The sequence below is a fragment of the Dyella japonica genome, assembly GCF_040545895.1.
Classification (GTDB): domain Bacteria; phylum Pseudomonadota; class Gammaproteobacteria; order Xanthomonadales; family Rhodanobacteraceae; genus Dyella; species Dyella japonica_D.
Genome location: NZ_JBEPMU010000005.1, coordinates 516,558 through 556,984, shown reverse-complemented (window position 1 = coordinate 556,984; position 40,427 = coordinate 516,558). Strand labels below are relative to the sequence as shown.

The 40,427-nt window shown below is 63.4% G+C and carries 28 protein-coding genes and 2 pseudogenes (1 of these 30 only partly in view); 12 read left to right on the top strand and 18 right to left on the bottom strand.

The window, feature by feature from the left end; genetic code table 11:
• From ABIC75_RS18140 to ABIC75_RS18095, 10 genes and pseudogenes are all read right to left on the bottom strand, one after another.
• Nucleotides 1–1,322 (bottom strand): annotated as a pseudogene (locus tag ABIC75_RS18140) (calcium-binding protein); the annotation flags it as partial.
• Nucleotides 1,319–1,936 (bottom strand): hypothetical protein, encoded by a 618-nt coding sequence (locus ABIC75_RS18135; protein WP_354015292.1) that lies wholly within the window; start codon nucleotides 1,934–1,936, stop codon nucleotides 1,319–1,321. The gene ABIC75_RS18135 and the pseudogene ABIC75_RS18140, both read right to left, overlap by 4 nt.
• 150 nt (nucleotides 1,937–2,086) lie before the next feature.
• Nucleotides 2,087–3,502 carry an HlyD family type I secretion periplasmic adaptor subunit gene (locus tag ABIC75_RS18130; RefSeq protein WP_354015304.1) on the bottom strand — a complete coding sequence of 472 codons (1,416 nt, stop codon included), beginning with the start codon at nucleotides 3,500–3,502 and terminating at the stop codon, nucleotides 2,087–2,089.
• 5 nt (nucleotides 3,503–3,507) lie between these two features.
• Nucleotides 3,508–5,694 carry a type I secretion system permease/ATPase gene (locus tag ABIC75_RS18125; protein WP_354015291.1) on the bottom strand — a complete coding sequence of 729 codons (2,187 nt, stop codon included), beginning with the start codon at nucleotides 5,692–5,694 and terminating at the stop codon, nucleotides 3,508–3,510.
• Between the two features lie 386 nt (nucleotides 5,695–6,080).
• A complete protein-coding gene (locus ABIC75_RS18120; RefSeq protein ID WP_354015290.1) occupies nucleotides 6,081–7,208 on the bottom strand; it encodes a hypothetical protein in 1,128 nt (375 codons plus the stop codon).
• Nucleotides 7,205–7,450 carry a hypothetical protein gene (locus ABIC75_RS18115; protein WP_354015289.1) on the bottom strand — a complete coding sequence of 82 codons (246 nt, stop codon included), beginning with the start codon at nucleotides 7,448–7,450 and terminating at the stop codon, nucleotides 7,205–7,207. The genes ABIC75_RS18120 and ABIC75_RS18115 overlap by 4 nt, the downstream gene beginning before the upstream one ends.
• A gap of 1,004 nt (nucleotides 7,451–8,454) precedes the next feature.
• A complete protein-coding gene (locus ABIC75_RS18110) occupies nucleotides 8,455–17,538 on the bottom strand; it encodes a two-partner secretion domain-containing protein (protein WP_354015288.1) in 9,084 nt (3,027 codons plus the stop codon).
• Nucleotides 17,539–17,594: 56 nt separating this feature from the next.
• A complete protein-coding gene (locus ABIC75_RS18105; RefSeq protein ID WP_354015287.1) occupies nucleotides 17,595–19,328 on the bottom strand; it encodes a ShlB/FhaC/HecB family hemolysin secretion/activation protein in 1,734 nt (577 codons plus the stop codon).
• 386 nt (nucleotides 19,329–19,714) lie between these two features.
• Entirely contained in the window at nucleotides 19,715–19,927 is a 213-nt protein-coding gene (locus ABIC75_RS18100; protein WP_354015286.1) for a helix-turn-helix domain-containing protein, read from the bottom strand.
• Nucleotides 19,928–20,174: 247 nt separating this feature from the next.
• Complete coding sequence (locus ABIC75_RS18095; RefSeq protein ID WP_354015285.1) at nucleotides 20,175–21,017, bottom strand: hypothetical protein; 843 nt, start codon at nucleotides 21,015–21,017, stop codon at nucleotides 20,175–20,177.
• Between the two features lie 403 nt (nucleotides 21,018–21,420).
• Between ABIC75_RS18095 and ABIC75_RS18090 the strand changes: the two genes are divergently transcribed.
• Nucleotides 21,421–21,639 carry a hypothetical protein gene (locus ABIC75_RS18090; RefSeq protein WP_354015284.1) on the top strand — a complete coding sequence of 73 codons (219 nt, stop codon included), beginning with the start codon at nucleotides 21,421–21,423 and terminating at the stop codon, nucleotides 21,637–21,639.
• Nucleotides 21,640–21,885: 246 nt separating this feature from the next.
• Nucleotides 21,886–22,137, top strand: a complete 252-nt coding sequence (locus ABIC75_RS18085; protein WP_354015283.1) for a hypothetical protein — start codon at nucleotides 21,886–21,888, stop codon at nucleotides 22,135–22,137.
• Nucleotides 22,138–22,401: 264 nt separating this feature from the next.
• Here ABIC75_RS18085 and ABIC75_RS18080 read toward each other — a convergent pair whose 3' ends face one another.
• From ABIC75_RS18080 to ABIC75_RS18055, 6 genes are all read right to left on the bottom strand, one after another.
• On the bottom strand, nucleotides 22,402–23,517 hold the full coding sequence (locus tag ABIC75_RS18080; protein ID WP_354015282.1) for a tyrosine-type recombinase/integrase: 1,116 nt from the start codon (nucleotides 23,515–23,517) through the stop codon (nucleotides 22,402–22,404).
• A gap of 185 nt (nucleotides 23,518–23,702) precedes the next feature.
• Nucleotides 23,703–24,410: a helix-turn-helix transcriptional regulator gene (locus ABIC75_RS18075; RefSeq protein ID WP_354015303.1), complete on the bottom strand. Its 708-nt coding sequence runs from the start codon at nucleotides 24,408–24,410 to the stop codon at nucleotides 23,703–23,705.
• A gap of 145 nt (nucleotides 24,411–24,555) precedes the next feature.
• Entirely contained in the window at nucleotides 24,556–25,185 is a 630-nt protein-coding gene (locus ABIC75_RS18070; protein ID WP_354015281.1) for a glutathione S-transferase family protein, read from the bottom strand.
• Between the two features lie 52 nt (nucleotides 25,186–25,237).
• Complete coding sequence (locus ABIC75_RS18065) at nucleotides 25,238–25,642, bottom strand: GFA family protein (RefSeq protein WP_354015280.1); 405 nt, start codon at nucleotides 25,640–25,642, stop codon at nucleotides 25,238–25,240.
• Nucleotides 25,639–25,833: a hypothetical protein gene (locus ABIC75_RS18060; protein WP_354015279.1), complete on the bottom strand. Its 195-nt coding sequence runs from the start codon at nucleotides 25,831–25,833 to the stop codon at nucleotides 25,639–25,641. Before ABIC75_RS18060 ends, ABIC75_RS18065 begins: the two co-directional genes overlap by 4 nt.
• Before the next feature lie 25 nt (nucleotides 25,834–25,858).
• Nucleotides 25,859–26,482 (bottom strand): DJ-1/PfpI family protein, encoded by a 624-nt coding sequence (locus ABIC75_RS18055; protein WP_354015278.1) that lies wholly within the window; start codon nucleotides 26,480–26,482, stop codon nucleotides 25,859–25,861.
• A 310-nt stretch (nucleotides 26,483–26,792) separates the two neighbouring features.
• On the opposite strand from ABIC75_RS18055, the gene ABIC75_RS18050 reads away from it, so the two are divergent.
• From ABIC75_RS18050 to ABIC75_RS18005, 10 genes are all read left to right on the top strand, one after another.
• Entirely contained in the window at nucleotides 26,793–27,806 is a 1,014-nt protein-coding gene (locus tag ABIC75_RS18050; RefSeq protein WP_354015277.1) for a class 1 fructose-bisphosphatase, read from the top strand.
• A 212-nt stretch (nucleotides 27,807–28,018) separates the two neighbouring features.
• Nucleotides 28,019–28,303 (top strand): hypothetical protein, encoded by a 285-nt coding sequence (locus tag ABIC75_RS18045; protein ID WP_354015276.1) that lies wholly within the window; start codon nucleotides 28,019–28,021, stop codon nucleotides 28,301–28,303.
• A 122-nt stretch (nucleotides 28,304–28,425) separates the two neighbouring features.
• Nucleotides 28,426–29,052: a hypothetical protein gene (locus tag ABIC75_RS18040; RefSeq protein ID WP_354015275.1), complete on the top strand. Its 627-nt coding sequence runs from the start codon at nucleotides 28,426–28,428 to the stop codon at nucleotides 29,050–29,052.
• A complete protein-coding gene (locus ABIC75_RS18035) occupies nucleotides 29,052–30,302 on the top strand; it encodes an AAA family ATPase (protein ID WP_354015274.1) in 1,251 nt (416 codons plus the stop codon). The genes ABIC75_RS18040 and ABIC75_RS18035 overlap by 1 nt, the downstream gene beginning before the upstream one ends.
• A gap of 191 nt (nucleotides 30,303–30,493) precedes the next feature.
• Nucleotides 30,494–31,330: a hypothetical protein gene (locus ABIC75_RS18030; RefSeq protein WP_354015273.1), complete on the top strand. Its 837-nt coding sequence runs from the start codon at nucleotides 30,494–30,496 to the stop codon at nucleotides 31,328–31,330.
• Nucleotides 31,331–31,517: 187 nt separating this feature from the next.
• Complete coding sequence (locus ABIC75_RS18025; protein ID WP_354015272.1) at nucleotides 31,518–32,447, top strand: patatin-like phospholipase family protein; 930 nt, start codon at nucleotides 31,518–31,520, stop codon at nucleotides 32,445–32,447.
• A gap of 82 nt (nucleotides 32,448–32,529) precedes the next feature.
• Nucleotides 32,530–34,554, top strand: a complete 2,025-nt coding sequence (locus ABIC75_RS18020) for a S9 family peptidase (protein WP_354015271.1) — start codon at nucleotides 32,530–32,532, stop codon at nucleotides 34,552–34,554.
• Nucleotides 34,555–34,666: 112 nt separating this feature from the next.
• Nucleotides 34,667–35,050, top strand: coding sequence for a GntR family transcriptional regulator (locus ABIC75_RS18015; RefSeq protein WP_354015270.1), 384 nt, complete (start codon nucleotides 34,667–34,669; stop codon nucleotides 35,048–35,050).
• Nucleotides 35,051–35,096: 46 nt separating this feature from the next.
• Complete coding sequence (locus tag ABIC75_RS18010; RefSeq protein WP_354015269.1) at nucleotides 35,097–35,993, top strand: ABC transporter ATP-binding protein; 897 nt, start codon at nucleotides 35,097–35,099, stop codon at nucleotides 35,991–35,993.
• On the top strand, nucleotides 35,990–37,465 hold the full coding sequence (locus tag ABIC75_RS18005; protein ID WP_354015268.1) for a hypothetical protein: 1,476 nt from the start codon (nucleotides 35,990–35,992) through the stop codon (nucleotides 37,463–37,465). Before ABIC75_RS18010 ends, ABIC75_RS18005 begins: the two co-directional genes overlap by 4 nt.
• Before the next feature lie 12 nt (nucleotides 37,466–37,477).
• On the opposite strand, the pseudogene ABIC75_RS18000 reads toward ABIC75_RS18005, so the two are convergent.
• A pseudogene (locus ABIC75_RS18000) lies at nucleotides 37,478–38,317 on the bottom strand (PA0069 family radical SAM protein); the annotation flags it as partial.
• A 786-nt stretch (nucleotides 38,318–39,103) separates the two neighbouring features.
• Nucleotides 39,104–40,427, bottom strand: partial view of an RHS repeat-associated core domain-containing protein gene (locus tag ABIC75_RS17995; protein WP_354015267.1) — the 3' portion only. It continues 4,034 nt past the right edge of the window; 1,324 of the gene's 5,358 nt are visible here — the last part of the coding sequence; the start codon falls outside the window, past its right edge — the gene reads right to left on this strand; the stop codon is at nucleotides 39,104–39,106.

Here is a 40,427-nt window from a genome sequence, read left to right as displayed (position 1 = left end):
GAGTGGGTCAGTGACAGGCTGACGATGCCGAGATCGTCCAGCGTAAACAGCTCATTGGCCTGCGAGATACCATCGCCATTGAGATCGCGCCATACTCGCAACGAGCCAAAGGCGGCATCGTTTGCGTCGATCACGCCATCACCGTTGTCGTCCAGATCGGCCAGCGCATCGAAGCCGTTCGCCGCGCGTTGACCATTGCGCAGCACGGTCTGATCGCCGAACAGCTCACGACCGCTATCGATGGTGCCGTTACCGTCGAGGTCGCGAACCAGCAAGCCATCGTTGCCGGCCACCCAGCCCGAGGCGGTGCGAATGCCGTCCCCGTTGTGATCGAACAATGCGCCGGTCCAATTGCTCTCAGCCAGCGTGCTGACCTTGCCGTCGCCGTCGAGATCGAGCGCCAGGGGGTCATAGCGTTGAATACGGTAAGTGGTGTTGTGGTTGATGCCTTGGGCCGCCGATTGAATGCCAAGATCCAGGCCACCCAGTAGCGCGTCTGTGATTTCCTTCCAAAGGGGACTAAACCAGTAGTCCGCTGTGTTGCCAATTGCCGTGCCGGCGTCGCGCCAAAGGTTTGTCACACCTTCCGCCCACGCTTCCCAGGCGCCCGGGTCACCCACGGCGCCCCCGGTCCGCTGCAGGCCATCAAGCACACCCTGGGCCATCCAATTCCAGAATCCGATATCGCCCAACGTGCCCCAGTCTTCGGGGCCAGCCACGTTCTCATTCCACCAGCCGCGGCTTCCATCGAGGAAGCCTTCAAAGTCGTTGCCGACCAGATCGAAAAACCTCCCGGCCCTGTCGAGCGGCGCCAGCCCTGTTTCCGCATAAGACGCATTGAGATCGTTGTAAAACGTTGCTGTTTCGGGCGACATGCCCAGCCCACCAACGCCTGTGGGGAACATCGCGCCCAAGGTGCCTGCCCAGCCATCGAGCGGAAGGCCAAGGCTGTTCACGGCGACGCCCACATCGCTCTTTATGACCCTGTCGAGCGAGAGAGAATGGTCTCGCGCCAGTGTTTCAAAGACACTTATGGCTAACTGGTCCGAAGCTCGCTGGAAAATGTCAGCGTCGATATGGACATCGTTCTTTTGGCCGGCACTGTAGGTGGCGCCGCGCACAAAGTCGGCGTAAAACCCCGTTCCCTCATTAATATCTGCCGCGGTGGCTAACCAGTTGGAAAGGCGCGGATCACCCCCTCCATTCATGACCTGCTGACTTAGATAACGATACATTCCTGGCAGATCGCCAGATGCCTCGTAACTCTCGGCGATGTCGATCTGTTGCTGGTTGAAGTGAAAGTCTAAGTACGGTGACGTCATGACCCATTCCCTTGGCACGTCGTTAGTGCGTTGTCGATGAATTTCAAGATGACGGCGGCGTCATCGCGCCGCTGAGTGGCGTCTCTATGAGCCCTGGAAAGAATGTAAAATTGGAGGTTTAACAAGCTGGTTTTGGAAATGGCAATGCTGCTTACGGTCGACGATGGCCTGCTTTCCCAGCCAAGAGCTACCAGATAATTGCCGATGTCTCGCGTACTAAAATATGAACTGACGCGATTTAGTGCTTCATCGCGGCGAGTTTCATTGTCATAGGCACCGAGGGTAATACGGTAGTTGCCGACTCCGATCGCGGCGGAACGGTGATCATCGCCATCCTCAGTGATATCCCGAATATCATTAAAATCCACCACCAGATAGGTTGGGTGCTGCGGGATGGACACATACGTACTCTTGGGAAACTGAAAGCAATAAACCGTTTGTCCGGATTCACTCAGAAGCTTTACCGGACCTTGGTTTGCTGAGCTCGCGGTAGGGACCTTGGCTCTGTGGCCCGTCACGCCATGGTTGCCCGATTCGCCGCCACGATCACAACCTGTCGCGGTGACAACCATGCACAGCATCATGGCCAGACGATTTGCTTTGAAGGACGGCAAGGCGACACTCCTCTCTACGTTCAACCGCTTAAATTTAGGTTTGGGTTTCGTCGCTTGTGGTGCTTACGAGCCCATGGATGCGTCCTAATAGCCCCACCCTCATGACCAGAAGGGATGTTGGCGAGCACGCAACCATCGCGTTGTTCGGCATCAGCGCTCCCTCAACGACTCGTCCATTCCTTGTCGAATGGGGGCGAGCAGATAGTCGATGACCCGACGCTGGCCGGTGTGGATCTCCGCGCTGAGCGCCATGCCCGGCGTAAGATGGACGAGCACGCCATCGACGTTGAGCGTGGCGCGCTTCAACCGAACCCTGGCCGCATAAACAAGACCGAGCTTTTCGTCATTGATCGCATCGTGGGAGACACTCGCGACTTCTCCCTCCAGGTAGCCGTAACGTGTGAACGGAAAGCTCTCGATCTTTATCGTCGCGCGCTGTCCGGGTCGGACAAAGCCGATGTCCTTATTCAGTACGGCGGCCTCGACTTCCAGCGCGTCGTGCTGCGGGACAATCGAGAGCAGCGGCTGCGCAGGCGTGACCACGCCGCCCACCGTGTGCACGGCCAGTTGTTGCACGGTTCCGTCCACGGGCGCGCGCAAATGCATGAGGCCGTCGCGTTGCGTTGCCTTGATCAGTTCGGGCTCATACTGTTGCACTTGTTCGTTGGCCTGACGAAGCTCGTCTTGCCACTGGCGACGCATGTCCGCGGCGGTCACCGCCAGTTCCTTCTGAGCCGCGACGATGGCTGAGCGTAACTCTTCCCTGCGGCTGCGTTGCGCGGCCAGGTCACGCTCCGCCGTGATTCGCTCTTGCTTGCGGAGCATGTATTCCTGCTTGGGAACGTAATTCTTTTCCAGCAGCAACTCGTAGTCGCGCACGCGGTCCCGCGAAATGGCGAGGTACTCCTCCAATGGCCCGATCGCCGATTCGACGGTGCGCAGTTCCGCCTGTTTCTGCTGTACCGTGGCCTGCAGTCCTTGGACCTTGGCCTGATAGGTGGCGAATTGGCTGATCGCGAGCGTCTGCGCCGCGTCGGAAGGCGAGGGTGACAGCCCGTCACCCTGCACGGTGGGTGGCCGGTTCGTTTCCAGCGATTGAATCAATGCCGCTGAACGCGCCGCGGTCACTCTTGCGTTGACCAGCGCATCCTGCGCCTTGCGGCTATCGGCCGACGTCGCGGTGGTATCCAGTTCGATCAGCAGATCGCCTTGCTTGACCGTTTGTCCATCCTCGACCGCGATGCGCTTGACGACCGCGGTCTCGGACGACTGGAGCGTCTTGGTGCGGCCGGTCGTGACGGTCTTGCCTTGCGCGACGGCGACCATGTCGAGCTTCCCGACGCTAGCCCACACCACGGCGACGGCGAACAATGCCATGATGGTCCACATGCTCCCGTGCGCGACCGGGGACGCCGGGCTGTCGGCCAACTCCAGATGCGCGGGAAGGAACGCGAGTTCCTCACGATGACGGTCCGGCGGGTCCAGGTGGCGGCGATCGCGCCAACACGCCTGAAAGATCTCGCGATAACGCCGCAGTATTTCCATCATCGAACGTGGCTGCGCCATGGCCATCAGCCCTGCTGCAGCCGGGACAGCCGAGCGAAATGGCCGTTGGGTCGCTGGCGTAGCTCATCGGGCGGCCCCATTTCCACGATGCGTCCCTTATCAACCACCACAATGCGATGGGCGTGGCGGACCGTCGACAACCGGTGAGCGATGATAACGACGGTTCGTCCCTTGCAGATGGCATGCATGTTGGTCATGACCGCCCGTTCGGACTCGTAGTCCAGCGCACTGGTGGCTTCATCGAAGATCAAGATGCGAGGGTTGGCGACAAGCGCGCGGGCGATCGCGACGCGCTGGCGTTGGCCACCGGAAAGGCTGGCACCGTGCTCGCCCACTTCGGTGTCGTAGCCCTGGGGCAACTCGACAATAAATTCGTGCGCACCGGCGAGCTTTGCGGCCTGCACCACGCGCTCCATGGGCATGCCGGGATCGGCCAATGCGATGTTTTCGCGCACGCTACGGTTGAACAGGAAGTTTTCCTGCAAGACCACGCCCAGCTGCCGACGTAGCCACGCGGGGTCCGCCAGAGCCAGATCGATGCCGTCCACGAGGACACGGCCGCGTTCCGGGACGTACAAACGCTGGATCAATTTCGTGAGCGTGCTCTTGCCCGAACCTGACCGGCCGACAATACCCACCACTTCGCCGGGGTGGATGTCCAGATCAATCCCAGAAAGCACCTCGGCGGTTTCTGGCCGATAGCGGAAGGCCACGTTCTCAAAACGGATACCGCCCTGAATGGGAGGAAGCGTCATGCTGCTATGGCTGACTTCCGTCCGCGTGTTGAGGATGTCTCCCAGGCGTTCCACCGAAATGCCCACCTGCTGAAAGTCCTGCCACAGTTGCGCGAGGCGCACGATCGGCGTGGCGACCTGTCCCGCCAGCATGTTGAACGCAATGAGTTGGCCTACGGACAGCGATCCATCGATGACGAGTTGGGCACCCTCATACAGAATGGCGATACTCACCAGCTTCTGCAGGAACTGCACCCCTTGCTGCCCGACGTTGGCCAAGCGAGCGACCTTAAAACCGGCATGGACGTAACCGGCCAGCTGATTGTCCCAGGTGCGGGTCATCCGAGGATGGATGGCCATGGCCTTGACGGTCGCGATGCCCGACACGGTCTCCACGAGGAACGACTGGTTATCCGCGCCGCGGGCAAACTTCTCGTTGAGACGGGAGCGCAAGGCCGGCGTTATCGCAGCGGACCATAACGCGTACAGCGGCAGCGAGATCACCACGACCAACGTCAGCCAGCCGCTGTAGATGAACATGACCGCCAGAAAGACGAAGGTGAACAACAGATCCAGTAGCGACGTCAACGCTTGGCCGGTGAGAAAGTTGCGTATGTTCTCCAGTTCGCGCACGCGCGCCATGGTGTCGCCCACACGCCGTGATTCAAAGTAGGCGAGCGGCAAGGACAGGATGTGGCGAAACAGGCGAGCACCGAGTTCTACGTCGATGCGGCTGGTGGTGTGCGCAAAGACAAATGTGCGCAGTCCGGAAAGGAGGACGTTGAACACCGTGATGGCGACGAGGCCCACCGTGATGACGGTCAGCGTGGTGGTGGCGTGATGAACCAGCACCTTGTCCATCACGACTTGAAAGAACAGCGGCGTCACCAAGGCAAAGAGCTGCAGGAAGAGGGAGCACACCAGCACCTCCATCAGCAGCTTGCGATATTTGACGATGGCGGGAACAAACCAGCTGAAGTCGAATTTGGCCAGCGCGCCGCTGGTCGACGCCCGGGATGTCACCAGGAGCAACCGCCCGGCGTACTTTTCGGCGAACTCCGCGCGTGACCAGACGACGGCCCGCTGAAGATCAAGATCGTGCACAAGGACCTTCTCAGCGTCAGCGCGCGCAATGAGAAACGCCCGCCCGGTACCTAGCAGGGCAAGGGCGGGCAGCGCCACGTACTCGATGCGATCGGCAGGCTGCGCAATGACCTTGGCCTTAAGTCCCAGCTTCTTGGCCGCAAGCAGCAAAGCGGCTTCATCGAAGTGTTCATTCCCCAGCCCCGATTCATGGCGTAGCTGGGCAGGATCGGCGGGTAGTCCGTGGAACTGCGCAAGCATCACCAGGCCCAGGAGCGACGCGTCGTCCTCGATGGCGGGCCCCTCCACACCCTCAGTAGCCTCAGCACGGCATGCCGTTCCTTCAGGCGTTGTCTTCAACGGCGCAGCGTCCATAGGGCTCCCAGCCAACGCATTCCTCGCTCCCGTCCGCAAGGCTCGGACGCATCCGTTTGGCGCAAAAGAGGCGCCCTGTGCCATAGCTCGAACACTGGCAGTCCGGCCGGGGATCCACCCCACGTCCCTGTGCCATCACTCTCAGACCGGCCTTCGGCAACGAGGGTGAGTTCCGCTAAGTGTCTGCTCCATGATGTCGGCAGCGCAGGTTCTTGTGTATCGGACAGCGCGTATTCTTGCGACCCGTTGGGCTTTAGCGCTGCGCTGCGACAGTTGCCTCTGGACGAGCGCGCTTTAACCGGACAATGAGCCCGGAAGAAGGCCGGTAGGAGGCGCCCCGCCTGGACGCATCCGCCATGACATAAGGTGCACCGCCCCGTCTCTGCTCATCCGCGGACGTCGTAGCGCTGGCGACGGAGCGGGTGTTTGGTCACCCGTAGGCGCGCGCAGTTCGGGCACCAGGCGTTCTGATACAGAATGTTGTTCGGAACCGCGTGCCACACGTGCCCCCACTGGCACTGCCACGTCAACTTGGTGGTGGTGTTGACATAGGTATGACTGAGACAGCGGCCACCCTGTCGGGCCGCGGCGGCCTGCATGGCCTCGATCGTCAGCGCCCGCCGCCGACCCGCACAGCGCCGGCACCACATCCCGGCGACCACCAGCGCGCCGAGGGTTTGCCAGGTATGGCCCTGGTCGCATTGGAAGCGGTATTTGACGTTGACACCTTCATACGTGTCGGCCAGACACCGGCCGCCGTGCGCCGCCGCAGCAGCCTGCAGCCGGGCGAGCCCGGCTGCGTCCCGGCGCGCCAGTCCACGTTGCTGATCGGCGCACGTCCGACACCAGGCCCCCTGCAGCACACGATGTCCCCGTGCCCGCCAGTGGTGGCCTACGGCACAGACCCACGCATAGTCCACCCGTCCGCCGCGGTAGGTGGTGTCTAGGCACCGGCCACCGTGTGCTGCGGCCGCCTGCCGAAGTCGTTCCAGCCCGTCGCTTAGGGTCCGGCGCGCGGACTCGCGCTGTCGAGCGCACGCCGGGCAGCCGCTGCCCTGCCTCAGCACGTTGAGTTGGGTCATCCAGGCATGGCCGTGGGTGCACATGAACCGATGGCGCTGGCTTAGGCTATGCAACGCGGCTTCGTCGCACGTGATGCCGCGGCGTTTCAACTGGTCGAGTAACTGAGCCTTGCTAGCCAGCCATGCGCACTGGGGACACGTCACGGTGCCGCGTCGCACGGGGCCCACGCCTCGGGTCAACGCGTGCCCCTGGGCGCAGCGAAACAGGTAGTTGGCTGCCGCACCGTGCCACGTCGGTGTGACCAGGGTGAACCCCCATCGTTGCGCGGCCTCGCGAAGTTCCCGAAGCGCGACCGAATCACTCTGCCGCAGGGACGTCAGTTCCCTTGATGCGCCGGTATCAGCACGATTGATCGCGTCGCCGCGATTCATCCGGCTTTCTTCCATCTCTCCGGTAGGTACCCGTATGTTGAAGCGCGCATTCGCTTTCACGGGAGCGTGGCCGCCTTGGCGAGGAATTCCGCTGCCAACGCGGTGCGCCGCCGGACCAGTACCGGTGCAAGGCCCTGTTCGGAAAACACCAGCATCGTCAACTCGCCTTCGGGGAGACGAAGGGCCAGCTCGCGCTGGTGCTTCTGCGGCACGAATAGCCGGATGGATTGCAGGCTGCCATTCCCCACAGCACGCGCCACATCCGCCGCGATGAACCAACGCCGATCCGCCCAGATCACCATCCGAACGGGAGTCGTGCGCAGGTGAAACGCGGTCGTCGCTATAGGTGCCACGTCTTCATGACCAGTCATCGCAACACGCTCATTCAAACTGGAGGGTGCAAAGCGTTTGGACGGCTAGGCGACGATGACCTGTTCAGACGATCCTTATGGGTGAACTGATACATTCTTAAGAAATATCCTCTCTATGTCTTCCCGTACGCCATGACCAGCCCATGCTGCTCGATCCTTTGATTGCAGATGAGCAAGCCAATCAGTGTGACCATTGAGAATATCAGTGCACCTATTGGTGAAGCCCGCCGCATATACACGGAGCGAAGCATCCAGCACATCAGATAGACCAGACGGATGCCCGTAAAGAATCCGATCGTCTGTTGTAAATCGACGCTCTACTGCATTGCCTGTCAGCGGAAAAGATAGAACGCTACGGCCATTACCGGCAGCTCTGGGGGGGAGGGAGCGCCTCTTTCCCGAAGGTCATGGCAAACCACACACCTCTTATCCCGCTAAGCAATTACCATCAGAAGTGCCTCATCGGCATCCACTCACCGTAAGGCCACCCAGCGCAATGATTCGCCCCCCCTCTTCTTGAAACTTAGGTATTGTCAATTCCCGAGTTTCAATTGCCTCACCACCGAGACAACATGGACACGTGTAAATGACGATAGGGGCTTTATAGAGTTTCTTGAATTCCGAAAATGAAATTCCCGGCGGAGGCTCGAAGGTCCGCTCGACACGCTTAACGCGCAACACATGGAAGCCCTTTAGCTCAAAGGAGCGACCTAGGCGGGGCGGCAGGCTCAATAGTGCCCCAGACTGGATCGCTCGCCACTCTTCCAAAGTTGTTTCCGCGACCGCTATGGTCAAGCCGTTGCACTGGGCTGCTGAACAATGCATCACCGAGTCGGTGTCAGTTTCTGACTCAAACTCGAAAAGTGGCACTGTCGCCTGGCAATTTCGGCATGTCACAATTTTTACCGAGCCGCGAATAGTTCTATTTTCGCCTATCACTTCACACCTTTCGCATCGAACAGGATCAGGTTCACCCCACCATCCGCTTGCGCGGATGGCGCGATGATGCCGTTGTAGTTTTTGAATTGTGCGTATGCCCCCAAAGGTTGGGTCACCTCGTAACGCCAGGCTGCTGTGCCGCCGGTTCTCGCAATGTCTTCCAATGACACGCCGAGCTCGTTCCGCACAGCTGGATCAGTCAAGTCCAATAGGTTATTGACTGATGAATTAGAGAACACATTGAGGTCACGCCCAATAAGCGAGCTATTGTTGTTAACGAACTCGGCCTCGACAGTCCCCGCATTTGAAGCGAAGTAGAGGCCTGCCTGCCCTGGTGCGGTGTATCTACCATTTGCATTGACGCTATATGAAATGTCTAAAGGATCGCCTCCAGCTGGAACAGCACGGTATAGAGGACCTTCGTAAGTTACGCCCGCCAATGGACTGTTTGGAATGGGCGTATCGGTAAGCGTCGTTAAGTAGCCGGTCTCTGGCAAGCGATCCGTCGCCGCCAGCAGGATGCTGCCACCAAGCATCGCTCCCGCAGCGTAGATCGCTTGATCGCCCTGGCTCGACGGCGACCAAGCCGGCGTGAGCACACTGTTCTGCGATCCCCAGTTGGCAACGCCATTCGCGTTGTACGCGTTCGACTCGTCGGCACCCAAGAACGGAATGGCGCCATTTAGCGTGTTGAGGATACTCATCCCTGCGACGTAGATCTTACCGCCGATGTAGGCACCGACGGACTGATCCTGCGCCTGGGCCGTGTCAGAGAGCGGTGATGTCGCGGTGACTGTACCGTCAGCAGCCCGCGAGTAATGCATTGCGTCGTTGAATAGATATCCGGCTGCACCATTGATCGCACCCTGGGTGGCATTGCCTCCCGTTAGCCACGATGCAGCCGCACCAGTACCAGCATGTTCCAGCGTCTGCAGGCCGATGTTGCCGTTGGGATCATTACCAAGGCTGTCGGCCACCGCCGAACTAATCAAGCCGTTCTTGAAACTGCCTCCCATCAGCACATTGGTGGTGCCACCCGCTACACCATGGGCGAGCATGGTTGGCGCGCTGCCGGGACTCCAGCCTTCGTATTGCGCCAGACTGCCCGCGCCATAGAACAGGCCGGCACTCACGCCGCCTTGGACCGCGCCGTGCAACATCCCTTGCCCGATGTTCTGACCTTGCAGTCCCGCACTCAGCCCGCCGCCCTCTGCACCGAGCGCCGCGCCGGTGACGATCGCGTTACCCCAGCCGGCGGCGGTACCCGCCCCTGCGGCTGCCATCGCCGTGCCGGACCCCGCTTCCGCAGCGGCCATGGCGCCCACCGCAGCACTCGCGGCACCCGCCGTGACGGCCACCGCGACGATCGTCACCACCGCCGCCAACCCGGCGCCCATGCCTGACTGTGACTGATCCCACGTCGTGTGCGTATCGGCCACGCTCATCCAGTTGACGTTGGGGCCGAGCGAGCTCAGCCAGGACTGGCCAGGATTCGCCGCCAGCCGGGCTAGCGCGGCATCCTGGCTCTCGCCGGCCAGTTGCCCAAACTGCACCGTCACCCCGTTCGCCGCATTGACCGACAACGGCCCGCTGATTGTGCTCTGTGCGTTGGTCGTGCTTTCGATGCCCTGGTTGCTCATCGCCACGCGATACCAGGACTTCGAATTCATCGTGTGGCTTTCGTTGTCCACGTTAGCCGCGGTGTCGAAATTCACCGTGCCGCCACTGATGATGGTGGTGCCGGTGGTGCTGTTGAGCGTGGCTGCCTGATAGGTTTGATCACCACCACTGATCAGGGCGATCCCACCACCGGCACTCACCTGCGTGCCTTGCACGGTGCTGATGTCCACCTGATCAGACGTCTTCGTGTGGCCATCCTTGGTGGCGTCGCTCGATTGCAGGGTGTTGGCGTCGGCGAGCAGGTTGATCTGGCCACCGGCCACGAGCGCCGCATCGCCACCGGCGGTCAGCTTGGCCGCTGCCGCATCGATATCGCCGCCGGCCACCACGGACAGACTGCCGCCCGCACTGAGTTGGCTCCCAGTCACCGTGACTTGGTCGGACGTGCGATTCAGCGAGGTTTTGTCACCCTGTGCTTCGGCGACATGGCTGTATTGCTCGGTGCTCACGTCATCGAGGATGACGCTGCCACCGGCCTGCACCGCCAGGTTATTGCCGGCTGCCAGCTTGGCTGCCTGACTGTCCAGGTTGCCCCCGGCGACCAGCGACAAGTTGCCGCCGGCCGTCACGCTGGAGATGACGGCGCCTTGCGACGCTGTCTGCTCCTGGAAACTGAGCGGGCCGGTGCCGTTGCCGCCACGGCTGTTCGAGGATTGGGTGCCCTGCGCAAGCAGGTTGAGATTGCCGCCCGCGGCGAGCAGCGCATCACCGCCCGCACTGACGCCGCTTCCGATCAGCGTGAGGTCGCCGCCAGCGATCATGCTGAGGTTGCCGCCGGCGCTGATGGCGGTTGGGCCCGACACGACCTTGGCACCGGTCCACTGCGGGAGGGAGCCGGTGCTGACGATGTTGCCGCCCGCGACCATGGCGAGATTGCCGGTCGCGCTGATCGTGGCCGCGCTCGCCCATGGCACCGACGGCGCGGTGTTGGTGAGGTTGCCGCCGGCCAGCAGGCTGACGTTGCCGCCGCTTAAGGTGCCCCGGTTGATGAGATCACCCTGGGTGGCGATAGCCAGCTGTTGCGCGCCGCTGATCGCGCCGGTGTTGATCAGCGTATCGGCGAGGATCGTGGTGCCCTGCGTGCCGGTCAACGTGCCGTCATTGGTCACGGTGCCCGAGGCGTTGATGTTGACGTTCTGGCCGGCGATCAGCGCGCCGTTGGTTTCCAGCTGATCGGCACCGGCCTTGCTCAGGTACACCACCGGCACCAGCACGTCCTGGCCGTCCACCACCTCGTCGACCAGCCACACGATGTCGGAGGTGAGGGATGCGATTTCCGAGGCGGTCAAAGGTGCGCCGAGCGTGAGTCCGAGCGCGGCCGCCTGGTTGGCGGCATCCTGCATCAGCGCCTGGTACTGGTCGGCCGCATCGGTGGCGCCGTTCAAGACGCGCCGGCCGGTCAACTGCAGGACCTGATCCATCACCAGGTTCTGCTCGTAATAGCCGTCACCCAGGCGCTTGTGCATGTTCGCTGGGTCGTCGCCCAGCGCCTGCAGCAGGTAGTTCGAGCTGGTCACCGGACCTTGGGCGAAACGCGGCGCGGTGGTGACCAGGAACGGCGCACTGGGATCCGGATGATCGGTGTAGCGTCCGTTGGACGGCGGCACCAAACCCGGCAGGGGGTGATCCAAGGGGCCCAGCACCTGGCCGGTGGCGCCACGGGTGCCGTTGGCAGGGGCCACCGCGCTGCCTTGGGCGCCGCTCACCCCGCCGGCGCTGCCCGCCTGTGCACCCTGGGCGCTGCCGAGGCCGGTGCTGCCCGCGCCGGCCAGGTTACCGGTAATGATCCCGTTTCCACCGCCACCAGCGTTCACCGCGGTGTTGCTGATGTTGCCGCCACTGATGCTCACCGTGCCGCCGGCAGTGATGTAAGAGCCCATCGCCACGCCGGTGGTCGTGGTGGTCGTGGTGTTGCTGGTGGTTTCCAGGTTGTCCGGGTGGCAAGGCGTGCGTGAGCCACCGGCCTGGTAGCAATCTTGGTAGACGTCTTCGATGGTGCGGGTGACCTGCTGGGTCTGCACCGTCTGCTGCACGCTGATCGCTTCGTTCTGGATCGTGGCCGGGTCGCCGCTGACCAGATTGCCGTTGGCGTCGGTGGCGGCGCCGCCCCCGTTGATCGTGAGGTTGTTGCCCGCCGCGATGGTGGACACTTGGTTGAGCAGGTGACCGGTGGTGATCGCGATGTCGCCGCCGGCGGTGATCACGCCGGCCGCACTGGCCGGGCTCAGGGTCTGCTGCGAGATCACCGTGTTGGCGATCCACACGCTGGGGTCCTGCACGAAACACTGGTTGTTCGGCGCCCCCAGGCAGTATTCCTCGTTGAACGGCCCGTTCGGGCCGCTGCCGCTGATGACGGTGCTGCCCAGGTCGATCGACACCGGCATGACGCCACTGACGGTCGGCAGGATACGCCGGGTGTTGGTCAGCGTGTCGGCGGCAAGGGTCAGGTTGCCCTCGGCTTCGATGCGGCCGGAGCTATTGAGCAACGAGGACACGTTCGTGCCGGGCGTGCGGCCGCCGATGCTGAGATCGCCGCCACTGTAGATGTCCGCATCGATGTTGGTCAGCGCACGGCCGATGGCCAAACGCAGCGACTGCGCCGCACCGATGAAGCCCTGGCCGTAGTCGACGGGTGCCATCGCTTGGCCCACGTCCTGGCCGTTGGTCAGGGTGTCGGCGCTGATGGCGACGACGTTGCCGCTGAGGTTGCCGGTGTTGGTGATCGTGCCCGCGTTGATCGCCAGCGTGTCGCCTTCCAGATCGGCGCTGGCCTGGTTGTTGAGGGTGCCGCTGACATTGACGTTCGCCACGCCGCTGCCGTCGGACGCACTCGCGTTAATCGTGCCCTGGTTGATCAGGTTCGCGGCGGTCACGTTGAGCGTGCCTGGCGTTTGTAGCGTGCCCTGGTTGGTCAGCGTCCCGTTGACGGTCAGGTCGAGGGTGCCGTTGCTTTGCAGCGACTGGCCGGCGCCGTTGGTGAAGTCGCCGGTGGCGTGCAGATCCAGCGACTGGGTGCCGTTCAACGTGCCGGCGCCGGTCAGGCTGGCCAGGGTGACGTGCAGGTCGTTCGCCGTGATGGTGCCGCCGTTGTTGCTGACAGTCGGCGCGGTCAGCCATAGCGAGCTGCCTTGCAGCAGGCCCGTGGTGTCGTTGGTGAGCGAGGCGAGATTCAGCGTTGCGGTATTGCCGGCGCCGAATTGGCCACCGGTGTTGTCCAGCGTGGTGGTGGGGTTTTGGAAGCTCAGGTCGCGCGTGGCGTAGGTGGTGCCACCGGCGTTGTTGAACGACGCGACCTGGTCCAGCGTGAGATCGCGCTGCGCGACCACGGTGCCCCCGTTGCGGTTATCGACGGAGGCCGCTTGCAGGACCACATCGCCGCCGCGGTTGCCGACGGTGCCGCCCTGATTGGCGATCGCACCGGTGGTCGTGAGCGTCAACGCGGCGTCGGGTGTCGCGGTGTCCAGGCCACCTGAGGTGGTGCCGGCGAGTAGCTGACCACCGGTGTTGGTGAGGGCCGCCGCCGAGACCGTGGCCGCGCCCGAGGCGTCGACGTGGCCGGCGCTGTTGTCGAGCGTGGCGCCCGCCGACACGGCGAGGTCGCCGTTGGTCTGGAGCAATCCACCGTTCGTGTTGCTGAGGCTGCCATCGCTGCTCAGCGCCAGATCGTGCTGCGCGTAGGTGGTACCACCGCTGTTGTCGATCGCCCCGGCGTGCAGCGAGGCGGTACCTTCGGCACCGATAAGGCCGCCCGCGGTATTGCTCAGCGCTTGCGTCATAGCGATGGCGAGCGCGCCGGTGTCGCCGCGCTGGATGATCTGCCCGCCGGTGTTGGTCAGTGCGGTGCCGGTGATCGCCACGGTGCCTTGGCCATCCAGCACGCCACCAACATTGGTCAGCGCGCCGCCGGTGACCGCCAGGCCGTTGCTGGCCTGGATCTCGCCCGCCGTGTTGTCGAGCGTGGCGACGTTGAGTGTGACCTGCTGCCCGTGCAGGCCCTGCGTGCCCGACGTGTTGCCGTTGAGCAGCGCGCTGGTCTGCACGGTGAGGTCGCCGCCGGCGATGATCGCGCCCGCGTTGCGGTTGTCCAGCGTGCCGGTCACCGTGGCGTCGATGGCCTGTTGCGTGGCGAGGGTGCCGCCGTGGTTGCTCAGCGCGCCGGCCGTGAGCTGCACATCCCCATTGCTCATCAGGGTGCCGCTGTCGTTGGTCAATGCGCCGTCAACCTGGACCAGGAACGGCGACGTGCTCGCCGCCTGCAGCCGTCCGCTCGTATTGTCCAAGCTGCCGGTGTGCACCGTGGTCGGACCGACCGTGCTAAGCACGCCCTGCGTGTTGTTGAGGGCGTTGGCGACGGTGATGGTCGTGGCGTCGTCGCCGGCCGCCTGCAGTGAACCGCCGGTATTGGTCAGAGACTGCGCGTCGATTTGCAACGCGCCGTTGGTCGCCACCTGACCGGCGGTATTGTCCCAGGCGCCCGCCACTTGCACGGCGAGCGGCGTGGTACCCGCCGCCTGCAGTGATCCGTGGGCGGTGCTCAGCGTGCCGGTGGTGATCACCACCTGCTGCGCCGCCGTGGTGCCGTTACTGAGGTCTGTGGTGCCGCCGGTCACCTGCAGCAGCCCGTTGCTTTCGATGGTGCCGCCGCTGCCGTTGAGCGTGGTGGCCGCGATGGACAGCGTGCCAGTGCCCGCGTGCGCCATCACCCCCTGGGTGTTGTCGAGCGTGGCGGCCGTCAGGGAGAGGTCGCCATCCGAAGCCACCACGCCGTGTTGGCTGTTGTCGAGCAACGACACGGCCGTCACGCTGAGCGGTGCATTGGCCGCCTGCACGGTGCCACCCTGGTTAATCAGCGTATCGGCGTGGATCGTGGTCGCGCCCTGCGCGGCGATCGTACCTGCGGTATTGTCGATGGCATGCGTGACCGCCAGGGTGGTGGCGTCGGTGCCGGCCGCGATCAATGAACCGTTCGAGTTGGTGATCGATCCGGCGCTGATCTGCCATGCGCCGTTCGTCGCGACCTGACCGGCGGTGTTGTCCCACGCACCGGCCACCTGCACGGCCAACGGCGTGCCGCCCAGGGCTTGCAGCGATCCACCCGCCGTGCGCAGCGTGCCGGTCGTGATCGTCACCTGCTGCGCCGATGTCGTGCCGCCGCTCAGGTCGGTCATGGTGCCAGTCAACCGGAGCTGGCCGTTGCTTTGGATCGCACCACCACGACCGTTCAATGTCGCCGCCGCGATCGATAGCGTGCCGGTGCCCACGTGCTGGATCGCGCCGCCGTTGGCATTCCCCAACGTGCCGGCGTCAATCGCGAGATCCGCGTTGCTGGCGATCGTGCCGCCGTTGCTGTTGTCCAGGGCGCCGCTGACAGTGAGCGTGTTGGCCTGATCGCCCGAGGCCACGAGCGTGCCACCTTCGTTGTTCACGTTGGCCGCGGTGAGATGGACCTGCGTCGCACTCAACGTGGCGCCCCGGTGGTCGATGCTGCCGGCTTGCACGGTGGCCGCGCCCGCCGTGGCCACCGTGCCGTTCGCGCCTTGCCAGGTGCCGGCGTTCAGCGTCAGGCCGTCCGTGCCCGCGTGGACAATCGTGCCGCCTTCGTTGATCAGCGTGCCGCTGCTCAGCGTTAGGGCACTGGCCTGGCTGGCGAGCGTGCCGCCGGTGTTATCGAGCGTGTTGGCGACCGACAGGGTGGTGGTATCGGTGCCACGGTGCGTGATGGTGCCGCCACGGTTCGACAGGTTCTGCACGTTGATCGTCAACGCGTCGGCGACGTTCAGCGTGCCCGCGTCGTTGTAAACATTGCCCCCTTGAAGGGTGACGGGGCCATTGATCGTCAGCGTACCGGCGCGATTGCTTACGTCTCCGCCGGTGAGCGTGAGTTGGCGCAAGCCCAACTGACCACCGTCGTTGTTGAGCCCATGGGCCGTGGTGAGATCGAAGCCCGACGCCGCATGGATCTGGCCGCCGTCGTTGTCCAACAGGCCCGCGATCTGCAGCACCCCAGCGGCGAGCGGGGCGGGCGTCGTGCCCGACGTGCCGCCGTTTGACGACGTGGCACTCCCTCCACTATTCGTGCCCGGATCGCTCGTTGGTGGCGTGTCGCCGCTGCCCGAGCTGCCGTCAGTGCTGCTCCCCGCATCCGCCACGGGCATACCGATGCTGCCGCCCTGGTTCGACAAGGCGCCGGCTTGCAGCGCCATCCCCTGCAAGCCGGTTTGCGCGATCGTACCGCCCGCGTTGCGCAGCGAGCCTGCATCCACCGCGAGGCGGCCGGCATTCAGCGACCCGCCGCTGTTGTCGACGTCCTGCGGTGTCGTGATCGATAGCGTGTTGGTGGCGGAGATCGTGCCGCTGTTACTGACGCCACCGCTCGCGGTGATCGTCGTATCGGCCTGTGATTGCAGACTGCCGGTGTTTTCCAGACGGCCATCGGCCGTCACCACGAGGTCGCCGGCTTGCGCGCCCAGGTTGCCCGCGTTACGCACGCCGACGCCATACTCGGTACCCAGCAGTTGGATCTTGTTGGCGTACATCCCGCCGAGGGCACTCACATCCAACGCGAAGGTCGGGGCGGCGCCGTTGCCAGCGATGGGCGTGATCTGGGTGTGATCCGCACTGACTTGATTCGACCCGGTCGTCACCTGCAATTGCGGTGCCCAGATGCCCGCGTTGACCTGCACCGCACGCGCGATGATGTCGGTATAGTCCGCCCGTGTGGCATCCAAACCGTTGCCATTGATCTGGATCGTGCCGCCGGTGACGCGGTAGCTGTCCAGGCTGCCGCCGCTCAACACGGGGACGCCCGTCGTCAACTGAAAGCGCGATACGTTAATGACGCCGCAGCCGGCACACGAAATGCCCGCGGGATTGGCGATGATGAGGTCGGCCTTGTCGCCAGCGATTTCCATGGTGCCATGGAGCTGACTGACATTGGGTCCCGTCACCTCGTTCAAGATGACCTTCGCGGTGCCGGTGGCTAACCAGGGATTGGCACCGACGGCACCTGCGAGCTGACTTTGCGCCGGCGTGCGTGCGTTGTTGAACACCACACCGCTGCTATCGACATCGAATTGCGTGTAGGTATTTCGGCTCACCCCCTGGGCATTGGGGGTTTGGATATTGATCAGGGCGGCCTGACCGGGCGAGCCCAGCACGGTGGGTCGCTGATTCCCGGGCGCGTTCGCATCGGTGATGATCTGGCCCGCCGTCGCCACAGACGCGTAGGCCACGAAACCCAGCGCGACCCACAACGAGAAGCTCACGGGGCGTACGCGCGCCGTGGTAACGCCACCGCTCGCAGACGTCGCATCGCCCCTCGAACGCGGCGTGAGTTCACTGGCCACCTGAAGGATGCGGAGGGCCCGATTGAAGACCAGGCGATACAGGTGCTTGTTCATACGACCCCATCCTTGACGTTCGCACAGCACAGCGCGCGCACGGGCGCGCTACGGCATTAGTAAGACCAACTGAGGTTGAAACCCGTGACCGGGCGGTCCGCTGGAAAGCCCCGCGGTTGACGCAGCGGCGCACCGACGAAGCCATCCCATGCCAGGCCGCGCCAACCACCGCGCAGACCCAACACCGCACCGATGAGCGTTTGTCCGAGCGCCGCGACGGTGGGCACCTTGCTTACGTGGCCGGCATCCGCGCCCAGGTACAGCTCCTGGCCGCCACCGACCAACCAACCGAGGTCGTTGCGCACGAGCCAGCCGCGATCGCCCGCGAGCTGGAGATCGCCCGAGAATCCGCGAACGGTGTAGCGCCCGCTGATGGCGAAGCGGTCCTGCGGCACCAAGGGCGTACCGTTCCACTGCGCCCGCCCACTGCCGATGTAGCGAAACCGCTGATCGCCGAACTGGAACGGCACGGTCAGCGTCACATCGGCCGTGGTGATCTCGGACCGCGACGTCCCTTCATGGAAGGGCTCTTCGGGTGCATGCAGCGCACCGAAGGCACCCGTACCGCGACGGTAGGCGGCGTCGGCGTCGAGGGTGGCGGTAGCGAGGAACTGCTTGTACGAGACGCCCGCCTCCCAGCCGCCCTGGCGACGGCGCTGGACGAGCACCTCGGTGCCATCGATGTCGTTGCGCGAAGCGCGCTCCCAGGCGCGCAGGTAGCCGAAGGCCTTTAGGGTGGCGTCGCGGTACAGCAGCCGGCTCGCCTTGACGTCAGCACTGCTGCTGGTCCCGCGGTAGACGTAGTTCTGATAGGCGCCTGCCACGGCCTGGTCATAGGTGTAATCACTGGCGGTCGCACCGAGCAGCCAGTTGCCGTAGGGCACGTCATAATGAACCAGCGCATTGCGTGTTCCCTTGCGATCGCCGTCCAAGACCGATTGCCCGGCGTTGACGTAGAACAGATCGTTCCAGGTCAGCAGGTTGTCCAACGACAGCGTCGCGCCGCCTTGCAACTTCCCCGTCGCATCGCTGCCTGAATCATCGAGCGTGACGGCCACGCGCATGGGCGAGGACTGCTTCCATACGATCACCAGGTCGCTGTCGCCGGCCGTGGCGTTCTCATCGGCCGGGACAATTTGGATGTCTGCCTCTGCCGTCGGCACGCGCTTGAAATTTTCCAGCGCCTGTTCGATGTCACGCAGGTTGAGCAGATCACCGGGACGCGCGGGCAAGGCATCGCGCCAGGACGTGGCGCGCGGGTCGACACCCGGTACAAAGCGAATGGCATGGATACGGCCAGGGATGAGGGTGAGCGTGAGCACACCGGCGTGCAGGTCCTGCGGCTTGGCCAGCACACGGGTAGTGACATAACCGCGCGCGATGATGGCGTTCTGGATGCGCTTCATCACCACGTTGATCCCGGTGGTGCCCAGGCAGTGGCCGGTGGCCGGGTCCGCGTGCGGATCGGCCGCTTTGAGCGCCCATTGGAAGCGCGCCGCATCATCGCCATCCAGTCGAATCGCCTGGATGGGAAAGCATGGGGTTTCGTGGGCCGGGAGTCGGTCGGACGCAGCCTGCGTTTGGCGTGGCAGGCGGACGTCGGGCGTGGCGTCCTGCTGCTCACGCAGCGCGCGCTCACGTTCTTGTTGCCGCAGCAGCGCTTGTGCGGCCGGATCCACCGCCTGCCCGAAAGCCGGCGTGAGATACACCGTCGTCGCCAACGCGAGCAGCGCACCAGGCACCAGCCAACGACATGGCCACCACGGTGCTACGCCACGATCCCTCACCACACCGACATCCCTATCACCGATCGCTCCCCGTGTTGATAAAGAGGTGTCCGGAGCCGCCTTCCGCCTTCGGAAAGAGGGCAAGCGCCAAGCGACTCCGAACACACCAACTCAGGATGAAACGCTAGCGGATCGCCTGTCTGTCATGAATCGGACAAGTCTTAAGATGGCAAGTGATGTCACGTTGCACGGCATGCGACCGATCATGCCGTCCATGTGATCGGTCAAGGCTGCCTAGCTAAGCACCCTCTGCCGGCCCAACGTGCCACGCGAGCACGACATGGCGTGCCGCGCGTGGCGCAGTGCGCGCCGCCGAACGGATAGCGTGGGGTGGGGGAGTTGGCTGCCTGGGGCGCTCGAACGTCGTGAGGGCGACCGGCAGGGGCGGCTCAGCGAGGGTGGGCCGCCTGCATCCGTTCGCGAATGAAACGTTGGAGTTCCGATTCGGGGATCAAGGGTTTGTTGCCGACCTTGAAGGCTTTGAGATCGCCCTGGGCCAGCAAGGTATAGAGCGTGTCCTTGCCGATGGATAGACGCGCACACGCGCTATCCATGGAATGCACCAGTGGTTCCGTCGTTGTGGGCTTGACTGCGTTCGTCATGAAATAGGCTCCTCGCGTGGATGGTCGATGCCTGTGGGTATCGCCCCGAGCAGACTACGCTTATGCCATGACAATTTGGACGTCCAAACGACATTCGACAGAAAGCCGGCGGAGGAGACGACGCACGATCCTGCGGATTACGGTGACCGCTGAATAGCGTGCCGGCGCGGCCTGGGCAATGCGCTGCTGTTGAGTATCGTGCTGCTGCCCCATCTGGCCATCCGAAAGGTCTGCGGTGGGTCGGAAGCTACCTACTTTCGCTCTCATTCGAATCGTCGCTCATAGGCTTGATGGATTCGCGGATGGCTTGGTGGGTTAGGTCTAGTTCGGCCATGGCTTTTTCTGCCATCTTAATTTGCCGCTCTAGATACTGTCGCTCATTGAATCGAAATTTGAGTTCCTTTCGCATCATCGCCAGAACGCGCACCCTCGCGGGGATGAGTTCGTGCGCGTGTTCCATCGCCAATCGATTCATTCCCTCACACGCAGGGTTGATTATCTCGATGTCCTTGACGTTGTCGTTGTAGTAGCCCTGTCGTTCGTCCATCGTGCGCCTGAACGAAGCTTGCAAACGGTCGAATCGCTCCTGTGGCTCACCGGATTGGACGCCGTCAATGGCAAGCCGGTTCTGCTCAGCCAAGTTCGCATTGATTCTGTCGGTTGCTTGCTGGATGAAAGGAAGCCGATTTCGCACTCTGATAAGCGCCGGCTCGATTCGTGCGCGCTCGCGGAACAGCGCGAAATACGCCGGTCCGAACTTGTCTCTCAGATCGCTCAACGCCAGCAAAAGTTTGTTGCCAGCGACCATCTCGGCCTTGGCCAAGGGAGCCATGTAGCGAGCAAAACCCTGCGCGAAGTGGCCCGGCGGGAAGTCAGTATTGGAAAACGACCCAAGCAATATGCCGCCCTCAAACATGGCATCCGCCACTTTGAGATAGAGCTTCCGCTTGACGTCTCGCTTTTGCTTCCACGCATCAAACGCCCATTTTCCGTACAACGTGACAATGACGCCGAGGAAAGCAAGGCCGGACGGACCCCATTTATCCCAAAAGTCGGGCGACGTGTGCGGGGGCGCTTCCGTGGTCTGCATGACGTAGCTCACCGCCGAGCCAGCCGGGCGAGCGGGCGGCGCCAACACTGTGGTGGCGGGCACGGATGCTGGTGGCTGTCGCGGCGCGTCTGCGCTGGCCTTATGTGGTCCCCGCATGGCTGTCCCCTGTGACGGCCTGCCGATAATACCTAGCTACCGGCTCTTGGGGGCCATTGGCGGTATAGCCGCCTGGAGGTCGGGACGGGCCTTTCCAGAATATGTCCGTGAGCGCCCTTGGCGCCCATGGTCAGCACGAGCAGGGTGTTCAGTGCGTGCGGGAATGATGTTCAAACGGACCTGAGTACACGCTACGAGTCGAGGGCTAATTTTAACCCCGCCTTCCACCAAAGCACCACAACGCTCTCACAGGGCGTCCATGGTCGGTTGCGGTAAGAATAGGGCCATGCCTGCGATCACCATTTATCCCATGGCCACGCTTACCGAGGACGGCACCGAACGTCGCCTCGCTGCCCTGGTTACCCGCGTCCGGTATGAGCGCGAGCGTGCCGAGACGCTCGCACGCGGCGAGCCGTGGCTGTGGTGGCTGGTCGAAGAGGAAGGCGCCGACGTGTCGGAGCTTGACCTCGTGGATGGGTTTTTCCTGTTCCCCGATCCGGTCTAGGCAGCATAAAGCGCCGCAGGCGCACACGCGGCCGGCTATTCGCCGCAGGCAGGCGCTTCAAACTTTCGGCTAGTGGCTGGCTGGTGCGCCGCGTGGGCACAATCGCGGACATAAGGGGGGGGCACCTACATGCACATGGATCGGACACAGGTCGTTTTGCACGCACTGACTACCACGCGCGCGTTTCGCGAGCTCGCGCACGAAGCCATCCGCGACGCTCACTTTCCTCAGGGAATGGCATCCGCGATGGCGCAGAGTGCGGCGGAGGGCTCGCGACGCCTCGCCAAGCTACTGACGGCTCAGCGTGCAGCGCTTGCACCGAGCCTTCGCGATGGCATCGAACACGCCCGCTACGAACTGGAAGCACTGAGCGAATCGGTATCGCTCATCTCCACCTACAACCTTCCGCCACGACAGGCCATTAGCTTGGCGGTCATGCTGCGTGCTGCCGCCGATCAAACGATTGCCCGGTTGCGACGCATAGAGAATGCGGTCTGACTCAATGGGCTGCTCAGCCAAAGGCCATGCACGGCAGGGTGAATAGTCGGTCCGCCGTGAGCGCCCTTGGCGCCCATGGTCAGTACGAGCGGGCGCTCGGTGAGCACCGGCATGGGTGTTCAGTCAGGCAGGAATCCGCACGATCCCACTGATCGCACGTTCCACGTGCATCAAGCTCCCTCAAACCAAGCCCCGTCTCGTGCAGGGCTTCAGCGGGCGGCGGGAACCCACGCGATCAGGGTGCCGTCGCCATCGCCATCGCCATCAACCCAACGACAACGTCGCCAAGGCCTGCGCCCCATGACGCTGGAGCAAATGGCCGTAGTGCCGTTCGATTTGCACGAGGGACGTGCCGGCAATGCGTGCCACGGTCAGGCTGTCCACGCCCGCCGTCAGCAGATCGGTGATGCCGCTATGGCGGAAGGAGTACGCGCAGGTCTTGGCCGGCAACCCCAGCGGGCCGCGTGCCTCCCGAATCGCCGCGCCCCATTCCTGCCGGACAAAGGCGGTGCCATCGGCATGGGCAAATAGATGCTCCGCGAGGGTTTTGTTCTTGGCCTGAGCGCTCAGCAGCACGAGGGCATCGGCACTCAGCGGAATGACGCGGCCGGCGTGCGCCTTGTCCTTGCCGATCTTCAGCAGCCCGGTGCGGGCATCCAGATGGCCCACGGTGAGGTGGGCGGCCGCCGATGGCCGCAACGGCAGCAGCGCCAGGCACGTCATCAGCGGTTGCAGCTCGGCCGGCAGCGCGCCGATCAGGGCCCGACGCTGGTCACGCGTCAAGTACACGTCGCGGCGCGAGGTCACATGGAAGCGCTTGATCGCCTGCCATTCCATGGCTTTGCCCGGATCGACATAGCGCTCCTGCACCGCAAAGTTAAGCGCCGCCACCAGGCTGCCCATCATGCGGTTCTTGCTGGCGTCGGCCATGACCAGGTCGCTGCGCCATTGCCGCAGATCGGCCGCCCGCAGCTTGTCCAGCCGGAGCCGACCGAGCGCATGCGTGTACACGGACCGGCTGAGTCGCATATGGGCATCGTGCGCGGCGGCCTCGCCCTTTTCGCGGCGGCGATCGGCCACGTACGCCTTGCAGGCATCGATGACGGTGCGGACCTCCTGGCTTTCGGTGCCCGCCAGCACGCGCTTGCCCCAGGTCCGTGCCTCCGTCGCGGCGTCTTCATAGCTCTTCAGGTGCACCGGACCCAGGCTTTGAAAGTGTTGGCGCCGATCTTCCCGCTGACGCGCAATCCACGTGCCGCCTTCATCGAGGCGACGAAAGCCCAGATACAAACCCGGCGCGAGCGGGGCACCAAAATACGGATCACGGCGCGGAGGCAGCGCATCGCGCACGCGGGCTTTGTGGATGTCGATCGAAGCCATCACGAAACGTCCTTTTCGTACGTACAGGATACGAAAAGTATAGGGTCGATTCGCACGGGTCACAATAGGACATTAAGTCGAAATATCATGAGCTTATCGTCCCGTATTGACCCGTAAAAACTAATGATCCATCCTGCGCCGGGATGACGAGCAAAAAAGCTCCCGACGGTGAGAAGGAAAAAACCTCAGCCTTCCATTCCCTCATAATACCCCCGCATCGCCTGCAAATAGGCGTCCAAATTCCGCCCACTCACATCCTCGAATCGCTCACCCGTAATCGTGCAACCGGCAATCCGATCCGGGCGGAAATTGCGGAAGCCCACGCGCAATCGGCACCACGTGCCCAAGGTCCACGCGCCGCCCCAGAACGCAAGACACAACGGTTCCACCTCGCGCGTGCTGCTGCGTCCGGCTTCGTCGCTGTATTCCAGGCGCAGCACCTGGTTGTCGGTGATGGCGGCGTTGAGGCGGTCGATCAGCGCGGCGAAATCGGTCTTGGTCTGGTCGCGCCAGATGGGCGCATAGATGCGCGTGCGCGTGGCGCGTTCGCGCAGTTCGGCAGGCAGCACGGCTTCGATCTTGAGCAAGGCCGCCTGCGCGCTCTCGGCCAGTTTCTGTCCGGCGAAGGCCCGCACGAAGCGCGTGCCGACCACCAGCGATTCGAGTTCGTCGGCGGTGAACATCAGCGGCGGGATGTCCGAACCCTTGCGCAACAGATAACCGACGCCGGCTTCGCCCTCGATAGGTACACCGGAGAGCTGCAGATCGGCCACGTCGCGATAGACAGTGCGCAGCGACACGCCCAACGTGCCCGCGAGCTGGCGCGCCTGCAACGCAGTGCGACGCCCTCGCAGGGCGTGAATGATGAGGAAGAGCCGGTCGGCGCGACGCATCCGCAGATGATGGCGGAGTGAGACGCGCACGGCCAGCGCCGTGAGTCATGCATGATATGGGTCATGACGTGGAGCACACCGCATGCGCGCCATCGCCGCTTCCACGGCGATGACTGCCATCATCGTTACGGTCGAACCGATCCACTCACGCCGCCTGCGCTTCCGCCAGCGCCGCATCCAGCGTAGCCGCGCGCTGCATGGCCGGTCGCGACATCACGCGATCCACATAGGCGCGGATCACCGGCAATTCCGGCACCAGCTTGAACATCGTCATCCAGTGCAGCGCGCAACCCCACAGCACGTCGAGTGCCGTGAAGCACTCGCCCAGCATGTACGGGCCGCGTTCGAGCTGCGCCACCAGCGTGTTGAACATGGTGTCCCAGTCGCCGTAGGGACAGGTGGATGGCGGCACCGCATCGCGCTTCATGGCGCGATCCACCGCGGCGGGTTCGAAGCACGAACCGTAGAACACCATCCAGCGCAGGTACGGTCCGCGCAGCGGATCGTCCAGGCCCGGCGCCAGACCCTTCTCCGCGTAGAGATCGGCCAGATAAAGATAAACGGCCGGCTGCTCGGTCACCAGCTCGCCACGATGGTAGATGGCCGGCACCTTGCCCATCGGATTCACCGCGGTATACGGCGATTCGCGCTGTTCGTTCTTGCGCAGGTTGAGCACATGCATGTCGTATTCCACGCCCAGCTCTTCAAGCAGGGCGCGCGTGCCGCCGGAACGGCTGTTCGGTGCGTGATAGAAGGTGACGCGTGGCGTGGTCATGACGCAGTCCTCGCAGCGTGGAAAACGGCGACCGCGAAGGTCGCCGACGGTTTCAGAGATGGCTGGTGACCGCGGGTGCGTTCCACCAGTTGTTGTCGCGCCCGTCGGAATAGCGGATCGGTGCGGCAGACCATTCCTCGTCGCTCACATCGTCCAGGCAGGCCACGTTGACCGACACGAATTCGCCGCCGATCTGTTCCACGTAGCCGCGATGGAACGAGTGCACACCGCAGTGGCGACAGAACAGGTTGTGCGTGCTGTCGGTGCCGAAGGTGTAGTCAACCAGCGCGTCTTCGCCGCTCAGCACGCGAAACGTTTTCAAATCGGCCATCGCACCCCAGAAGCGCAGCTTGCGGCAGATCGAGCAGTTGCAGCGCCCCGTACCGGCGGACAGATCGAGGTTCGCTTCGTAGCGGACGGCGCCGCAATGGCAACTGCCGTGATACGTGCGGCTCATGCACGCGCTCCCCGCAGCGTTGCCGGTGTCGCCGGCATGCGCTCGGCGGCAATCTGCTTGCTCGCCTGCTCTTTCTTTCCCACGGGCGGTTCCGGCGTACTCGCCGGCAGGCGGTACTGCCCATCCATCAGCAGGCCGCGCAGGTACAGGGGACGATATGCCATCAGGATCTTGCCCATCGAAAATGCCATGACGTTCTCCTCGTCGCGTTTTTCGTCAGGCCGCCACAGCGGCGGCGGTAGCGGCGTCGCCCGCGCACCACGGCGGCGGCAGGGCGTGCTTGAACAGGCGGAACCAGTACTCGCGGTCGCTGGGGCTGTAGAGATCGAGCGTGCGGATCACTTCGCGGGCGAACTCCACGCTGCCGAGGCGGCTGGCGGTGATCACGCCGCCGTCGCTTACCGCGAGTGTGTTGGCGTCGTATTGATCCGCACCGGCATAGCCTGGAACGTGGGTGCCGATGTGGCCGGGCCAGCTACCGGTATGACGGCAGGCATCCAGCAGACCGGCCCGGGCCAGCACCAGCACACCGCTATCGACGGCAGCCACCGGCGCACCGGCTTGATGGACGCGTCGCGCGGCGTGCACGGCCTCGTCGCCATGACCGTGTTCCCACAGGTAACCGCCGGGCACGATCAGCAACGCCGCGCGCTGCAGGTCCAGTTGGTCCAGGGTGAGTTCCGGCACCACGCGCAGCCCGCCCATGGAGAGCACCGGCTGCATGGAAAAACCCACCGTCTTCAATTGCCAATCGCCCGGACGACGGATCTCGCAGAGCGCATGCGCCGCATGCCAGTCCGCAAAGCCGTCGAATGCCAGGAAATACACTGTGTCGCGCATGAGAATCCCTCCTTCTGACAGAGGCCAGTGTGGGTACCCCCTGCTGCCAACGTGTTGTCAGTAGGGGAGTGGGAGTTGGGTAGCGGGGCGGCGAGGCGGCGGGCCAGGCCCCCCGGGAGCCGCCCTCAGGGTTACCGGCGAAACACCGGGTTTATGCCCTCGCCCTAGGCCGTTCGCCCCTCGTCCCTACTTAGGTGGTTTGTCCGAAAAGGTTTTCAGATCGCATAGATGAACCGACTGGTCACACTTTGAGCTGACAAGTATCGGCATCAACCGGGACAATAGGCGTACCTTTTCTTGCGGGTTTGCCATGAAGTCCATCTCGCTCATCCAGTTCCTCATCGAGGAACGCCGCGCCGGCCGCATGAATGCCGAGCTCTCCCTGCTGATCGAAGTCGTGGCCCGCGCCTGCAAGCGCATTGCGGTGGCCACCAACAAGGGCGCCATCGGCGGCGTCTTGGGGGAAGCCGGCACCGGCAACATCCAGGGTGAGGCGCAGAAGAAGCTCGACGTGATCTCCAACGAGATCCTGCTCGAAGCCAACGCCTGGGGCGGCCAGCTCGCCGCCTGCGCGTCGGAGGAAATGGAAGATCCGCAGCCCATTCCCGACATGTATCCGAAGGGCCATCACCTGCTGCTGTTCGATCCCCTTGATGGCAGCTCCAACATTGACGTGAACATTTCCGTCGGCACCATCTTCTCGGTGCTGCGTTGCCCCGACGGCGTGACCGAACCCAAGGCCGAGCACTTCCTGCAGGAAGGCACCACCCAGCTCGCCGCCGGTTACGTGGTGTACGGTCCGGCCACCGTGCTGGTGCTCACCTTCGGCCACGGCACGCACGAGTTCACGCTTGATCGCGAAGTGGGCAGCTTCATCCTGAGCCGCCGCGACATCCGCATTCCCGAAGAAACCGCCGAGTTCGCCATCAACATGTCGAACCAGCGCCACTGGGAAGCGCCGATGCAGCGCTACATCGGCGAACTGCTGGCCGGCAAGGATGGTCCGCGTGCGAAGGATTTCAACATGCGCTGGGTCGCCTCGATGGTGGCCGACGTGCATCGCATCATCACGCGCGGCGGCGTGTTCTTCTATCCGCTGGACGCCAAGATCAAATCCAAGGGCGGCAAGCTGCGCCTGATGTACGAAGCCAACCCGATGGCCTTCATCGTGGAACAGGCCGGCGGCGCCGCCACCACCGGCCGCGGCCGCATTCTCGATCTTCAGCCCACCGGCCTGCATCAGCGCGTGCCCGTGTTCCTCGGTTCGAAGAAGGAAGTGGAAGTGGCCACGCACTATCACGTCGAGGCGGATGCGGCGGTGTGATCGCCTTCCCATCGTCGTGACATCGGCCTGATGTCACGACGACGAAACATGCGTTTTCAGCAGGAAAATACGCCGATTTCGAAGCCTTTTTCGAAGTCGGCTTTTTATTTGCCCTTGGCTCGCCAACCAAGCAAGATCGTCGCTCGGCAAGCTGCCGCGACGCATGTATCGGACATGCACCGTGGCCGCTTTTAATCGGTTGGATAACGGACATGGCCAGCGCCACGCGTTACGACATCAGCTTCGAAGAAGTGGCTACTGCACTGGTCAGGTATCTCGATATCCATGAAGGCTTGTGGACGATCGGTACCAGCTTCCAGTTCAACGGCAAAAACATTGGCACGGATAAGAAAGAGATGCGCCCGGGCTTCATAGGCGTGCTCAACCAGATGAACCTGGTTCGCGTCACCGAAGCCATACCCGGCCTCACCGTCGACGCAGCGCTGGTCAATCCGCCTGTGTTCGCCACCACGGCCAAGGGTCGCAAAACCAACTGACCGTCGGCCAAGGGCCGCATACAAGATCCGCAGGATCCATCAAGCATGCCAGGGGATGCATGGTGAACGAGAGATCCATACCGCGACGGACTGCACGCGCGGCCGGGCAACCGCCCGGTGCCATGTCCGTGGTCGCCAAGGCACTGCTACCCACGTTGCTGCTGACGGCACTCGTCGCTGCGAGCAGTTACGCGCTTTCGGACGGGTGGGCAAAACTCGGTGACGACGTTTCACCCGCGCAGGCCCAGATGCGCCTGGAGGCTTTTCATTCGCTTGATTCGCTGGTGGCCTCGAAAGTGGCTGACAACGACGTGGATCGCACGCTGCAGGACATGAATCTCAATCCGGCTGCACTGCAGTCGCTGCGATCTGACCTGACCAGGCAGGCCCCATCTCCCGTGCCATCGGCAGAAGCCAACAGTGCAGCACCCACGCCGCAGCCAGGCGCGCAAGCCAAGGCACAAGGGCAACGCATACAGCTGGTGTGGATTCGCTTGTGGGATACGGATGCGGAAGATGGCGACGTGGTGCGCATCGACAGCGACGGCTATTCGCGCACGGTGTCGCTCACCAAGCATGGCAACACTTTTGCCGTGCCGGTGACTGCCGACGGCCTGATCCGCGTTACCGGCATCAAGGATGGCGACGGCGGTGGCATTACGGTGGGGCTGGCCTCCGGTACTTCCCAAGCCGTGTTTCCGATCATGAGCGAAGGCCAGATCCTGGGCCTGCGCGTGAGGGTGGACTGATGCGCTGGCTGGGTTCCCTGGCCACACGGCTGATGCCGGTGGCGTTCCTGTTGATCGCAGCCATCGCCGTGGCGCAGTTCTGGCTGCAGCACGCGCCAAGCAGCACGGCACTGGATGACGCCGTGCATCACGTTACCGGGTTTCTGCATGGGCATGCGTGGTGGGCGCTTGGCATGGCGATACCGCTCTGGCTGCTGTTTTTCCTCGGCTATTTCCGCGAACGCCAACGCTTGGCGTTTCCCGACTCCAGCGTAGGGGGTTATTTCATGGACATTCTCGATCGCCTGACCAATCGCTCCGCGCTGGAAGCACGCCTGGCCGAACAACCGGATGCGGTTTTCATCGATGCCGAGCAACTGGCGCTCACGCTCAAGAGCAAGGTCATCGGCCAGGACGCCGTGTGCGATGACATGGCCGCGCAGATCCGGCGCCGCCTGGCACTCAAGCAACGCGGCAAACCCGTGGGAGTGTTCCTGCTGGCGGGACCACCCGGTACCGGCAAGACGTACCTGGCCAAGTGCCTCGGCAGCAGCCTGCAGCGCCGTCTGCTGCATTTCGACATGACGCAGTTCGCCAGCGGTGGTCATGGCGCCACGCAGTTGTTCGGCTCATCGAAGGGCTATGTCGGCTCGGACAACTACGGCAAGCTCACTGCGGGCCTGCGCGACGCGCCCGATGCCGTGGTGCTGCTGGACGAGATCGAGAAGGCGCACTCCGATGTGCAGAAGAACTTCCTCACGGCGTGGAACGATGGCTTCATCACCGAAGCGTCGGACGGCAAACAGATCTCGACGACCCAGGCCATTTTCATCCTGACCACGAATGCGGCGACGGACGCGTTGCAATCGCTGATCGACCAGCACAAGAACGATGCCGACGAATTGCGGCGCACGTCCACCAACGCGCTGCGCGAATCGGGTTTCGCGCCCGAGATCATCAATCGTCTCGATCGTATCTTCATCTTCCGGCCGCTCTCTGGTCTGGACATCGCCCGCGTCACGGCGCTGGAGATCGAGGCGATGATCAAAGGTTATGGCCTGGACGTTGCACGCGGCGGCATCGATCCGGAGTTGCTGCTGGACATGATGCGGCGGCAGGGCAGGCTCGGTTCCGGTGCATCCGCGCGGGACATCGTGCGCCTGGCGGAAGAATCGATCGCCGACACGCTCATCGACGCCAAGCAGAAGGGCCACAGCAAAGTGTCGCTGGTGGCCGTGGATGGTCGCGTCGTCGCGAGGCCGGCTGCGTGAGTCTTCGCGCCACGGAATCACCGCTGCGCACCTTTCGCCAGCTATGGAAGCGCGCGCCGCTTTGGCGTCTGAGCGGCCTGCTCGCCGCGCTGCTGACGGGGTGGTGCCTGCTCTTTCCGGCGCGGGTCTCACTACCGGTACCGGCCACTGCAGCGGTCGCTCAAGCTACCTATACACCGCAACCCAGGCCCATGGTTGCGCCACCTTCGCCCGTGGCAGAGCCGGCGCCCCTTCCCGCCCAGGCAACGACGACGCCGACACCGGAAAAAGCAGCCCCCGTACAGACGGCCAAGCTGTCGCTGGCAACGCCGGACAATCACGCAACCACCGCCGACGGCCTCGACAACGCGCTTTCCGGTCGTCACCTCAGCGGCTCGCTTCGAGTGGACGGCTTCGATGTGCCGCTGCCGCCGGGTGATTGGCTGGAACTGGCGAACATGCACTTCAAGCAATCGACGTCGGCTGGCGAACTGCTGATGCTGGGGCGCGTGAAGAACCGCCGCCTGATGGGGTATGTCCGTATCACGGCCGGTCGCAGCACCAGTGACCCGGCGGCAGGATTTCGCGCCAGTCCTGGCTGCGATCGCCAGAACGAGAACACCAATGTGTTCGTCAGCGAGGCCCTGGAACCCTTCGGGCACCAGGCGTGCTGGCTGATGGACCATTCGTTTCTGGCGCCGCTGCAGGCGTGGGCGGATCGCGCCAACAAGCTGCCGGCGCTGGAGCGTGCGGCGGCTGGCGATCTCGCGGCCAAGGGCGTGAGCTATCCACAGGAGATGATCTCGGTGCGCTTCACCCGCGCGGAAACCTGGGGGCTGCTGGAAGTGCGCTACGTGTTCAACCCCGAGGAAGACCACATCGCTTCAAGCAACGTCGCCACTTATGCGGACAGCGACTGGCAGCCACGCACGATCAGCCGTTACCCGGACAAGGTTGCTTACGTGGACAAGCTCAGACATTGGGGCGACGATTTCTGGCCACGCTTCAAGGCGGCTTTCGACGCCGGACAGCCGGCACCTTCCCGCTGATCCGCCGGTGTCAGTCCGCACGCCTCGCGCTGCCAGCGATCGGCCATAGAGCTGACCGGCGCCCAACGGGCGCCGCATTCCGCCATCACGGCGCCCGCTGGCGGTCGTACACTCGCCCGCCAGTCACCGGCTTGCTGAGGGATCAGCGGGCCGGCCCTTCCTCTTCGAGCCGCCCGCGCCCATCGACATGACGTCCACCCGCCGCTCCATTCGCCCGCTCCTGCCCCTGCTTGCCAGCCTGGCGCTGTGCGGCTGCTTCGGCAGCACCAAGCCCACGCCACCGCCCGCGCCCATCGCACCGCCGCCGGTGGTGAAGCTGCGCATCGGGCTGGCGCTCGGTGGCGGCGCGGCGAAGGGCTTTGCGCATATCGGCGTGATCAAGATGCTGGAGGCCCACGGCATTCGTCCCGACGTGGTGGCCGGCACCAGCGCGGGCAGCGTGGTGGGTGCGCTGTATGCCAGCGGCATGGATCCGTTCCAGTTGCAGGAAACCGCCATCTCGCTCGACCAGGCGAGCATTCGCGACGTGCGCCTGTTTTCCGGTGGCGTGGTGCAGGGGCAGAAGCTGCAGGATTACGTGAATCAGCAGGTGAAGAACCGCCCACTCGACAAGCTCAGCGTGCCCTTCGCGGCCGTCGCCACGCAACTGGAAACCGGGCAGCGCACCGTGTTCGTGCGCGGCAACACCGGCCAGGCCGTGCGCGCATCGAGCAGCGTGCCTGGCGTGTTCGAGCCGGTGGAGATCAACGGCAAGCACTTCGTGGATGGCGGCGTGGTGAGCCCGGTGCCGGTGGATGCCGCGCGCCAGCTCGGTGCGGACGTGGTGATCGCGGTGGACATTTCCAGCAAGGCCAGCGGCACCAATCCGCAGGGCATGATCAACATCGTGGGCCAGTCGATCAGCATCATGGGCCAGAAGCTTGGCGAGCAGGAGCTGGCGCGCGCGGACATCGTGATCCGCCCCAAGGTCAACCAGATCGGCGCCGCGGACTTCGAGCAGAAGGACCAGGCCATCATGGAAGGCGAGCGCGCCGCGCTGGCCGCCATGCCGGCGATCAAGGCCAGGATCGCGGCCGTGCAGGTGGCGCGCCAGCAGCAGGCCGTGGCAAGTCACTAGACCATTAGTCACGGTTGAGGCTTCTACCCAGGGCTGGCCGTGCCTGTTAGCGTGACGCTTTCCCCGCGTCACAGGTTCCGCCATGCAACACCCTGCCCGTTTGCTGCTGCCATTCCTGGCGGTGGGCTTCGTTTCTTCCGTCCAGGCTGCCGGCGTGGACCCGCGCATCGACCACTTGCTGACCGAGCTGGGCAAGGTGCGCGCCATCTCCAGCGCGCAGCTTTCGCCCGATGGAAACCAGCTCGCCTGGGTGGTGCGCACCGATGGCAAGGATGCGATCGAGGTGGCCAAGGCCGACGGCAGCGACGTGCACCGCATTGGCGGCACCAAGACCGGCGACTGCAACGAGAGCGATCCCGCCTGGGCGCCCGATTCGCAGCATCTGGCTTTCCTCTCCAGTTGTGCCAGCGGCGGCAAGCAGAAAGACCTGCTGATCGTCGGCCCGCAATCGCGTGACACGCCGCATCACATGGCGTCCCTGCCGGGCGTGGCGCAGGGGCTGAGCTGGTCGCCCGACGGCAAGTCGCTGGGCTTTCTCTACGTACCCAATGGCACGCGTCGCGCCAGCGCGGTCTACGCGGCCAAGCCGGCTTCCGGCGAGATCGGCGTGGACGGGCTGGAAGTGCAGCGCGTGGCGAGCGTCGCGGCCGAAGGCGGTGCGGTGCGCCTGCTCACGCCTGCGGCTACTTACGCCTATGAATTTTCGTGGTCGCCCGACAGTGCGCGCATCGCGTTCACCGGCGCACCGCCGCCGGGCGACAACAACTGGTGGGTCGCCAAGCTTTACGTGCAGGACGCGCAGGCCGATGCGAAGGCCTCGGTCGTCGTCGATCCGGCCACGGTGAAGGGCTCGCTGCATGGCCTGCAGATGGCCTTGCCGCGCTGGTCGCCGGACGGCAAGCGCATCGTCTTCATCGGCGGCCTGATGAGCGACCAGGGTTCGACGGGCGGTGACCTGTACGCCGTGCCCACCACCGGCGGCGAACCGGCCAACCTCACGACAGGCACGCATGTCACGCCGGCCTGGTTCACCTGGAGCGGTACGCAGAAACTGCTCGTGTCGCAGGTCGCCAATGGCCAGAGCCAGGTGGCCGAATACAACATCAATGAGACCGCGGCGCAGCCGGAGCGTGTGCTGTTCACGCTGCCCGCCACCATCGGCGATGGCACGGCTGAGATGGCGCTCTCGCTTTCGTCCGATCGTTCGCGCATCGCCTACGTGCAGAGCTCCTACACCGAGGCGCCCGAAGTGCACGCGGGCGCGCTCGGCAGCAACGCACCGGCCGCCGTCACGCACATCAACGCCGCACTGAAGCCGGGCTGGGGCAAGGCCGAGTCGGTGGAATGGGACAACGAAGGCCGCCGCGTGCAGGGCTGGCTGCTTTATCCGGCCGATTACGATGCGAACAAGAAGTACCCGATGATCGTCACCGTGCACGGCGGCCCGTCGAGCGCCGTGATTCCGCGCTGGCCGCGCATGGGTTTTGCCGGCGAGCCGTTCTCCGCGCTGGGCTATTTCGTGTTCATGCCCAACCCGCGCGGCAGCTTCGGCCAGGGTGAGGCGTACGTGCAGGCCAACCGCAAGGACTTCGGCCACGGCGACCTGCGCGACATCCTCGCCGGCATCGACACCATCGAGAAGAAACTGCCGGTGGACGACAAGCGCCTGGGCCTCACCGGCTGGAGCTACGGCGGCTTCATGAGCATGTTCATTCCCACGCAGACGCAGCGCTTCCGCGCCGTGGTGGCGGGCGCGGGCATCGCCAACTGGCAGAGCTATTACGGCCAGAACCTGATCGACCAGTGGATGATTCCGTTCTTCGGCGCCTCGGTGTACGACGATCCGCAGGTGTACGCGAAGAGCTCGGCCATCAACTTCATCAAGCAGACCAAGTCGCCCACGCTCATCGTGGTGGGCGATCGCGATGCGGAATGCCCGGCACCGCAATCGTTCGAGTACTGGCATGCGCTGCGCGCGCAGGGCGTACCTACGTCGCTGGTGGTGTATCCCAACGAAGGGCATCACTTCGTGGATGCCGACCACCAACGCGACGTGCTGCAGCGCGCGCTGATGTGGTTCCAGAAATACCTGCCAGCGTCGAACTAAGCGCCATCGCAGCCGAAACAGGCCAGCCGCCGATGTCCGCATCGGCGGTTTTTTTGTGCCCTGCCGTCCGGCCTATTGCATCGAGGCCAAGTGTATTGTTGTATTAATACACATGGATGCCTCGATGTTCGCCATACAACCCACCTCCGCCGAACCGATCTACCGGCAGATCGTGGAGCAGCTGCGCCGACTGATTGCCGGTGGCCAGCTGGTGGCCGGCGAACTGCTGCCATCGGTGCGCGAAGTCGCCGGTTTTCACGCCATCAACCCGATGACGGTCTCGCGCGCCTACGGCATGGCCGAAACCGAAGGCCTGCTGGAACGCCTGCGCGGCAAGGGCATGGCGGTGGCTGCCACCACGCGCAGCACCGCCACGCAAACCCAGCGCATGGCGCTGCTGGAACCGCAACTTCTGGAATTGTCGCGCCACGTGCGCGAACTGGAGCTGCCAGCCGATGCCGTGCTGCGCCGGTTGGGGCGCCTGCTCGGGGACTGAGCAGACACTTTGTTTGAACATGCATCTGACAGCGAGGGATAGTTCGATGAATGCGGTACTGCAATCCACCATCGATGGCACTGACGCACCGTTGGCGGTCCAAGGACTCACGCACGGCTACGACGACGGTCCGGTGCTCGCCGGCATCGATCTGTCGCTGCCCACCGGCAGCGTGCTCGGCCTCATCGGCCGCAACGGCGCGGGCAAGTCCACGCTGATCCGCGCGATGATCGGCCTGCTCAAGCCACGCGCGGGCAAGGCATGGCTGTTTGGTGAACCGGCGCTCGCGCTGTCCGATGCCACCAAGGCGCGCATTGCCTATGTGCCGCAACAGCCCGAAGCACTGGCGTGGCTCTCCGCACAGCAGATGTTCGATTACGTGGGCCGCTTCTATCCCACCTGGGATGCTGCCTTCGCGAAACGAATGCTGTCGGACTGGGACATTCTTCCCAACAAGGTGTTGGGCAAGTTGTCGCCAGGTGAGCGACAGCGCGTCGATCTCATACGCGCACTTGCATCGCAACCGGAATTGCTGGTGCTCGACGAGCCGGCCGCGGCGCTCGACCCGGTAGCCCGCCGCGATCTGTTGCGCGAGATCGCGTTGCGAGCGGGCGAAGCGGGCACGACGGTACTGTTCTCCACCCACATCGTCTCTGACCTGGAGCGCGTCGCCTCGGACATCGCATTTCTCCACGAAGGCAAGCTGCTGTTGCAGTGCGCCGTCGACGAGACCAAGGAACGCTTCGCGCGCCTGTGGCTGCCGGCGCACATGTCGGCAGCGGCGCCCACGAAGACGCTGGGCCAGCGTCGCCACGCGGACGGCAGCGTGAGCGTGGTGATCGAGCGACGCCAAGACGGCACGTGGCCCGAAGCGGCCAACCTGCCGGGTGCGCGCGTGGATGCGCTGGGCCTGGAGGATCTGTTCGTGGAGATCGCCGGATGAACGCGCAAGCCATCCTGCTCGCGCCCTGGCGCGCGACACACGCGCCGTTGCGATGGTTGTCCTTGTGTGTCGTCGCCTTGTGCATGCTCGGCGGCATCGTGCTGGCCACGTTCTCCCACAAGGGTGAGCCGGCATGGATGCTGGTCGGTGCCTATGACGTCGCGCTCGTCTACATGTGGGCGTTCTTTCTATGCAGCGCCGCGTTGCTTGCCATCGACGCGCGTTGGCTGTGCGTTCCCGGCATGCAACGCGCCGCGGTGCAGTCCGTGCTGTTCTATGCGGCGCTCAGTCTGCTGCCGACGTGGCTGATTGCACAGGTACACGGCAGCGACACGGCGCCGATGATGCTGGTATCGGCGTTGTGCGTGCTTGCAGGGCTGTGTTTCGCGTTGCTGCCACGCTATGTGTCGTTGATCATGGGCGTACTGCCTGCGATGTTCAGCAGCTTGTCGCGGCAGTACGACCTGCCCCACGTGGGCGACCCACGTTTCCTGCCATGGGGCGGCACGCTCGCCGCCGTGTTGGCGACACTGTGCGTGCTCCGCTGGCGCAGCATCGTGCGCACGGCGCCGCAGCATCAGCAGGGCTTTTCAGGCCCGATGGTATTGCAGTACCGCAGCCGCCAATGGGCAGGCGGCGCCATGAATGGAGTGGACAGCACCACGCAGGTGCGCCAGCGACCGGACTGGATGCAGCCGCACCCCGATCTTCGCCATGCGGGCCCGCAACAGCCCGGCAACGCGATGCGCGTCGCGCTCGGCGGCTGGTATCTGCCGCGGACCTTGCTGGGGCATCTGCAGGGACTATTACCGGGACTGCTCATCTTCTGTGTGCCGGCCACCACGATGCTGCTCATCTACAACGACAAGCACACGATCTCGCTCCATGCGTTGTGGCCGCTGGCCGTGCTGCTCATCGGCTGGGTCGCCATGTTCGGCAGCATGGGCGTGGTGTTCTCGACCCTCATGCTGGTTCAGCAACGCTGGCGCAAGACCAACGCGGAATTGCCGCTGCTGGCGCTTCTTCCTGGTTTGGGCGATGCCGCAAGCTCCAAGCACTGCATGCTCGTCACCACCTTGTGTCGTCCGCTGGTGGCGCAGGCATGCGCCCTGATCGGCCTGCTCGCGCTGACCTTGCCTTCGCATCCCGCTGCGATCAGCGTGGCGACGCTCATTGCCGGACAAGTCGGCTGCGTGGCAGCGTTGGTTGCCTGCGTGCTGTGCGTGCTGGGTGGGCGACCGTTGTCGACCTGGGCAACGTTCGCGCTGATGATCACGATCAGCCTGCTCATCGGCCTCAACTCCTTCGTTCCCAACAGCATGGTGGGCTCTCACCCCTGGACACCGTCGCTATCGTTCGCGCTGCCCGTGCTGGCCGGCTGGTTCGTGGTCTGCGCCATCCTGGCATGGGTGGGCGCACGCGGATGGCACGCCTGGCGCGAACGACCACATGCCTTCATGCCCAACGGCTGAAGGCCGGGGGCGTCAGAACAACTGTCCCTGCGGCGACGGCTTGCGTGGCGGAACGAACTTCGTGGTGTCGAGCGACAACTCGCGGGTGCGACCAAAGCCATGCTTGCGGCTGGCGATGTCGAAACGGCGACGAATGAGTTCAGCGAACACGCCCTGCCCGCGCATGCGCGTGCTGAAGTCGCTGTCGTAGTCACGGCCGCCGTGCATCTGTTGCACCAGGCTCATCACGTGCGCCGCGCGTTGCGGCACGTGCAGCGCCAGCCATTCGCGAAACAAGGCCTTCAATTCGTACGGCAGGCGCAGCGTGGTGAAGCCCGCGCAGGTGGCGCCGGCGTCGGCCGCCTGTTCCAGCACGGCTTCCATGTCGCTGTCGTTAAGCGCGGGGATGATGGGCGCCACCAGCACGCCCACCGGTATGCCTGCCTCGTGCAACGTTCGCACGGCCTTGATGCGCCGATGCGGCGCGCTGGCGCGTGGTTCGAGCTTCGCGGCGAGATGATTGTCCAGCGAGTTGATCGACACGAATACCTGCACGAGGTTATCGCGCGCCATCGGCGCAAGGATGTCGATGTCGCGCTCCACCATCGCATTCTTGGTGACGATGGTGCATGGATGACGACACTCGGCCAGCACTTCCAGCGCCGCGCGCGTGAGCTTCCAGCGACGCTCGATAGGCTGGTACGGATCGGTGTTGCTGCCGATGTTGATCGGACTCACCGTGTACGAAGGCCGCGCCAGCTCGTGGCGCAACACTTCGGCGAGATTGCTCTTGGCGCGCAGCTTGGTTTCGAAATCGAGGCCGGGCGAAAGATTGAGGTAGCTGTGTGAGGGGCGCGCGAAGCAGTAGATGCAGCAGCAGTTTATAACGAAGCTAAAAGTGTTCAGTTCGTCCGGGAACGGACCATGCCGTCGATACCAAGTTCCGGCACCTAGTAGTCATACGGGCCCAAGCGACCGCATTTTACTGGGAGGTTTTGGTAGCACCAATACCGAAGCAACCTTGCTCATCAAGATTTCAACCCTTCTGTGACCTGGAAAAGTGCTCAGACCTTCTCGAGTAGCGCACGCTCGGCAAGGACGCGTTGCAGGCAGCCATAGAAGCCAAAACCCACCACGCTGTCGGTGTCAGCCTAATCTTTAACCTCCAGAGAAAGTAAACCTGACCCCGTTTTGCCGACCCCGTTTTGCCTGAGCACCGTTTTGCGTTCTGAGCAGCCCAAAAACAAGTAATCTGATGGTTCCAAGCAATCGCTTAAATAACGGCATCAACACACCTTACCGCTCCTTCCGCCTAAGACCCAATGAATCAACGCTACGCAGCAGATAGCGACCCACATGGGCATAGTAGTCTTCGATGACTCAGATTAGATTGACTGCACTGAAGGCTATAGCAGCCGCTCCAATCAGAATCCCTATAGCGCCTCGAATGACCGCTTCTTTACCTGCGTAATGACTTACGTGACCACCTCTGCTCCTCGTCCGCGCTTTACGGGTTACTACGGCCCTTATCCCTCCGATCAGGCAGATGATGCCGAAAAGAAGAAAGAACCAGTTTTGTTCTCGGCTGAAAGAGCCGAAAACAACGATCCCTACAGTACTCATATTTATTCACCAAAGAGGGAGTCAAATGGTCAAGCACTATTGCGGGTTGGCGGCGGAGCTTCCGACGCCAATGGCGATGTGATGACCTTTAATGATGAAAGAAACATGCGCATAGACGCCAACCTCTTTCTTACCCGTACAAGGATCAGTAACAGCGTAATCACCAAGACCGCCGCTCAGTCCACCTATTTTTACAACTGACTCACCAACGTTGCCTTCGTTGAGTGTTATGGGCTTAAACATGCCATCCGCATACTCAGTTCCTGTGAAACTCGAATAATTGATGGCGTCAGTACCAACTTGAACGCCAGCTGCTGCTATTCCCGCGATGTAGAAACCTTCCGATTGGCTACTGCCTAAAATCAGCACCCCCTCGCCCTGGCCAGAGGAAATATTGCCGCCGTCGCCAATAGGATGCTCCACCGAAATAAAGACGAAGGAGTCCTCAGGTGGAACATTGCCCTGCATTCCACACATGCTTGAGTTATACATGCAGACAGTATCGTCCAACCCCATGGGATCGGTGCGTTGCACTGGATTGCTATGAGCGTAGGCATAGAAGCTGTTCTGCCCACCACCAAACCCGAGCGGATCTTCACTAATAAACCCGCCCATCGCTGGGCTGTAATAGCGGGCGCGGTAGTAGGAGAGCCCCGGCGAATCAGCCTCACGACCAGTGTACTGGTAGGGATTGGTGAAACCGGTTGATGTATCGCTGAGCGTCGCGTTGCCATAGGGGTCGTAACTGTATTGCTCTCTGATGGAGCCTGTTTGATCCGTCAATCCCACCGTGCTACCGATTGCATCTGTTACGAAGTAAGTGCGCCCTGTTACGTCGTTGCGAGCGAAGCGCTCGTCAATACCAAGTCCTGTAAGAACGGGATTGATGATGCTCCCTTGGACTTCCTGTATCGCGTTTGCCCCGTCGTAGAGATATTGAACGGGAGCACCTCCTTGTACTGCTTTGCTGATACGGCGCCCCAGTGCGTCGTAACCATAGTTCAACTGAGCCGCGCCAGCTTGGCTGATCTGCACGAGCTGATTTCGGGCGTTCCACGTGTACGTGTTCGTGCCATCGCTCGTCAGATTGCCGTTGGCGTCGTAGCTCAACGTTTGACCGTTAAAGTTCGTCTTTCGTCCATTGAGATCCACTACAGCCGGCTGCGTACTGGGAGTTGGCAACGTATCGGTCGCGAAGCTACCGCCCTTACTTACGCGATGACCGTCGCTGTCGTAGCCATAGCTCAGGTCACCCACTACCGTCCCGTTCGCCTGAACGTACTTCAAGCTAGTGAGCTGGCTGGCCTGATCGTAGCCATAGCTGGCAACAATCCCGTTGGGCAGCGTGAGCGTGGTCCGG

Excerpts from the sequence above, each read along its gene's own strand:
- ABIC75_RS18130 (WP_354015304.1), bottom strand. The coding sequence starts at position 3,502 with ATGGCGCAGCCACGTTCGATGATGGAAATACTGCGGCGTTATCGCGAG.
- ABIC75_RS18125 (WP_354015291.1), bottom strand. The coding sequence starts at position 5,694 with ATGGACGCTGCGCCGTTGAAGACAACGCCTGAAGGAACGGCATGCCGT.
- ABIC75_RS18115 (WP_354015289.1), bottom strand. The coding sequence starts at position 7,450 with ATGGTGATCTGGGCGGATCGGCGTTGGTTCATCGCGGCGGATGTGGCG.
- ABIC75_RS18110 (WP_354015288.1), bottom strand. The coding sequence starts at position 17,538 with ATGAACAAGCACCTGTATCGCCTGGTCTTCAATCGGGCCCTCCGCATC.
- ABIC75_RS18100 (WP_354015286.1), bottom strand. The coding sequence starts at position 19,927 with ATGACGAACGCAGTCAAGCCCACAACGACGGAACCACTGGTGCATTCC.
- ABIC75_RS18095 (WP_354015285.1), bottom strand. The coding sequence starts at position 21,017 with ATGCAGACCACGGAAGCGCCCCCGCACACGTCGCCCGACTTTTGGGAT.
- ABIC75_RS18090 (WP_354015284.1), top strand. The coding sequence starts at position 21,421 with ATGCCTGCGATCACCATTTATCCCATGGCCACGCTTACCGAGGACGGC.
- ABIC75_RS18085 (WP_354015283.1), top strand. The coding sequence starts at position 21,886 with ATGGCGCAGAGTGCGGCGGAGGGCTCGCGACGCCTCGCCAAGCTACTG.
- ABIC75_RS18080 (WP_354015282.1), bottom strand. The coding sequence starts at position 23,517 with ATGGCTTCGATCGACATCCACAAAGCCCGCGTGCGCGATGCGCTGCCT.
- ABIC75_RS18075 (WP_354015303.1), bottom strand. The coding sequence starts at position 24,410 with ATGCGTCGCGCCGACCGGCTCTTCCTCATCATTCACGCCCTGCGAGGG.
- ABIC75_RS18070 (WP_354015281.1), bottom strand. The coding sequence starts at position 25,185 with ATGACCACGCCACGCGTCACCTTCTATCACGCACCGAACAGCCGTTCC.
- ABIC75_RS18065 (WP_354015280.1), bottom strand. The coding sequence starts at position 25,642 with ATGAGCCGCACGTATCACGGCAGTTGCCATTGCGGCGCCGTCCGCTAC.
- ABIC75_RS18060 (WP_354015279.1), bottom strand. The coding sequence starts at position 25,833 with ATGGCATTTTCGATGGGCAAGATCCTGATGGCATATCGTCCCCTGTAC.
- ABIC75_RS18055 (WP_354015278.1), bottom strand. The coding sequence starts at position 26,482 with ATGCGCGACACAGTGTATTTCCTGGCATTCGACGGCTTTGCGGACTGG.
- ABIC75_RS18050 (WP_354015277.1), top strand. The coding sequence starts at position 26,793 with ATGAAGTCCATCTCGCTCATCCAGTTCCTCATCGAGGAACGCCGCGCC.
- ABIC75_RS18045 (WP_354015276.1), top strand. The coding sequence starts at position 28,019 with ATGGCCAGCGCCACGCGTTACGACATCAGCTTCGAAGAAGTGGCTACT.
- ABIC75_RS18040 (WP_354015275.1), top strand. The coding sequence starts at position 28,426 with ATGTCCGTGGTCGCCAAGGCACTGCTACCCACGTTGCTGCTGACGGCA.
- ABIC75_RS18035 (WP_354015274.1), top strand. The coding sequence starts at position 29,052 with ATGCGCTGGCTGGGTTCCCTGGCCACACGGCTGATGCCGGTGGCGTTC.
- ABIC75_RS18030 (WP_354015273.1), top strand. The coding sequence starts at position 30,494 with ATGGTTGCGCCACCTTCGCCCGTGGCAGAGCCGGCGCCCCTTCCCGCC.
- ABIC75_RS18025 (WP_354015272.1), top strand. The coding sequence starts at position 31,518 with ATGACGTCCACCCGCCGCTCCATTCGCCCGCTCCTGCCCCTGCTTGCC.
- ABIC75_RS18020 (WP_354015271.1), top strand. The coding sequence starts at position 32,530 with ATGCAACACCCTGCCCGTTTGCTGCTGCCATTCCTGGCGGTGGGCTTC.
- ABIC75_RS18015 (WP_354015270.1), top strand. The coding sequence starts at position 34,667 with ATGGATGCCTCGATGTTCGCCATACAACCCACCTCCGCCGAACCGATC.
- ABIC75_RS18010 (WP_354015269.1), top strand. The coding sequence starts at position 35,097 with ATGAATGCGGTACTGCAATCCACCATCGATGGCACTGACGCACCGTTG.
- ABIC75_RS18005 (WP_354015268.1), top strand. The coding sequence starts at position 35,990 with ATGAACGCGCAAGCCATCCTGCTCGCGCCCTGGCGCGCGACACACGCG.